The sequence below is a fragment of the Finegoldia magna ATCC 29328 genome, from assembly GCF_000010185.1.
Classification (GTDB): Bacteria; Bacillota; Clostridia; order Tissierellales; family Peptoniphilaceae; genus Finegoldia; species Finegoldia magna_H.
In genome coordinates this window covers 865,073-922,743 of the sequence record NC_010376.1, presented here as the reverse complement: position 1 = coordinate 922,743, position 57,671 = coordinate 865,073, and the positions used below count along the sequence as shown (strand labels likewise).

The 57,671-nt window shown below is 28.6% G+C and carries 58 protein-coding genes and 1 other RNA gene (2 of these 59 running past the window's edge); 53 read left to right on the top strand and 6 right to left on the bottom strand.

Annotated elements, in window-relative coordinates; translation table 11 throughout:
- The 35 genes from der to rnpB all read left to right on the top strand — a co-directional run.
- A protein-coding gene (gene der, locus FMG_RS04580; RefSeq protein WP_002841927.1) for a ribosome biogenesis GTPase Der crosses the window boundary here: on the top strand, positions 1–467 show its end. The gene continues 850 nt to the left of window position 1, outside the view; only the last 467 of its 1,317 coding nucleotides appear in the window; its start codon lies off the left edge, out of view; the stop codon is at positions 465–467.
- The gene (plsY, locus tag FMG_RS04575) at positions 467–1,063 is read left to right on the top strand and encodes a glycerol-3-phosphate 1-O-acyltransferase PlsY (RefSeq protein ID WP_012290666.1); all 597 of its coding nucleotides are present in this window, start codon (positions 467–469) and stop codon (positions 1,061–1,063) included. Before der ends, plsY begins: the two co-directional genes overlap by 1 nt.
- A gap of 9 nt (positions 1,064–1,072) precedes the next feature.
- On the top strand, positions 1,073–2,254 hold the full coding sequence (locus FMG_RS04570) for an acetate/propionate family kinase (RefSeq protein WP_002837914.1): 1,182 nt from the start codon (positions 1,073–1,075) through the stop codon (positions 2,252–2,254).
- Between the two features lie 94 nt (positions 2,255–2,348).
- Positions 2,349–2,537: a 50S ribosomal protein L32 gene (gene rpmF, locus FMG_RS04565; protein WP_002837903.1), complete on the top strand. Its 189-nt coding sequence runs from the start codon at positions 2,349–2,351 to the stop codon at positions 2,535–2,537.
- 95 nt (positions 2,538–2,632) lie between these two features.
- Positions 2,633–3,604, top strand: coding sequence for a phosphate acyltransferase PlsX (gene plsX, locus FMG_RS04560; RefSeq protein WP_012290665.1), 972 nt, complete (start codon positions 2,633–2,635; stop codon positions 3,602–3,604).
- On the top strand, positions 3,597–3,833 hold the full coding sequence (locus tag FMG_RS04555; RefSeq protein WP_012290664.1) for an acyl carrier protein: 237 nt from the start codon (positions 3,597–3,599) through the stop codon (positions 3,831–3,833). The genes plsX and FMG_RS04555 overlap by 8 nt, the downstream gene beginning before the upstream one ends.
- A gap of 2 nt (positions 3,834–3,835) precedes the next feature.
- Positions 3,836–4,552, top strand: a complete 717-nt coding sequence (rnc, locus tag FMG_RS04550; protein WP_002837934.1) for a ribonuclease III — start codon at positions 3,836–3,838, stop codon at positions 4,550–4,552.
- A complete protein-coding gene (locus FMG_RS04545) occupies positions 4,545–5,621 on the top strand; it encodes an elongator complex protein 3 (protein WP_012290663.1) in 1,077 nt (358 codons plus the stop codon). Before rnc ends, FMG_RS04545 begins: the two co-directional genes overlap by 8 nt.
- Positions 5,612–9,115, top strand: coding sequence for a chromosome segregation protein SMC (gene smc / locus FMG_RS04540; RefSeq protein ID WP_012290662.1), 3,504 nt, complete (start codon positions 5,612–5,614; stop codon positions 9,113–9,115). Before FMG_RS04545 ends, smc begins: the two co-directional genes overlap by 10 nt.
- Positions 9,109–10,245 carry a signal recognition particle-docking protein FtsY gene (gene ftsY, locus FMG_RS04535; RefSeq protein WP_012290661.1) on the top strand — a complete coding sequence of 379 codons (1,137 nt, stop codon included), beginning with the start codon at positions 9,109–9,111 and terminating at the stop codon, positions 10,243–10,245. Before smc ends, ftsY begins: the two co-directional genes overlap by 7 nt.
- A gap of 50 nt (positions 10,246–10,295) precedes the next feature.
- On the top strand, positions 10,296–10,628 hold the full coding sequence (locus FMG_RS04530) for an Asp23/Gls24 family envelope stress response protein (protein WP_002837875.1): 333 nt from the start codon (positions 10,296–10,298) through the stop codon (positions 10,626–10,628).
- A 40-nt stretch (positions 10,629–10,668) separates the two neighbouring features.
- Positions 10,669–11,082, top strand: a complete 414-nt coding sequence (nusB, locus tag FMG_RS04525; protein ID WP_002836525.1) for a transcription antitermination factor NusB — start codon at positions 10,669–10,671, stop codon at positions 11,080–11,082.
- On the top strand, positions 11,069–12,403 hold the full coding sequence (xseA, locus tag FMG_RS04520; protein ID WP_012290660.1) for an exodeoxyribonuclease VII large subunit: 1,335 nt from the start codon (positions 11,069–11,071) through the stop codon (positions 12,401–12,403). The genes nusB and xseA overlap by 14 nt, the downstream gene beginning before the upstream one ends.
- Complete coding sequence (gene xseB, locus FMG_RS04515) at positions 12,396–12,632, top strand: exodeoxyribonuclease VII small subunit (RefSeq protein WP_012290659.1); 237 nt, start codon at positions 12,396–12,398, stop codon at positions 12,630–12,632. Before xseA ends, xseB begins: the two co-directional genes overlap by 8 nt.
- On the top strand, positions 12,625–13,434 hold the full coding sequence (locus FMG_RS04510) for a polyprenyl synthetase family protein (protein WP_012290658.1): 810 nt from the start codon (positions 12,625–12,627) through the stop codon (positions 13,432–13,434). Before xseB ends, FMG_RS04510 begins: the two co-directional genes overlap by 8 nt.
- 1 nt (position 13,435) lies before the next feature.
- The gene (locus tag FMG_RS04505; RefSeq protein ID WP_012290657.1) at positions 13,436–14,194 is read left to right on the top strand and encodes a TlyA family RNA methyltransferase; all 759 of its coding nucleotides are present in this window, start codon (positions 13,436–13,438) and stop codon (positions 14,192–14,194) included.
- A gap of 4 nt (positions 14,195–14,198) precedes the next feature.
- The gene (locus tag FMG_RS04500; protein ID WP_002836519.1) at positions 14,199–14,651 is read left to right on the top strand and encodes an arginine repressor; all 453 of its coding nucleotides are present in this window, start codon (positions 14,199–14,201) and stop codon (positions 14,649–14,651) included.
- 4 nt (positions 14,652–14,655) lie between these two features.
- Positions 14,656–16,353, top strand: coding sequence for a DNA repair protein RecN (gene recN / locus FMG_RS04495; protein WP_012290656.1), 1,698 nt, complete (start codon positions 14,656–14,658; stop codon positions 16,351–16,353).
- 2 nt (positions 16,354–16,355) lie between these two features.
- Positions 16,356–16,886, top strand: a complete 531-nt coding sequence (locus FMG_RS04490) for an NUDIX hydrolase (RefSeq protein WP_002838462.1) — start codon at positions 16,356–16,358, stop codon at positions 16,884–16,886.
- A complete protein-coding gene (locus FMG_RS04485) occupies positions 16,886–17,494 on the top strand; it encodes a site-2 protease family protein (RefSeq protein ID WP_002838146.1) in 609 nt (202 codons plus the stop codon). The genes FMG_RS04490 and FMG_RS04485 overlap by 1 nt, the downstream gene beginning before the upstream one ends.
- Positions 17,491–18,198, top strand: a complete 708-nt coding sequence (locus tag FMG_RS04480) for a segregation and condensation protein A (protein ID WP_012290655.1) — start codon at positions 17,491–17,493, stop codon at positions 18,196–18,198. The genes FMG_RS04485 and FMG_RS04480 overlap by 4 nt, the downstream gene beginning before the upstream one ends.
- 2 nt (positions 18,199–18,200) lie before the next feature.
- On the top strand, positions 18,201–18,749 hold the full coding sequence (scpB, locus tag FMG_RS04475; RefSeq protein WP_012290654.1) for an SMC-Scp complex subunit ScpB: 549 nt from the start codon (positions 18,201–18,203) through the stop codon (positions 18,747–18,749).
- Positions 18,736–19,464 carry a pseudouridine synthase gene (locus tag FMG_RS04470; protein ID WP_012290653.1) on the top strand — a complete coding sequence of 243 codons (729 nt, stop codon included), beginning with the start codon at positions 18,736–18,738 and terminating at the stop codon, positions 19,462–19,464. Before scpB ends, FMG_RS04470 begins: the two co-directional genes overlap by 14 nt.
- Positions 19,439–19,786, top strand: a complete 348-nt coding sequence (locus tag FMG_RS04465; RefSeq protein ID WP_012290652.1) for a hypothetical protein — start codon at positions 19,439–19,441, stop codon at positions 19,784–19,786. Before FMG_RS04470 ends, FMG_RS04465 begins: the two co-directional genes overlap by 26 nt.
- Positions 19,776–20,315 (top strand): tRNA (mnm(5)s(2)U34)-methyltransferase, encoded by a 540-nt coding sequence (locus tag FMG_RS04460; protein WP_012290651.1) that lies wholly within the window; start codon positions 19,776–19,778, stop codon positions 20,313–20,315. The genes FMG_RS04465 and FMG_RS04460 overlap by 11 nt, the downstream gene beginning before the upstream one ends.
- Positions 20,315–21,517: an NAD(P)/FAD-dependent oxidoreductase gene (locus FMG_RS04455; protein WP_012290650.1), complete on the top strand. Its 1,203-nt coding sequence runs from the start codon at positions 20,315–20,317 to the stop codon at positions 21,515–21,517. Before FMG_RS04460 ends, FMG_RS04455 begins: the two co-directional genes overlap by 1 nt.
- On the top strand, positions 21,514–22,383 hold the full coding sequence (gene cmk, locus FMG_RS04450; protein ID WP_002839125.1) for a (d)CMP kinase: 870 nt from the start codon (positions 21,514–21,516) through the stop codon (positions 22,381–22,383). The genes FMG_RS04455 and cmk overlap by 4 nt, the downstream gene beginning before the upstream one ends.
- Entirely contained in the window at positions 22,373–22,942 is a 570-nt protein-coding gene (locus tag FMG_RS04445; RefSeq protein WP_002839011.1) for a lysophospholipid acyltransferase family protein, read from the top strand. Before cmk ends, FMG_RS04445 begins: the two co-directional genes overlap by 11 nt.
- Complete coding sequence (locus tag FMG_RS04440) at positions 22,942–24,969, top strand: bifunctional 4-hydroxy-3-methylbut-2-enyl diphosphate reductase/30S ribosomal protein S1 (protein ID WP_002838324.1); 2,028 nt, start codon at positions 22,942–22,944, stop codon at positions 24,967–24,969. Before FMG_RS04445 ends, FMG_RS04440 begins: the two co-directional genes overlap by 1 nt.
- A gap of 114 nt (positions 24,970–25,083) precedes the next feature.
- Complete coding sequence (locus tag FMG_RS04435; protein ID WP_012290649.1) at positions 25,084–26,094, top strand: deoxyguanosinetriphosphate triphosphohydrolase; 1,011 nt, start codon at positions 25,084–25,086, stop codon at positions 26,092–26,094.
- A 2-nt stretch (positions 26,095–26,096) separates the two neighbouring features.
- A complete protein-coding gene (dnaG, locus tag FMG_RS04430; protein WP_050716638.1) occupies positions 26,097–27,896 on the top strand; it encodes a DNA primase in 1,800 nt (599 codons plus the stop codon).
- Positions 27,897–27,913: 17 nt separating this feature from the next.
- Positions 27,914–29,080: an RNA polymerase sigma factor RpoD gene (gene rpoD, locus FMG_RS04425; protein ID WP_002838335.1), complete on the top strand. Its 1,167-nt coding sequence runs from the start codon at positions 27,914–27,916 to the stop codon at positions 29,078–29,080.
- Between the two features lies 1 nt (position 29,081).
- Positions 29,082–29,774 (top strand): tRNA (adenine(22)-N(1))-methyltransferase, encoded by a 693-nt coding sequence (locus FMG_RS04420; RefSeq protein ID WP_002839046.1) that lies wholly within the window; start codon positions 29,082–29,084, stop codon positions 29,772–29,774.
- The gene (locus tag FMG_RS04415) at positions 29,764–30,543 is read left to right on the top strand and encodes a Nif3-like dinuclear metal center hexameric protein (protein WP_012290647.1); all 780 of its coding nucleotides are present in this window, start codon (positions 29,764–29,766) and stop codon (positions 30,541–30,543) included. The genes FMG_RS04420 and FMG_RS04415 overlap by 11 nt, the downstream gene beginning before the upstream one ends.
- A 19-nt stretch (positions 30,544–30,562) precedes the next feature.
- Positions 30,563–30,892, top strand: an RNA gene (gene rnpB, locus FMG_RS09460) — RNase P RNA component class A.
- A 36-nt stretch (positions 30,893–30,928) separates the two neighbouring features.
- On the opposite strand, the gene FMG_RS04410 is transcribed toward rnpB, so the two are convergent.
- Genes FMG_RS04410 through ymfI form a run of 3 tightly spaced genes read right to left on the bottom strand, consistent with a single transcriptional unit; the run spans position 30,929 to position 33,717 of the window.
- On the bottom strand, positions 30,929–32,278 hold the full coding sequence (locus FMG_RS04410) for a sensor histidine kinase (RefSeq protein WP_012290646.1): 1,350 nt from the start codon (positions 32,276–32,278) through the stop codon (positions 30,929–30,931).
- Positions 32,268–32,987, bottom strand: a complete 720-nt coding sequence (locus tag FMG_RS04405; protein ID WP_012290645.1) for a response regulator transcription factor — start codon at positions 32,985–32,987, stop codon at positions 32,268–32,270. Before FMG_RS04405 ends, FMG_RS04410 begins: the two co-directional genes overlap by 11 nt.
- Complete coding sequence (gene ymfI, locus FMG_RS04400; protein WP_012290644.1) at positions 32,980–33,717, bottom strand: elongation factor P 5-aminopentanone reductase; 738 nt, start codon at positions 33,715–33,717, stop codon at positions 32,980–32,982. Before ymfI ends, FMG_RS04405 begins: the two co-directional genes overlap by 8 nt.
- 117 nt (positions 33,718–33,834) lie before the next feature.
- Here ymfI and ruvC point away from each other — a divergent pair, with 117 nt between their 5' ends.
- The 16 genes from ruvC (at position 33,835) to FMG_RS04315 (ending at position 50,139) form a co-directional block, all read left to right on the top strand.
- A complete protein-coding gene (gene ruvC / locus FMG_RS04395) occupies positions 33,835–34,329 on the top strand; it encodes a crossover junction endodeoxyribonuclease RuvC (protein WP_002842206.1) in 495 nt (164 codons plus the stop codon).
- Positions 34,330–34,337: 8 nt separating this feature from the next.
- Positions 34,338–34,934: a Holliday junction branch migration protein RuvA gene (gene ruvA / locus FMG_RS04390; protein WP_002838203.1), complete on the top strand. Its 597-nt coding sequence runs from the start codon at positions 34,338–34,340 to the stop codon at positions 34,932–34,934.
- An 8-nt stretch (positions 34,935–34,942) separates the two neighbouring features.
- Positions 34,943–35,950 carry a Holliday junction branch migration DNA helicase RuvB gene (ruvB, locus tag FMG_RS04385; RefSeq protein WP_002842216.1) on the top strand — a complete coding sequence of 336 codons (1,008 nt, stop codon included), beginning with the start codon at positions 34,943–34,945 and terminating at the stop codon, positions 35,948–35,950.
- A 9-nt stretch (positions 35,951–35,959) separates the two neighbouring features.
- Positions 35,960–36,997 (top strand): tRNA preQ1(34) S-adenosylmethionine ribosyltransferase-isomerase QueA, encoded by a 1,038-nt coding sequence (queA, locus tag FMG_RS04380; protein WP_002838448.1) that lies wholly within the window; start codon positions 35,960–35,962, stop codon positions 36,995–36,997.
- The gene (tgt, locus tag FMG_RS04375) at positions 36,990–38,129 is read left to right on the top strand and encodes a tRNA guanosine(34) transglycosylase Tgt (protein ID WP_012290643.1); all 1,140 of its coding nucleotides are present in this window, start codon (positions 36,990–36,992) and stop codon (positions 38,127–38,129) included. The genes queA and tgt overlap by 8 nt, the downstream gene beginning before the upstream one ends.
- A gap of 23 nt (positions 38,130–38,152) precedes the next feature.
- Entirely contained in the window at positions 38,153–38,461 is a 309-nt protein-coding gene (gene yajC, locus FMG_RS04370; RefSeq protein ID WP_002838251.1) for a preprotein translocase subunit YajC, read from the top strand.
- A 66-nt stretch (positions 38,462–38,527) separates the two neighbouring features.
- The gene (gene recJ / locus FMG_RS04365) at positions 38,528–40,270 is read left to right on the top strand and encodes a single-stranded-DNA-specific exonuclease RecJ (protein ID WP_012290642.1); all 1,743 of its coding nucleotides are present in this window, start codon (positions 38,528–38,530) and stop codon (positions 40,268–40,270) included.
- 64 nt (positions 40,271–40,334) lie between these two features.
- Entirely contained in the window at positions 40,335–42,506 is a 2,172-nt protein-coding gene (locus FMG_RS04360) for a RelA/SpoT family protein (protein WP_002838433.1), read from the top strand.
- On the top strand, positions 42,506–42,952 hold the full coding sequence (dtd, locus tag FMG_RS04355; protein WP_012290641.1) for a D-aminoacyl-tRNA deacylase: 447 nt from the start codon (positions 42,506–42,508) through the stop codon (positions 42,950–42,952). The genes FMG_RS04360 and dtd overlap by 1 nt, the downstream gene beginning before the upstream one ends.
- Positions 42,952–43,560: an MBL fold metallo-hydrolase gene (locus tag FMG_RS04350; RefSeq protein ID WP_002842239.1), complete on the top strand. Its 609-nt coding sequence runs from the start codon at positions 42,952–42,954 to the stop codon at positions 43,558–43,560. The genes dtd and FMG_RS04350 overlap by 1 nt, the downstream gene beginning before the upstream one ends.
- Positions 43,561–43,573: 13 nt before the next feature.
- Positions 43,574–46,192, top strand: coding sequence for a valine--tRNA ligase (locus tag FMG_RS04345; RefSeq protein ID WP_012290640.1), 2,619 nt, complete (start codon positions 43,574–43,576; stop codon positions 46,190–46,192).
- A gap of 144 nt (positions 46,193–46,336) precedes the next feature.
- Entirely contained in the window at positions 46,337–46,858 is a 522-nt protein-coding gene (hpt, locus tag FMG_RS04335; protein WP_012290639.1) for a hypoxanthine phosphoribosyltransferase, read from the top strand.
- Complete coding sequence (locus FMG_RS04330; RefSeq protein WP_012290638.1) at positions 46,851–47,582, top strand: class I SAM-dependent DNA methyltransferase; 732 nt, start codon at positions 46,851–46,853, stop codon at positions 47,580–47,582. The genes hpt and FMG_RS04330 overlap by 8 nt, the downstream gene beginning before the upstream one ends.
- Before the next feature lie 73 nt (positions 47,583–47,655).
- Positions 47,656–47,859 (top strand): cold-shock protein, encoded by a 204-nt coding sequence (locus FMG_RS04325; protein WP_002838099.1) that lies wholly within the window; start codon positions 47,656–47,658, stop codon positions 47,857–47,859.
- Positions 47,860–47,908: 49 nt separating this feature from the next.
- On the top strand, positions 47,909–48,787 hold the full coding sequence (gene hslO, locus FMG_RS04320; RefSeq protein WP_012290637.1) for an Hsp33 family molecular chaperone HslO: 879 nt from the start codon (positions 47,909–47,911) through the stop codon (positions 48,785–48,787).
- Between the two features lie 11 nt (positions 48,788–48,798).
- Complete coding sequence (locus tag FMG_RS04315; RefSeq protein WP_012290636.1) at positions 48,799–50,139, top strand: MATE family efflux transporter; 1,341 nt, start codon at positions 48,799–48,801, stop codon at positions 50,137–50,139.
- A gap of 42 nt (positions 50,140–50,181) precedes the next feature.
- On the opposite strand, the gene FMG_RS04310 is transcribed toward FMG_RS04315, so the two are convergent.
- The 3 genes from FMG_RS04310 to FMG_RS04300 form a co-directional block, all read right to left on the bottom strand.
- A complete protein-coding gene (locus tag FMG_RS04310) occupies positions 50,182–51,411 on the bottom strand; it encodes a lipid II:glycine glycyltransferase FemX (protein WP_012290635.1) in 1,230 nt (409 codons plus the stop codon).
- Between the two features lie 111 nt (positions 51,412–51,522).
- The gene (ppdK, locus tag FMG_RS04305) at positions 51,523–54,153 is read right to left on the bottom strand and encodes a pyruvate, phosphate dikinase (protein WP_012290634.1); all 2,631 of its coding nucleotides are present in this window, start codon (positions 54,151–54,153) and stop codon (positions 51,523–51,525) included.
- Between the two features lie 14 nt (positions 54,154–54,167).
- Positions 54,168–54,986, bottom strand: coding sequence for a pyruvate, water dikinase regulatory protein (locus FMG_RS04300; protein ID WP_002838233.1), 819 nt, complete (start codon positions 54,984–54,986; stop codon positions 54,168–54,170).
- A gap of 204 nt (positions 54,987–55,190) precedes the next feature.
- On the opposite strand from FMG_RS04300, the gene FMG_RS04295 reads away from it, so the two are divergent.
- Positions 55,191–56,600, top strand: coding sequence for a L,D-transpeptidase family protein (locus FMG_RS04295; RefSeq protein ID WP_012290633.1), 1,410 nt, complete (start codon positions 55,191–55,193; stop codon positions 56,598–56,600).
- Between the two features lie 93 nt (positions 56,601–56,693).
- Positions 56,694–57,671: the 5' portion of a DNA-processing protein DprA gene (gene dprA, locus FMG_RS04290; RefSeq protein ID WP_002839049.1), read on the top strand. 93 nt of this gene lie beyond the right edge of the window; the window shows 978 of its 1,071 coding nt (coding positions 1–978); its start codon is at positions 56,694–56,696; its stop codon lies beyond the right edge, outside the window.

Sequence of the window (57,671 nt, the reverse complement as noted above, 5' to 3'; positions counted from 1 at the left end):
ATGACCAAGGGAAAGCTATGATTATTCTTGTAAATAAGTGGGATCTTGTTGAAAAACAAACCAACACTATGAATGATTTCAAAAAAGATATACGAACAAAATTAGGATTTGTAATGTATGTTCCTATTGTTTTTATTAGTGTAAAAGAAAATAAAAGAATAGATACTTTGTTTACCGAAATCGAAAAAGTAGATAATAATTATTCTATGCGAATCAGTACAGGTGTTTTGAATGATGTAATATCAAAAGCTGTATTATTAAATCCGCCACCATCAGATAAAGGTGTTCGCTTGAAAATCTTTTATATTACTCAGATAGAAGCTAGACCACCGAAATTTTTGGTGTTTATCAACAGAAATGATTTGATGCATTTTTCGTACCAAAGATATATCGAAAATCAACTAAGAGAAAACTTCAGCTTTGAAGGTGTTCCATTGCAATTTGAATTTAAGACTAGGGGAAAATAGTGAATTATTTATATTTAATAATCCTTGGTATAGTATGTTATTTTATAGGTAATATTAGTGGATCTATTGCTATTTCAAAGTTGGTTTACAAACAAGATATAAGAAACTATGGAAGTAAAAACGCAGGAGCAACTAACGCTTTGAGAGTGTATGGAGTAAAGGTTGGTTTAGCAACATTCTTGATAGATTTTTTCAAAGGATTATTATGTGCGTATTTAGGCTTTAAATTTTATGGAAGTTTAGGTATACTAGTATGTGGGCTTTTGTGTGTAATAGGACATATATTACCAGTTTTATATAATTTTAAAGGTGGCAAAGGCATCGCTACATCTTTTGGTGTATTATTGTTTGCTCAACCTTTACAAGTTTTAATTTTATTAATATTGTTTTTAATAGTTGTACTTATGACCAAGTATGTTTCATTAGGAAGTGTATTGGGATGTATTTCAGCTGTTATATATGGATTAATTTACATCAGAAAAGACTTTTACATTGGTTTAATTTATATTTTGCTCGGAATAATTTCATTATTTAAGCATAGATCAAATATAAATAGACTGATTCATGGAAAAGAAAGTAAATTAGGTAAAAATTAGGAGGAAAAAATGAAAGTATTAGTAATCAATTGTGGTAGTTCTTCATTAAAATATCAATTATTTGATATGACTGATGAAAGTGTATTATGTAAAGGATTAGTAGAAAGAATTGGAATCGAAGGTTCTAAATTAACTCATAAAGTTAATGGGGAAAAATTAGTAGTAGAAGAACCAATGAAAGATCACACTGAAGCCATTAACCATGTTTTCGATGCTTTATTAGACGAAAAATATGGTGTTATAAAGAGCTTAGATGAAGTTTCTGCTATTGGTCACAGAGTACTACACGGCGGTGACAAATTAACTGAATCTTGCATTATTGACGACAAAGTAAAAGACAAGATCAGAGAATTTATCAAATTTGGACCACTTCACAATCCAGCTAACTTAATGGGAATTGAAGCCTGTGAAAAATTAGCTCCTGGAAAGAAAAACATAGCTGTATTCGATACTGCATTCCATCAAACAATGCCAGCTAAAACATTCATGTATGCTATTCCTTACGAATACTATGAAGATTACAGATTAAGAAAATTCGGATTCCACGGAACAAGCCACAGATATATTACTTTAAGAACTCAACAATTATTAGGTAAAGAAGATATTAACATTATAACAGTTCACTTAGGTAATGGTTCATCTATAGCAGCTGTTAAAAACGGAAAATGCTATGATACATCAATGGGACTTACACCATTGGAAGGTCTTTTAATGGGAACTAGAAGTGGAGATTTGGATCCAACAGTAATGACATTCTTAATGAACGAAAAAGGATATTCAGCTGATGAAATGAACCAAATTTTAAATAAAAAATCTGGTGTATTAGGAGTTTCTGGAATTAGTTCAGACTTTAGAGACTTAGAAGAAGAAGCTGAAAAAGGAAATGATAGAGCTCAATTAGCACTTGATATGTTTATTGAAAGAGTAAAGAGATATATTGGCGGATATATGGCTGAATTAGGTCACGTTGATGCAATTTGCTTCGCTGGTGGTATCGGAGAAAATTCTTCATCAATGAGAAAAGACATCTTAGATACATTTGAAGAATTAGGAGTTAAATTAGATTTAGAAAAGAACAACACTCGTGAAGAAGCTTTAATATCAGCTGATGATTCAAAAGTTAAAGTTTATGTTGTTCCAACTAATGAAGAATTAATGATTGCTAGAGACACTTTAGAACTAGCAAAATAATAATATTTTTATTGACAACTTAACATTATTATATTATAATTAACTACGTTGTTTGTATAAATTTTAAGGACTGAAGTCCTTAAGGAGGTGTAGCATGGCAGTACCAAAGAGAAAAACTTCTAAAACTAGAAGAGATAAAAGAAGAGCTTCTTCGTATAAATTACCAAGAGTTACTATAACTACATGTCCTAATTGTGGATCTCCAAAATTACCTCACAGAGTATGTAAAGAATGTGGGCATTATGATGGAAAACAAGTTGTAGATAATTCAGAACAAAACTAATCAAAAGAGAGCCGTTTAATTAACATTAAGCGGCTTTTTTATTTGTTTGATGTTATAACATACAATATTGTGATAGAATATACTAGAGGTGAAGTATGAAAATTTTATTAGATACTTTGGGTTCCGATAAGGGAGCATCAGAATTAATAGAAGGAGCTATAATGGCCCTTGAAAAAAAAGATTTTAACTTGACAATAGTAGGAAATGAAGAAGAAAATAGAAATATTGTAAATAAAAGATTTGAAGAAAAAATAGATTTTGTAAATGCTACAGAAACTATTGAAAATAATGAATCACCAACAAAAGCAATAAGATCCAAAAAAGATTCAAGTATGAGAAAGTGCTTTGATTTACTGAACGAAGATTACGATGGGTTCTTATCAACAGGATCTACAGGAGCTTTATTGACAGGAGCTACACTTATAACAAAAAGGCTTGATAATGTATCTAGACCTTGTTTAATGGTAACAGTACCTAGCCTAAAGGGTGAAGTAGTAGTATTAGATGTAGGTGCAAATGTTGATGTTACATCTGATTTATTAGAGCAATTTGCAAAAATGGGATATGTTTATTCTAAAAATATTTTAGGAAAAGAAGATTGCAAAGTAGGATTATTAAACATAGGAGTCGAAGAACATAAGGGAGATTCATTAAGGCTAGAAACATACCAAAAATTATCAAATTATCCTTACTTCAAAGGAAATGTTGAAGCGAGAGATGTATTAAAAGGTGATTTTGATGTTGTGGTGACTGATGGTTTTTCAGGAAATATTCTTTTAAAAACAATAGAAGGATCTGTTGAGTTTATAAAAACATTGGCTAAGTCAAAATTATCTAAGCTTGATGAAAAATCACAACAAATTATTATTCCAATGATTAAATCAATGAGTTCTGGAATTGATTATAACAGTGTAGGTTCAGCACCATTTTTAGGAACTAAAAAGCCTGTATTTAAAGCTCATGGTTCATCAAATAGGAATGCTATTATGTCTGGTATTTTAACTTTGATAAAATTTATTGAAGAAGATGTTACGGATAAATTAAAAAAGGAGTTAACTAATGAATAAAGAAATTTATGAAAAAGTTGTTGAAGGGTTGAAAAACGAATTTAACAGAGATGATATAGATGAACAAACAAGATTTGTAGAAGATTTGCAAGCAGATTCAGTACGCTTATTAGAAATAGTGATGGACGTAGAAGAAGAATTTGATATAGAGCTTGATGATGAAAAATTATCAGAATTAAAAAATGTAGAAGATGTAGTTAATGAGATCGAAAGGGCACAAGGAAAATAAAAGTGGATAAAGCTAGAATTGAAAAGCTACATGAACTAGAAGAAAAATTAGATTACAGGTTTACAGATATTAATCTGTTAAACCTGGCTTTTTTTCATAGCTCATATGGCAATGAGAACAAGGCATATAAAAACATTTCTAATGAAAGATTGGAATTTTTAGGAGATTCAGTCTTAGATTTAGTAGTCAGTGATTTCTTATATAATAGTAAATCTTCATTAAAAGAAGGTGCTATGACTAAGATTAGAAGTCAAATGGTATGTGAAAAATCTTTTTCAAATATGGCTAAATATTTAGAATTAGGTAAATACTTAATGATGGGCCATGGTGAATTTATTTCGGGTGGAAGCGAAAAGCCTAGTGTACTTGCCGACACATTTGAAGCAGTATTTGGTGCTATATATTTAGATTCTGGTTATGAATCGGCTTTTAAAATTGTAGAAAATAAGTTTAAAAGTCTATTCATAGCTGAAATAGAAACAAAGTCTAGTTTTATTGATTATAAGACTATGTTACAAGAAAACAATCAAAAAAAGTCGAGAGATAAATTAAAATATAAGATTGTTAAAGAAGAAGGACCGGATCACGATAAGAAATTCTATGTTGATGTTTATGAAGGTAATTTAGTAATCGGGTCTGGATTTGGGTCTTCAAAAAAACATGCAGAACAGGACGCTGCAAGAAATGCCTTGATTAAGTTAAGGGTTATAGATGAGTAAAAAAAATTACATTGTTTCATTGTTTATACCTCACCTAGGTTGTCCCAATGATTGTATTTTTTGCAATCAACGTAAAATAACAAATTATGTTGAAGTTGTTAAAAAAGATGAGATACGAGACGAAATTAAAAGCCAACTTGCAAACTTTCCGGATAAGTCTCAAGAGCAAATCCAAATAGCTTTCTACGGTGGATCATTTACAGGTATTGAAGAATCTGCAATGATTGACTATTTAAAAATTGCTAATGAATTTATTGAAGACGGTAAAGTTAGATCAATAAGACTTTCAACAAGACCTGATTACATTGATGAACATATTTTAAATATTCTTAAAGAATTTAACGTAGAAACCATAGAATTGGGAGTTCAATCAATGGTTAATAGTGTATTAGATGCTAATTTAAGATGCCATAATAGTAGTTGCGTTAAGATGTCTACGAAGCTTATCAAATCATTTGGATTCAAATTGGGGCTTCAAATGATGACAGGTTTATATAAGTCTACATCTGAGATGGACATGTATACCGCAGAAGAATTAATTAAGTTAAAGCCAGATTTCGTAAGAATATATCCAACTTTGGTGATTAAAAACACAATGCTCGAAACTTATACTAATAAGAATAAATATATTCCTGAAAATTTACATGATTCGGTAGAAAAGAGTACCAAAATATATTTGAAATTTATCAACGCTAACATACCGGTTATTAGACTAGGTTTATTAAATACTGATAACATAAAAGAAGGCGAAGATGTAATTGCAGGAGCAATTCATCCGAATTACAGACAACTTGTAGAAGATAATTTGTACAGGAAAGTTGTAGATTATATTTTAGAAGATAATAATCCTGAAACTTTAGAAATACATGTAAAGCCAAATATATTAAATAATTTTGTTGGATATAATAGAGAAAATAAAAAATATTTTTCAGAGAAATATGGATTTAAAAATATAAAATATTGCAATTCAGATAATAATTTTATATTGATAAATCACACTAATCGAGTTGATATTGATTTGAAAAATATATTTATAAATATCGAAAAAGAGGTAAGTCTATGGGATTAAAATCGGTTGAAATACAAGGTTTTAAATCTTTTAAAGATAAAATAAAATTGAATTTTGATAATCCCATTACAGCAATTGTTGGGCCAAATGGCAGTGGGAAGTCAAATATTTCCGACGCCATATTATGGGTTTTAGGAGAACAATCTGCAAAAAATTTACGTGGTAATAAAATGCAGGATGTTATATTTGCAGGAACCCAAAAGGAAAAAGCTGTTAACTTTGCACAAGTTTCGATTACATTTGAAAATGACTTATGGAAAGACATTGATTATCAAGAAATCACTGTAACTAGAAGAGTTTTCCGAACGGGCGAGAGTGAGTATTATATCAATAAAAACCAAGTGCGTTTGAAAGATGTTAAGGAACTATTTTTAAATACAGGAATCGGAAAAGAAGGATATTCTGTAATAGGTCAAGGTAAAATCGATGAAATTTTGTCATCAAAAAGTGAAGATAGAAGAGAATTATTCGAAGAGGCATCTGGAATTTCTAAACAAAAATATATCAAAGAACAAAGTGTAAAAAAGCTAGAGCAAACTAATGAAAATTTACTAAGAATTGAAGATATACTTGTTTCCCAAATTGATAGATTAAAATATTTAGAAAAAGAAAGCAGCAAAGCTAAAAAAGGTATGGTTCTAGAAGAACAACTAAAAGAGATGGAAATCCAAAAAGCTATATTGGATATCGAAAAGCTTTCTATAACATTAAGTGATGTCATCGATAAAAAAGAAATTAATGACCAAAGTTTAATCGAAATAAAATCTAAACTCGTAGAATATGAAAACAAAAGAAATGAACTATTGGAAAATATAAATAAGATTGATATTGATGTAGAATTAAAGATTTCTAATTTGAATGATATTAAAAGTCAAAAAATAAAAAATGAATCAGATATTCAATTGAATGATGAAAGACTTAAAAATAGCAAATCAGAATTAGAAAGATTAACAGAAGAAAATGAGAATTCTTCATTAGAAGTTAAAAATTTAATTACAAAAATTGATAACTTAAGAAAAACAATAGAAGACTCTGAGAAAAAGATTGAAGAAATAAATTCTAATTTAGAAACATACAACATTGATGATTTTGAAAACGAACTTAATATAAAAAAACAATTAAGCGAAAAGAAATCCGAAGACTTAAATAGACTACAATCAATTTACACGCAACATATCATAGAAAAATCTTCACGAGATGCTATTGAAAAAGAAAGATTAAAGGAAATATCAGAGATAAGAAAGCACAAAGAAGAATCTGAATTAAAATTAAATCGATTAGAAGAAGAATTACGAAATTACGAAACAATCATAAGTGATTTTGATAAAAGTTTGCGTGATTTAAATAATGATAAAGAGCGAATTTCTAGCATTATAAAAGAAAAAGAAAAATATTTACTGAATCTAAGAGACAAATTATCTAGCTTAAAAGAAGAATCCATAACTAATAAAAACAAATATTTGTTTTTGAAAAATACTATAGATAATCATGAAGGATACAATTTCACTGTTCAAAATTTCTTTAAAAAAATAAATAGTAAATTACATGAGAAAGTAATCGGAACCCTCGGAGATTTGATAAGTGTTGACAAAAAGTACGAGAAATCTGTAGACGCTATAATGTCATCAGCTTTTCAAAATATCATAGTTAGAAATGAAAATGATGGCAAGGAATTAATTAATTTTTTGAAAGTTAATAAGATTGGTAGGCTAACATTTTTACCTTTAAATAAAATAAAACCAAGAAATCTAAATTATGTAAATGACAATTTAGTTCTTGGCCACTTGAATCAGTTTATAAAATCAGATGAAAAGTATCGAGATATTATTGATTATTTTGCACAGAAAACACTTGTAACTGAGAACATGGATGATGCAATCTCTGTTGGTTCTAGATACAAAAACTTTAGAATAGTTACATTAGACGGAGACATCATTAATAGTTGGGGATCGATGGTAGGTGGATATAAAAAACCATCCAATTACTCTATACTTTCTACAAAAAATAGCTTGAATACAGCTAAATCTATATATGAAAATTGTGTTAATGAATACAACACTTTGAAAAAATCCTATGATGAAAATATCGATATAATTGATAAAAACAAATGTGATTTGGAGATTATTGTAGATAAGATAGGAAAATTACGAAATGAAATAGATGATAGTAATAGCAATATAAAAGACAAGCAGTTTGAGATTAAATATTTGAAATCTAATATTAATGATTTTAATCTTAAATTGGATACAAATACTTCACAAACAGAAGTTGACGATTTACAAGAAACTGATTTAAAAAATCAAATTAATGAATTAGAATGTGATTTAAAAACTATAAATGTTGAAACAGAAAAATTACAAGAAAAATACAACTCAGACAAAATGAATATGATTAGTTTGAAATCAGAATACTCTTCTAATAAAAGAGATTTGAATATATTTAATAATCAGCTAAATGACGCAATAATTCGAAAAGATTATTTGGAAGATAACATAAAATCCAATTCTATTAAAATAGATGAAATTAATAAAAATATCTCGCAATATACGATAAATAGAAATGATATAGAATCCAAAACAGTAGATTATGATGATGTAATTTCTAAATTAAACAGTGAGATATTAGATATGAAATCAAGCTTAAATGATTTCAAAGCAAGTTTATCTAGTATTGAGCAATCTATTTACGATTCAAATGCAAGTGTTCAAAAAACAGAAATTAATAATAACTCATTAATAGAGAAAGCTTTAAATACAACAGAGAAGTTAAATAATATCAAAATAGATATTAATGAGCTTTATGATATTAATATAGATACAATAGATTCTAATCCTGATATTAAAATAAGTCAGAAAGAAATCAATAAAATCACTAATGATTTAAGAAATATTGGATCATTTTCCGTAGATAGTATACAAGAATATGAATCAGTAAAAAGAGAATTTGACTTTATGACAAAAAACAAAAATGATTTAATTGAATCAAGAGAAGATATCATGAGCGCAATTAATAAGCTTAACAGAGAAATGAAAGAAGTGTTCACAAAGAAATTTGAAGAAATTAATACTAAATTTGTGGCAATTTTCAAGCAGCTATTCAATGGAGGATATGCTAGTCTTAAATTGACGGAGGACGATGTGCTTAATTCAGGAATTGAAATAACAGCTCAACCGCCTGGGAAAAAACTTCAAAGCCTAAACTTATTATCTGGTGGCGAAAGATCCTTGACAGCGGTAGCTTTGCTTTTTGCTATCTTTGAGACAAGACCATCTTCTTTTTGTATATTAGACGAAATAGACGCTGCTTTGGATGAAATAAATATTAAAAGATACAAAGAATATTTAATTAAATTTAAAGAAAAAACTCAATTCATTATTATTACACATAGAAAGAGTACAATGGAAATAGCAAACATTTTATATGGAATAAGTATGGAAAAAGATGGAATATCTAAAATGATTAAATTAGATGTAGATAGGAGAGAGATATGCTAAATAAGTTCTTTGATAAGTTTAAGTCAAAAAAAGACGACGAAGAAATTAAAAATACAAAACAAGATTTACAACAAGATGGATTAGAAACTGATCCATCAAATGAATATAAAGAAAACAGCGAAGAAATCATTGAAGATAAAAAAGAAGATTCTGAAGTTGATTACGAAACAAATACAGAACAAATAGAAGAAATTAGCGAAGAAAAAGAAGAAAGTAAGGAAGGATTTTTTGAAAAATTAAAAAACTCTTTACTTAAGACACGTGATAATATCTCTAATAAGATAGATCAAGTATTGGCTAATTATAGAACTGTTGATGAGGAATTATTCGAAGAAATTGAGGAAACTTTGATTTCAGCAGATATAGGCGTGGATACTACACTAAAAATTGTAGGTCAATTGCGAGATCAAGTAAAACTTAGAAATATTCAAGATCCAAGCAAAATAAAAAGTGTGCTAGCAGATATTTTAAAAGAAAATATAATTAATGAGAAAATAGACAATAATTTAAATGTAGATGAGAAAACTATTATTTTAGTAGTAGGTGTAAATGGTGTTGGGAAGACTACTACAATTGGTAAGTTAGCTATGAAGTACAAGAAAGATGGCAAAAAAGTTTTAATGGTTGCAGCTGATACTTTTAGAGCAGCAGCTATTGAACAGCTTACAGAATGGTCAAATAGAGCTAAAGTTGATATTATTAGCCATAAAGAAGGAGCTGATCCTGCTAGTGTTGTTTTTGATGGAGTAAACGCTATGAAAAGTAGGAACACAGATATTTTAATTTGTGATACAGCTGGAAGACTTCATAACAAAAAGAATTTAATGAACGAGTTGAATAAAATTAAAAGAGTTATTGAAAAAGAGTATCCAGAAGCGAAAAAGGAAATTTTACTTATTGTTGATGGTACAACTGGCCAAAACGCAATTATTCAAGCAAAAGAATTTATGAATGCAACAGATTTAACAGGAGCTATAATTACAAAACTTGATGGTACTGCAAAAGGTGGAATGATATTTCCGTTAGAAATGGAATTAGGAATTCCAGTAAAATTCATCGGTATTGGTGAACAAGTTAATGATTTGGTAAAGTTCGAACCAGAAAAATTTATTGAAGCAATAATAAATTAAAATTGAATTTTTTTTCATTTTTTGATAAAATTTGTGTGTGGAGGAATAATATGAATAATAAATTTAATAACGGATCTGTAAAGATTTCTAATGACATAATTTCACTTATTGCAGCGGAAGCTTGCATGGAAGTTGAAGGTGTAAAAGCTATTATGACACCTCAATCAGAAAAAGTAAATATACAAAAAGGAGCTCAAAAATCAGTAATCATCGAAATTTTAGATAATGCTGTAAATGTTAGAGCTCATATTGAAGTAGATTCTGAATATAACATCAAGGATGTATGCTATAAGGTGCAAAAGAAAATAAAAGAAAATATCGGCATGATGACGGGGTTAGTTGTCATAAATGTAGATGTTGTTTGTGAGAAAATAAGTATTTAAAGTAACCCTCTAATTAGAGGGTTATTTTCATGGAGGAAATATGTCAAGAAGACAATCAAGAAAAAGTGCAATGCAATTAATCTATGAAATGAATATGAACGGAGATTATGATAAGCAAAGAATTGAAGAATTTTGCAAATATCAGAATATTAATAAAAATGATATTGAATTTTTCAAAGAAATTGTATTAAACTTTATCGAACATATTGATGACATAGTAAATATCATAGAAAATAATACAAAGCAATGGAATTTGGACAGAATTAATAAACTAGATTTATCAATTTTACAAGTTGGAGTTTGCGAAATTCTATACGTTGAAAGTACACCAGATAGTGTTGCTATTAATGAGGCAGTTGAATTAGCAAAAGAATATTCAACTGAAAAATCATATAGTTTTATAAACGGTATATTGGGCTCTGTATTAAAGAGAAAAGAAAATGCAAGTTTATAGTGTAAAAGAGATATCCGATTATATTCAAAACACATTAAAGAAAGACCCGATTCTATCTAACGTGTGGGTTGAAGGCGAGATTTCGAATTTTAATAAAAATATTTCTGGACATGTGTATTTTAGATTAAAAGATGACAAGGCATTGATTTCTTGTATGATATTCAAAACGATGTCTCTTGCAAAGACTATAAATCTAAAAGATGGAGATAAAGTTCAGCTAAGAGGAAGTATAACAACATATCAGGGTTCAAGTACTTATCAACTACTTGTAAAAGAATGTAAAAAATCTGGAACTGGAGATCTTTTTCAAAAGTATTTAGAGTTAAAAGAAAAACTTGAGAAAGAAGGTTATTTTTCAGAGTTAACGAAAAAATCCATAACTAAATATCCTAAATCTATTGGAGTAATCACATCTTCTACAGGTGCTGCTGTAAATGATATTTGTAGAACAATAAAGAGGAGATATCCAATTTGCGATATATTGATATATCACTGTGTTGTCCAAGGAGAACAATCTGCCCAATCTATTATTGAAGGTATTAAATATATGGACGATCAAAATTTAGATACTATGATTGTGGGAAGAGGTGGCGGAAGTTTTGAAGATTTGAATTCTTATAATGATGAAAATCTATTAAAAGCTATTTACAATGCAAAGACTCCTATTATCAGTGCTGTTGGTCACGAAAATGATTTTATGCTTTCTGATTTTGTAGCTGATTTAAGAGCATCTACTCCAACAGCTGCCGCTGAATTAGCAACAGCAGATTTTGAGGAATTAAAAATCTATTTACAAGAAAGTTACGCTAAAATAAATAGAATTTTATCAAGAAGATTTGAAGATGAAAATCAAGAATTAGAGTATTACGGCAAGCAGTTAGAATTTTTAGGTCCGAAAAACATAATTAAAGAACATGTGGATAATCTTCAAAAACTTAAAGAAAATCTAAAGAAAGCTTATAAGAAAAATTTGGTAGATAAATACAATCAAGAATTAAATATTTATCACAAATTAAATTTGTTAAAACCTGACAAGTTATTATCTTTGGAAATTGACAAACTAAATAAGGTTCGAATAACAATGATTAAAAATTTGATCTCAAATATTAGTTACAAAGAATTGATTTTAGATTCATATAAGAATAACTTATTGCATCTTAATCCAAGCACTATTTTAGAAAAGGGATATGCAAAAGTATTAAAAGATGATAAGAATATATCTTCTGTTGATGATGTCAAGAAGAATGATAATATTATTCTGATAATGAAAGATGGTAAACTTGATACACTTGTTCAAAATAAGGAGAAATTCAATGAATGAATACAGAGAATATGACGAAGGATTGAAAAGGCTTAGTGAAATCGTTGAAAAATTAGAAGATAGAGAGTTAAGCCTTGAAGAAAATATAAAGTTATACGAAGAAGGCATGAAACTTCACAAAAGATTAAGTTCTATTTTAAAAGAACAAGAAGGTAAAATGACCTTGATTAAGGATAACAAAGAAGAAGATTTTCAAATAAATATGCTTTTAAGTGATGATAATGAATAATAAGGAAATTGTAAAGTTAATTAATAATTCATTAAAAGACTTGAGTTTTTCCAATGATAAAATTGGAGAAGCGATGAAGTATACTCTAGTTGATGATGGAGCAAAAAGATTGAGACCTCTTTTGTTCTTGCTAACTTACCAGATGTTTAATGAATCTATTTCTGAACCTATGAATTATGCACTTTCAATAGAACTAATTCACAATTATTCATTAGTTCACGATGACTTGGAATGTATGGACAATGACGATTATAGAAGAGGAAAATTAACAGTTCATAAAAAATATGGAGAAGACATTGCAGTTTTAGTAGGAGACGCGTTACTAAATTACTCTTTTGAGGTTTTATCTGAATCAATTAAAAATGAAGTTGACGCTATGTGTGCAAATTATATAGTAAAGAAATCAGGTTGTTTTGGGATGATAAGAGGTCAGCTACTAGATATTGACAGTAAAATTTCCGAAGATAATATTATTGAAATTTACGATAAAAAAACGTGTAATCTGCTTAAAGCATCTACTGTATCTGCTGGAATCTTAAGTAAAGTTGACCATACTACTTTATTGAAACTTGAAAATTACGCATTTAACTTGGGAATGGCTTTTCAAATAATTGATGACATAATGGATTATGAAAATGATATAAAAATTAATAAAAAAACTTATGTGACTATTTTTGGAAAAGAAAAAGGTATTTATGACGCAAATGATTACTCTCAAAAAGCCATAGATTGCATTAAAGATATTCATAATTCACAACCTTTGATTGAACTTACAAATAAATTGTTGGACAGGAAATATTAATATGAGAATTGATGTGTATTTATGTGAAAACAAATTTGCGTCTTCTCGAACAAAAGCAAAAGCTCTAATTGAAAATGAACTGGTTTATTATCAAGGAAAATTAGTTAAGAAACCATCACTCGAGATAAATTCTGATGAAGTTGAGGTAAAAAAACACACTGAATACGTTGGTAGAGGCGCTTTAAAACTTTTAAAGGCTTTTGAAGTATTTAATATTGGTGAACATGATTTGTGTTTAGACATAGGATCATCTACGGGTGGATTTACTCAGGTTCTATTACAAAACAATGCCAAAGAGGTCTATGCTATTGATGTCGGCGATAATCAAATGGTTGATGAACTTAGACATGATAGCAGGGTTAAGTTATTTGAAAATACTAATTTTCGAAATATTAATGTAGATGAATACCCGAAATTTGATTTAATTGTATGTGATGTATCTTTTATATCATTGAAAATGATCATTCCAAATGCAGTTAAAATGCTAAAAAATGATGGAGAAATGGTGTTTTTGATAAAACCACAGTTTGAATTAAAGTCCAAAAATCATATAATTAATAATAAAAAGGAACACTTATCTATAATAAATGAAATTAATAATTATCTAAATAATAAGGATATGTATATTTCTGAGATTACAAATAGTCCGATAAAAGGTAAAAGTGGAAATATAGAGTATTTAATCCATATCACAAATTTGGATAATAAAAATATAAAATTCGAAGATGTTGTAGAAACAGCATTTAATAAATTGAGGTAGAAAAATGAAAAAATACACAAGACAAAGATTAATTCTAGACTTAATAGAAGAAAATGAAATAAGAACTCAAGAAGAACTTTCTGATTATTTAGAAGCTCATGGGGTTAGAGCTACACAAGCTACTATTTCCAGAGACATAAAAGAATTGAGAATTTCGAAAGTTCAAACTAGAGAAGGCGAGTATCATTATGCAATAATTGATACTGTACACGATTCACTAAACGAAAGATTAGATAAAATTTTCAGATCAGCAGTTTTAACTATCAAGCATAACGAAGATATGGTAATAATAAAAACTATATCTCACACTGCAACAGTATGTGGAATGGCAATTACAAATGCTAAATTAGATAATATTGCAGGAATACTAACAGGCAATGACACTATTTATATAACTGTTGAAGATAAATCAGGATTGGAAAAATTAGTATCAGAAATTAAATCAATAATTAGGTAAAAAAATGTTAAATTCTCTTTATATAGAAAATTTTGCAATAATTGACAAAATAAATGTAGATTTTACGGAAGGACTTAATATAATAACTGGAGAAACTGGTTCAGGAAAATCAATTTTGATAGAAGCTTTCGAACTTCTTCTGGGACAAAGATTTAACAAAAGTTTTATTAGAGATTCTTCAAAAAAGACAATAGTTGAAGCTACATTTACAATTAATGATAATTCTAAAATTAAGTTTTTAGAAGATATGGGATACAATGTAGGAGATGGAGTAATAATAATCTCTAGGATTGTAGACACTAATTTAAAAAGCATAAATAAACTAAACAGTAGATCAATAACTCTTAACACATTAAATGAGCTTATGAGTAAATTTGTTGATATTCATGGACAAAATGGAACTCAATCACTTTTGAATAAGGATTTTTATATAGATTTAATTGATTCTTTTGAGAAGGAAGAAACTGTAAAAATTAAGATTCAGTTAAGTGGAATTCTAAAAAATATTGTAGATTACAAAAAATCATATAAAAGTTTTAATATTTCAAACGAAGAAAAAGATAGACAGCTCGATATAATTAACTATCAAATTGATGAAATATCTCAAATAGATCTTGAGAATTTGGATGAAGAAGAGCTTGAAAACGAGTACAATAAATTATCAAATGTCAATTTAATTAAAAACAATATTGGTGAAATATTAAATATGTATTCAGATGAAAACTACAATGAACAAGATATCAACACTATGTTTAATATTGTTTTAAGCAAGATAGATTCAATCTCTGAGTTCGATAATGAAGTCAATTCCTTCAAACAAGATTTGGATAAGATATATTATGATATGGATGACTTGTTTTCTAGAATTAGTTCATATTCATCAAGCATCTATCAAGATGAATTTAAATTAAATGACTTAGAAAATAAAATAGCAATAATTACAAATTTAAAGAGAAAATACGGAAAATCTATTAATGATATTATTTCATTTAAAATAGATTTAGAGAATCGACTTAAAGAACTTAATGAAATTACTGAAAACAAAAGAAAATTTAAAGAATTAATTGATTCAGAGTATAAAAAAGGAATTGAACTATCGGATAGGCTTCATTCAATCAGAAAAGAAATTGTTTCAAAATTGGAAAACTTGATTGTTCAAAATCTAAAAGATTTGAATATGAAACATGCTGATTTTAAAGTTAAATTCGAAAAACTTTCTGAATTCAATGAAAAAGGATATGATTCACTGGATTTTCTTATTAAAACGAATTTAGGACAAGATTTAAAACCAATGGCATCTATTGCTTCTGGTGGTGAAATTTCAAGAATTATGCTTGGATTTAAATCAGTAATATCAGATTTTGAAGATATCAATACTCTTATTTTTGATGAAATTGATACAGGAATAAGTGGAAGGACTGCTTTGGTAGTTGGTGAAAAACTTATTGATTTATCAAAGGATAAACAAGTGATTTCAATAAGTCATTTACCTCAAATTGCTTCATTGAGTGATAACCACATTTTAATTGAAAAAATTGATTGCGACAATGAAACTAAGTCAATTTTAAAAGTATTAACTCCTGAAGAAAAGGTAAACGAAATTTCAAGATTGATTGGCGGTATAAATATAACAGAAACTACAACTGAACAAGCAAAACTAATGATCAATCAAGCAAATGAATTAAAAAAATATAGGAGATAATTATGGATTATGAAGAAAAAACTATAAAAAGTGAAATGATATATGAGGGGAGAATTTTAAACCTCCGATTAGATACTGTTGAACTTCCTAACAGAAAATACTCAAAAAGAGAAATTATAGAACATGCAAATGCTGTATGCATAATTGCATTAAAAGATAACAAATTATTTTTCGTTAGTCAATATAGAAAAGCTATTGATCAACAATTAATGGAATTGCCTGCTGGATTAATTGAACACAACGAAACACCAAAGGACGCAGCCATTAGGGAAATGAGAGAAGAAATTGGCTATAATTGTAATAGTTTAACTTACTTATTTGATGCATATTCATCTCCAGGTTTCAGCGACGAAAAAGTAAGTTTCTTCATGGCACAAGATTTATTTAAAGACGAACTTGAAGCCGATGATGATGAATTTTTGAATATAGAGCTCATCGAACAAGATAAATTAATGCAGATGATAGAAGATGGCGTTATAATTGATGGCAAAACAATTATGGGAATTCTATATTATCTAAGGAATGTGAATTAATGTTAGAAACAATAAACCATTACATTATAATTATATTTGTATTACTTCCAACGATTGTTCTTCATGAATTAGCTCATGGTTATGTTGCGTACTGGATGGGAGATAATACTGCTAAAAACATGGGTAGATTGAGTTTTAATCCTATTGATCATATTGACCCATTAGGTGCAATCAGTTTGATTTTATTTAAGTTTGGTTGGGCAAAGCCAGTTCCAATTAACTCTTATAATTTTAGAAAAAGGCACCTAGGAATGTTTTTAGTTTCAATAGCAGGGGTTACTGTAAATTTAATTTTAGGATTAATATTCTCGTTTTTATATGTTAGATTTTCGCATGTAAATCCGGTAGTATCAGAGATTTTGAGCTTATTCATAGTATATAATGTATATTTTGCAGTTTTTAACTTGATACCTGTTCCGCCATTAGATGGATCAAAAGTTGTAACTGCGTTTTTCCCGGGTAAATTTTTAGATTTCATGGCAAAATACGAGAAATATACTTACTTTATATTACTGATATTAATATTTTCAGGTGTTTTAGGAAAAGTTTTAACTCCTATAACATCATTTATAATAGATAAATTTTTAAGGTTAGCAATTGCGTTATGAGTTTAATAATTGAAACTGAAGAATTTAACGGTCCGATGGATCTTCTATTGAACTTGGTAGAAAAAGAGAAAATCGATATAGAAAATGTTGATTTAGCAAAAATTACAAATAAATTTATTGAAGAAGTTGAGAATTTGAAAAATCATTCTACTAAAGATTTGACTGATTTCATTTACTTAGCTTCTACTTTGTTATATATCAAATCAAAAAAATTGTTGCCAAAAAATGACTTTGATGAGGATGATCAAATCGATGAAGATTTGATTAAACAACGATTAATCGAGTACAAAAAATTTAAAGAAATTTCTAAACAATTGATTGAATTAGAAAACATCTCATCTAAGCATTTTAGAAAAATTCAAGAGGATTTGTCAGTTTATCAATTAGAAAAAGAAAATCTTATTGTACCAGATATTAATTTATTATCTGAAACTTTGTTAGATATCTTAAGTAGAGACGAAAATAGAATAGTAATCGAAGAAACAGAGATTATAGAAGCGGAAGAGTATAAAATCGAAGATTGTATAGAGGATATATTGTGGAAGGTAGAAAAAAATAAAAAATATAATTTTGCATCTTTTCTGTCTAAGAAGTCTAATAGAAATGAAGTTATTTCAGTGTTTCTAGCTTTATTAGAATTATTAAAATCAAACATATTGAAAGTTGTAAAAAATGAGAATAATATGGAAATATTAATGAGGTAATTATGGAAGATAAAATTATTAGAAATAAAATTGAATCTTTACTTTTCATATGGGGTGAACCATTAGATATTTCTTCAATATCTGAGGCCATAAACCTTAGCAAAAAAGAAACTAGAAATATGCTTGATGATTTAATAAAAGAGTATGAATATAGAAATACTTCTCTAGAAATCAGATGCATAAACGATAGCTACCAAATACAAACTAAAAAAGAATATTTCGAATTTTTAAAAGAAATTTTTATTAAGAATAAAAACACGAGATTAACTAATACCACAATGGAAGTTTTATCGATTATAGCTTACAAGCAGCCAATTACAAGAATTGAAATAGATGAAATTAGAGGAGTAAAATCAAGTTCATCAATTGATACTTTAACTAAAAAAAATCTTATAAAGGAAGTTGGAAGATTAGATAAAATAGGAAAGCCTATATTATATGGTACAACCGATGAGTTCTTGTTTTATTTCAATATAAATTCATTAGAAGATCTTCCAAAATTAAATGAGATAGAGAAACTTATTAGGGAAAAAGAAAATGAGAATAAATAAGTTCATTGCACAAAGCGGATATTGTTCTAGAAGAAATGCTGATGAATTAATCAAAAACTCAAAAGTCTATGTTAATGGAACAATACTTCTAGATTTATCATATCAAGTAAATGATACGGATATTGTTGAAGTTGAAGGCAAAAAAATAAATTTGAAAGAAGATAAAATTTATATTGCGATTAATAAGCCAATTGGTTACGCTTCAACAGTAAAGGATAAATTCGCTGACAAGAAGGTTGTGGATTTGATAAAATCTGATACAAGAGTTTATCCGGTTGGGCGTTTGGATAAAGATTCTCATGGATTACTAATCTTGACAAATGATGGGGAGTTTACTTATGAGTTAACTCATCCGAAATTCGAGCACAAAAAAATTTATGAGGTTTTGGTAAAAGGAAAACCAAACAAAACAGAAATCAAACAATTGAAAGATGGAATATTATTGGATGGTTATAAATTAAAAAAATCCAAAATTGAATTTATAGAAAATGTTAAAAATGACACTAAGTATAGGGTAACTATTTTTGAAGGTAGAAATAGACAAATTAGAAGAATGTTTGATTTTATTAATCATCCAGTTTTGGATTTAAAAAGGGTTCAAATTGGAAATTACAAAATGGAAAATAGCTTAAAAAGTGGAGAATACAAGCTGTTAAAAAGTAAAGATTTGGATTTAATACGAGGTAATAATGATAGAAGTAAGACTAGCAAATAGCAATGATGAATTAATTTTAAAAAACTTTGAATTAGAAATTGATGAAATTATTGGGAATTTTTGCTTTTTATATATTGATGACTCAGTTTCTAAAGGATATTCATTGATTAAAATTAATGGTATAAAAGCGAATATTTCTAAATTTCAACTGGACGAAGACGATTCAAAAAAGTTGTTTTTCCTAAAAAGTATAGGTATGAATTTGAAAGATTTTGGTATTGAGGAATTCTACGATAATGATGGATTGGTAAATTCATTTTTTAATAATAACGGTAAGATAAATTTTAGCGTTCTTTTTAGAGGTTTTTGCAATGATTTATAATAATACTAAAACATTAGTAGAATCATTGATGAAAAGTAAAATACCAACTTCAAAAATATGTTTAGACATGACATTTGGAAATGGAAATGATTCATATAAAATGCTATCTATAAATAAAAGTATACAAGTTTACGGGTTCGATATTCAAAAAAATTGTATTGATAATGCAAAGAAAACTAATAACTTAAAAGTTATAAATGATTCGCACTTAAATTTTGAAAACTATACTAATGAAAAAATTGATTTTGCTGTATTTAATTTAGGATATCTTCCAGGTGGAGATAAAAATATTACAACTGATTATGATACTGTTATTAAAACTTTAGAAAAACTTTTGAAATTAATGAACATTGAAGGTCAAATTGTTATTACTTTTTATCCTGGACATAGGCCTGGATTTGAAGAAAGTATAAACATAATTAATTTTTTGCGAAATTTAAACCAAAAAGAATTCAATGTTATACGATACGATTTTATAAATCAGATTAATAATCCACCTTTTGTATGTTTGATTGAAAGGATAAAATAATGAACGTAGCAATAATAGGAGCTGGTGCAGCAGGGTTGATGGCTGCAAGTTTTATTAAAGAAGAATATGAAATACATATTTTTGACCATAATGAGAAAATAGGTAAAAAACTGTTCATTACTGGAAAAGGAAGATGTAATATTACCAATTCATGTGAAGTTCAAGATTTGATTGAAAATATAAATACAAATAAATATTTTTGTTACAGCCCATTTTATGACTTTACAAACGAACAAGTCATAAATTTTTTTAATTCCAATGGACTAAAAACTAAAATTGAACGTGGAAATAGAGTTTTTCCAAAAAGCGATAAATCATCAGATGTTATTAAAGTATTTGAAAAGATTTTAAAAAATAAAAATGTAAATTTACACTTGAATGAACAAGTAAATAAAATTTATAAATCTGATAAATTTTATCTGACTACAAGCATTAACAAATATTCGTTTGATAAAGTTATTATAGCGTGTGGCGGTAAATCATATCCAAACACTGGATCGGATGGATCACTTTACAATCAAATAACCAGGTTAGGTCATACTATTAATGAAATGAAGCCAGGCCTAAGCGCAATTATTTTAAAAGAAAATGTGGAAGAATTAGAGGGAGTTAGTCTTAAAAATATAGGCCTAAAATGTTATATCAATAATAAAATGATATTCAACGAAATAGGTGAAATGATTTTTACAAGAAAAGGAATTTCCGGACCTTTAGTGCTTACTTTATCAAGTATTTTATCCAAGAAAAATGGAGATATTAAAATATCTATAGACTTGAAACCAGGATTGACAGATCAAAAACTTGATGATAGGATTTTAAGAGATTTCAGCGATAATCAAAACAAAACCATTGAAAATGCAATAAGTAAAATAACTATAAAAAAATTGATATTGCCTATTTTAAAATCTGCAAATATAAATCCAAATAAAAAAGTAAATGAAATAACAAAATTTGAACGTGACAATTTAAGAAAAATCATAAAAAGTTTCGATTTAACTTACGTTTCAAATGAAAAGCTTGATTATGCAATTATTAGTGTTGGGGGAGTTGATGTAAACGAGATTGACCCAAGCACAATGGAATCAAAGCTTGTAAAAGATTTGTATTTCTGTGGAGAGGTCATCGATGTTGATGGCTTTACGGGAGGATTTAACTTACAATTTGCTTTTTCAACGGGTTATTTAGCGGGGATAAATATATGAAAAAAATAAAGTACGAAAACGAACATAAACTGTATGATGAAATTAATGAATATATCAAAGACAAGAATTTCGATATTTTATTGATATCTACACCTAAAATTATGAAGAAAGTTTTGAATGATAAATTGATTAATACAAATAAAAATATTTTAACTTCATCAAGAATGCTTCGAAAAAAAGATGATGATAATGTATATATTGAATTAATTAATAATGATGTATATTCTGTGACAGTAGATGGCCCTAGTGGTTCTGGGAAATCAACAGTTTGCAAATTGATATCTAAAATTTTAAACATTGAGTATTTAGATACAGGCTCAATGTATCGATCACTTGCTTATTATTGCTTAAAACAAAATGTTAATTTGGAAGACGAAGAAAAAGTTGTAAAAATTTTGAATAACTTAGAAATAACATTTGAATCATCTGAAATTAAAGTTAATAATGAATTTTTGAGAGACAAAATAAGAACTAATGAAGTATCAATGGCAGCATCAAAAGTTTCCGCATATTATTCTGTTAGAGAAAAGTTAGTTGACATTCAAAGACATATTGCAAGTGATAAAGCTATAATTATTGATGGAAGAGATGCTGGTACTAATATATTAAAAAATGCCGATTATAAGTTTTATTTGGATGCATCTGCTGAGATAAGAGCTAAAAGAAGATTTGATGAACAAAAAGACGATTCATCTTATGAAACTATTCTTGAAGATATAAAATTGCGAGATGAGCAGGATAAAAATAGAAAATATGCTCCTTTGAGAAAAGCTGAAGACGCTGTATTGATAAATTCTGATAATATGAATATTGATCAAGTTGTCGAAAAAATATTAGAAATAATTAGAGGTAGAAATGTTTTATAGATTTGCAAGATTTTTAATGAAAATAGTATTTACAATAAAATACAAATTAGATATCCATGGGAACACTAGATTACCGGAAACTCCTTTAGTTATTTGTGCAAATCACATCAACTTATGGGATCCAATTTTATTGGCGATAATTTTTGATAGGCCTATAAGATTTATGGCAAAAAAAGAATTATTTGAAAATAAAATTTTAGGATTTTTACTGTACAAGTTTGGTGCTTTTCCGGTTGACAGAGAAAACGTGAATGTAAAAACCATTAAAGATGCTATTAAACTTGTAAAGAACAACGAGGTATTAGGTATATTTCCAGAAGGAACAAGAGTCAAAACTGTTAGTGAGGAAAACATGAAAACAGGGGTTGCTATGATTGCTTCAAGAGCTGATGCTGATGTTATACCTGTATTTATCAAGTCTGATTATAAGTTCAGATCAACAGTTGAAGTATTTATAAGAGAAAAAATAGCTATATCGAATTTTGATGATGTATCAAAAGATATTAAAAACAAAGAAATTACAAAAGCAATTTACAAAAATATATACAAGGTGAATTGATGAATATAATAGTGCAACAAAATGCTGGGTTTTGTTATGGAGTAAAAAGAGCTATAAATATAATTGAAAATGACCCATCAGAAATAAAGTATACTTTAGGTCAGCTTATTCATAACGAACAAGAATGCAAAAGATTAGAAAATTTGGGTATTAAACAGATAGATGATTACACTCAAGCAGAAAAAGGCTCTACAATTTTTATTAGGTCACATGGGGCTACTTTAAAATTAAAGCAAGAAATAATAAATAATGGATACAAATTAGTAGATTTGACTTGTCCTTCTCTATTAAAAATTTATGAAAAAATAAATAAAAAACACGATGAAGGCTACAAAATTATAATTATTGGAGACCCAAATCATCCAGAAATTATAGCTATGAAAGGACAGGTTGAAAATAATATTGAAGTAGTTAATTCAATTGATGAGGCGAAAAAAATAAAAGGTGAAAAACTTTATGTAATTTCACAAACTACTAATTTAAAGAGGAAATTTTTGGAAATTTCTGATATAATAGTAGAAGGTAATACTAACGTTGTGATAGATAATACTATTTGTGGGGCTACAAAGAGCCGACAAATGGCTTGTTTAGAGCTTTCTAAGAATGTCGATTGTATGATTGTGATTGGCGGCTTGAATAGTTCTAACACAAATAAATTGTATGAAATTGCAAAACAAAATTGCAAAAAAGTTTTAAGAATTGAAACTTACAAGGATATTTGTATCGATGATAGTATTATTGAATCTAAATTATTAGGTATTACAGCTGGTGCGTCCACACCGGCTTGGATTATTGAGGAGGTTGTAAATTTAATGGATAATTACAGCAAGGATTTTATGGAACAAGTAGAAGAAAGCATGAATAAGATTTACCCAAAAGAAATCGTAAAGGGTGAAGTTATTTATGTAACAGATGATGAAGTCATGGTTAATATTGGCTACAAAGCTGATGGTATTATTAAACTGGACGAATTATCAACAGAAGAAGGTAAATTACCTAAGGATTTGTACAAACAAGGCGACGAAATCGAAGTTTACGTTATTAAACTAGATGACGGAGAAGGAAATGTTGTACTATCTACAAAAAGAGTTGAAGGAATTAAAAATTGGAAGAATTTAGTTTCTAGTTTTGATAATGATTCAACTGTTGAAGCAAAAGTAACACAAGTAGTAAAAGGCGGCTTAATAGCGACAATTGATAATGTAAGAGCTTTTATACCAGGTTCTCAAGTAACTACTCACTTTGTAAAAGATTTATCTAAATATGTAGGAGAAACTTTGGTATGTAAAGTTTTGAATATAGATGAAAAGAAGAGACGTTTAGTTTTATCTCACAGAGCTGTTGTAGAAGCAGAACAAAAAGAAATCGAAGATAAAGCTTGGGAAAACATCACTGTTGGTGAAAAAATTACTGGTAAAGTACAAAGATTAACAGACTTTGGTGCATTTATCGATTTAGGCGGAGTAGATGGTTTACTTCATATTTCAGATATTTCTTGGAATAGAATTGAATCACCAGAAGATGTTTTAAAAGTTGGAGATGAAATTGAAACATTAGTTCTTAAAGCTAATAGAGAAAAGAATAGAATTTCACTTGGCTTGAAACAATTACAACAAAAACCATTCGATGCTTTTGTAGAAAACAACCACGAAGGCGATGTAATCGAAGGAGAAGTTGTAAACTTAGTTGACTTTGGTGCATTTGTTAAATTAGCTGAAGGAATTGAAGGATTAGTTCACGTTTCTGAAATTTCAAATGAACATGTTGATAAACCATCAGATGAATTAAATATTGGTGATACAGTTAAAGTTAAAATCTTAGAAATCAATCCTGAAAAGAAGAGAATTGCTTTAAGTATGAAAGCTTTATTACCAAAACCTGAAAAACCTGAAAGAAAACCAAGACCAAAGAAAGATAAACCTAAAAAAGTTGAAACTAAATCAGAATCAAGTGAAGAAACTTTGATTAACAGTGATTTAGGAGCATTATTAGATTTAAAATTAAAAGAAATGGAAGAAGAGAACTAAAGTTTACTTTAGGTCGATAAAGCCAAACAATTGTTTGGCTTTTTTTTATGCTTTTATGAATTAGTCAAGGCTTTTTGGGGTATATAACACATATAGGTTGAAGGTGTGATAATTATGAATATAGATTTTAAATTATATGAACAAAATTATAGTGAATTTGCCACAAAAAGTGAAGATGCACAACGAATTAAATTTGAAGAGAAAAATAATTTAAGAAATCCGTTTCAAATAGACAGGGATAGAATTATTCACTCAAAATCATTTAGAAGACTTAAACATAAGACACAAGTATACTTAAATCCTGAAAAGGATCACTATAGAACAAGATTAACACATACTTTAGAAGTGACACAGATAGCTCGAACAATTGCGAGGTGTTTAAATTTAAATGAGGATTTGGTAGAGGCAATAGGATTAGGACACGATTTAGGACATACACCATTTGGTCATGTTGGTGAAAAAATATTAGATAAATTGAACCCAAAAGGATTTAAACATTACCAACAATCACTTAATGTTGTGCAATATCTTGAACACAATTCTACAAGAGTTGGCCTTAATTTAACAAAACAAACACTTGATGGTATAGTTAATCATTCTGGAACTAATATGGCCAAAACCCTTGAAGGACAAATTATAAAGTTTTCGGATAGAATAGCTTATATCAATCATGATATTGATGATTCAATTAGATCAAATATTATAAAAAATAGTGATTTACCATCAGAAATAATAAATGAATTAGGTACTAGCGGATCTAAAAGAATTAATTTTTTAGTGAATGATTTAGTGGATAATAGCTTTGGGAAAAATTGTATAAAAATGTCTGATAAAACTTATAAACTAATGGAAGATTTAAGAGCTTTCATGTTTGAACAGGTTTATTTTAACGACATTGTCAGAAAAGATGATAAAAAAGTAGAATATGTTCTAAGAAATCTATATGGTTATTACCTCGAAGATTTAAAAAGATTACCAAAATCACATACGGAAATTTATAATAATATTGAACTACAAGATAAAACAAAAGATGATATAGTTACTGATTATATTGCTGGTATGACTGATTCGTTTGCAAGACGAACATTTAAAGAAATTTTTATACCAGATTCTTGGAGTATATAAGATTGGATGATAAGATGGGATTTATACCACAAGATAAAATAGATGAAATAAAAAGTGTAGCTGATATAGTTTCTGTAATTGGAGATTACGTTGAGCTTAAAAGATCTGGTTCAAATTATATTGGCTTGTGTCCTTTTCATAATGAAAAGACTCCTTCTTTTAGTGTTTCTCCTTCAAAAGGAATTTTCCATTGTTTTGGTTGTGGGGTAGGTGGAGATGTAATTTCTTTTATAATGCAAAAAGAAGGACTTTCTTATCCTGAAGCAATAAAGTTTTTAGCAGATAAATTAGGAATTTTAGTCGAAACTAATGAAGTAAATAAAGAAAAATATGAACATCGCAAGAAATTATTTGCTATCAATAATGAAGCAAAGTTGTTTTTTTATAAAAATTTGTTAATCAATGATGTACCAAAAGAATACATTAAGAAAAGGGATTTGACAAATTCTATGATCAATAAATTTATAATAGGCTATGCTGATGGGAAAAATAGTCTTTACAGACATTTGCTTCAAAAAGGTTATCAAAAAGATGATATAATAGAAGTTGGACTCGCAAATCAAGATGAACGCGGAAATATATTCGATAAGTTTAGAAATAGACTTATGTTTCCAATTATAGATATTAGAGGAAATATTATAGGTTTTGGTGGAAGAACTCTTGCTGATGCTAAGGCAAAATACATGAATTCTCCTCAAAGCTTGGCTTACGATAAGAGCAAAAATGTTTATGGAGTGTCAAATTTAAAAAATTCTACAAAAGTTGGAAAAATTATCCTTGTTGAAGGTTATATGGATGTAATTTCACTGACAAATTATGGATTTGATTTTGCCATAGCTTCATTAGGTACATCTCTAACATATGATCAAGCCAAATTAATTAAAAGATATTGCAAGAATATTTATATCTGTTATGACGGAGATTCTGCAGGACAGAATGCGACATCACGTGCTATACAAGTATTTAAAGAAATAGATATTAGTCCTAATATAATAGTTATCCCTGATAACTTAGATCCAGATGATTATATTAAAAAATATGGTAACGAAAGTTTTAATAAATTAATCGATAATGCTATGGATAGCATTATATATGAATATAAAAAAATACTTAAAAAATATGATATAAATGATGTTAAAGAAAAGATACAACTAATAGACGACTTAACAACTTTGTTATCCAAATTAGATCGAGCAGTTATTAGAGATGAATATATTAAAAAATTTGCAGAGGATTTACAAATTGACGATAATAGTTTAAGAACAGATGTTAGTGATAAGTTAAGTGTAGCGAAACCTAATATATCAGTTAATAGAGAGGTCACAGCATACTCTGATGTTTTGGACATTAATCTTCAAGAAAAAATTACTGCAATTGAGATAATGACTATAGCTTGTTTTTATAGAGACATATATGAAACTATAAAAGAAGATGTTTCAAAATTTAAAACAGATATTATCTATTATAATAATTTTATGGAATTTGCAGATAATTATTATTTGAAAAATAATGAAAAAGAAATTAACGAAAATAGTGTCAGAGATTATTTTAAAAATGATATACAAATGGATAGAACAATTGACTATCTCTTTAATACATCTCGAAACTCAATAAATATTAATAGTATTGATAGGGTTATATTAGAAATAAAAAAATATCTTATAACACAAGAAAAAGATAAGATAAAACAGCAGCTTGACCTTATGCAATCAGTTGATTTTAATGATAAAATTAACCAAAAATACAAAGAAATCTTAAATAAAATTTTAGAAATCAATAGACAACTTAAAGAGTGCAAATAATCAGAAGGGAGTTTTTTATGTCAGAAGAAAACTTAGATGTTGAACAAATAAAAAAAGATGCATTAAATCAGTTAATAGAAATAGGAAATGAAAATGATGGAATTGTTACTATCAAAGATTTCAAGAAAATTGATGATTTGACATCTTTAGATGAAGAAGACATAGAAGATATCAGAAATTTGTTAATTGAAAATAATATAGAAATTTTTGAGAGCAATGATGATATTGAAAAAAAATCTTCAAAAGATGACGATACTGATGATTTAGACGTAGATGAATCATTAGAAGATGACGATGATGAAGATGAAAAAAATGATAAGAAAGTCATTGAAGATGTATCTGATATTAAAGGAATTAATGTAGATGATCCAGTAAAAATGTACCTAAAAGAAATTGGTAAGATTCCATTGTTATCTGCTGATGAAGAAGTTCAATTGGCACAAGAAATGGAAAATGGATCTAAAAGAGCTAAGAAAAAATTAGCTGAGGCAAACTTGAGATTGGTTGTAAGTATTGCCAAGAGATACGTTGGTCGTGGAATGAGTTTCTTGGACTTGATTCAAGAAGGAAATCTTGGCCTTATGAAAGCTGTAGATAAGTTTGATTACACTAGAGGATTTAAGTTTTCGACATATGCTACTTGGTGGATAAGACAAGCTATAACAAGAGCTATTGCTGACCAAGCAAGAACAATAAGAATTCCTGTACACATGGTAGAAACTATTAACAGACTTGTGAGAATTGAAAGACAATTATTACAAGACTTGGGAAGAGATCCTACTAATGAAGAAATAGCAAAAGAAATGGGAATAGAAGTTGAAAAAGTTAGAGAAGTAAGAAAAATAGCTCAGGAACCTGTAAGTTTAGAAACTCCTATTGGTGAAGAAGAAGATAGTCATTTGGGAGATTTTATTGAAGATGATACTGCAATCGCTCCAGATGAAGCAGCAAACTTTACTATGCTTAGAGAAGAATTAGAAGGTATTTTAAATACTTTAAATGAAAGAGAAAGAAAAGTATTAGCGTTAAGATTTGGACTCGTAGATGGTACTCCTAGAACACTTGAAGAAGTTGGAAAAGACTTTGATGTAACAAGAGAAAGAATAAGACAAATAGAAGCAAAGGCTTTAAGAAAATTGAAACATCCATCTAGAAGTCAAAAATTAAAGGATTTTTTGGAATAAAATGAAAAAACTAAGGCTTGAAGAAATAATTAAGTTGGTTGAAGAAAATTCTATAGTTGCTGATATAGGGACGGATCATGGGATTGTTCCATATGAATTAGTAAAATCTGCAAAAGCTAAAAAAGTGATAGCTTCAGATATTAGTGAAAAATCTTTGGATAAATTGCGAGAAAAGTTAGATTATTTAGACGAACCCGAAAAGATTGTATTGAATGTGTCAGATGGTTTAGATAATTTAAATGAATATCAGGTTGATACTATTATAATTTCTGGAATGGGAGGAAATCTAATAGTTGATATTCTAAATAAAAACCTCGATATTGCTAAGAGTGCTAATTGTTTAATTTTAGGAGCGAACAATTCCTTGGCTTTGTTAAGAAGATTTCTGCATGAAAATTCTTTTGAAATCATTGAAGAAGTTGATTTATTTGAAAATGATAAATACTACCAAATTATAAAAGCAAAAGTCGGAAAGCAATTGTTTGTAAATGAATATGAGTATGAATTTGGCAAATATTTAATCGACAATAAATCAGAATATTTGAAAAAATATATAAATCAACAGATAGAAAATAAGAACAATATATTATCTAATTTGTCGGATAAAAATTCTGATAGTGTTAAAAGTGCAATTGAAAATATCAATGTTGAAGTAAATGAACTTGAGAAAGTGTTGGATAAAATTGAAACTTAAAGATTTTATAAAATGGTTTGAAAAATTAGTTCCGTTGGAACTTCAGGAAGATTTTGATAATTGCGGTCTGCAATTTGGAAATCTTGAACGAGAGATTAATAAAATTTTGATATCACTTGATTTAGATGATAATTGCTTGAATAAAGCGATTAGAGAAAATTATGATCTCATTATTACACATCATCCTGTTATTTTTCACCCATTGAAAAGTATTATTGAAACAGAAAACAGTGTAAATACTCGATTAATTAAAGCTATCAAAAACGATATTTGTATTTATTCATCACATACTAATTTGGACAGAGTGGAATTTGGAGTGAGCGATGCTTTAGCAAATAAAGTTGGACTTAAAAATACAAAAAATTTAAAAGAGTATGATAATAATACTGGTTATGGAAAATATAGTGACATAGATGAGATTTTTGCTGAAGATTTTATTCAATTAGTAAAACAAAATCTAAAGCTCGATAATGTCATAGTATATGGAAATATAGAGTGTAATGTAAATAGAATTGCGGTTCTTGGTGGAAGTGGAGGTCACTTCATAAAAGATTGTGTTGAAAAAAATTGTGATGTATTTATATCTTCAGAATTTAAACACGACCAACAAATTGATGCTATAGATAATAATTTAATATTAATTGATATCGGACATTATGAATCAGAAAAATTTATTCTTGAACCATTGAAGAAATGTATTCAAACAACTTTTTCAGACATAAAAATAGATGTGAATTATTTAGAAAAACCAACTAGAAAAATTTTCTAGTTATGTTATAATATTATGGTGACTAAATCAGATAATCGCATGAATTCATGAGGAAAGTCCGTGCACTATAGAGCGAGGATGCTGGATAACGTCCAGTGGGGGCGACCCTAAGGCTAGTGCAACAGAGATATACCGCCATTTAATGGTAAGGGTGGAAAGGTAGGGTAAGAGCCTACCAGCATAAAGGTGACTTTATGGCTATGTAAACCCCATTCAGTGCAAAATCAAATAGGAATAAAGACGGCTGCTCGTCGTCTCCGGTAGGTAGATTGCTTGAACTAATTGGTAACAATTAGTCTAGATAGATGATTATCAAATACAGAACACGGCTTATAGATTTGGTCATAAAAAAAGATTGGTAGCATTGCTGTTACCAATCTTTTTTTTATTTCGTAATTATACTATCATCAAAGGAAACCAACATTACAGTTCCTAAGTTTAATTTTGAGTTTACTGAAATGTTTGCTCCGATTATGTCAGTATAATTTTTTACAATAGATAAACCGAGTCCATAACCATTTGTTTTGGTATTTCTGCAGTCATCAACTCTGAAAAATCTTTCGAAAATTTTAGGCTTATTTTCTTCGCTAATTCCAATACCAGTATCTTTTACAGATATCACAATTTTTTTGTTAATGTGTCTTGCTCTTAATAAAACTGAGTCTCCTTTTTTACATGCTTTTAATGCGTTAGACAACAAGTTAATAATAATATTTGCTAATTTTTCTCTGTCAGTAATAATGTCCAAATTCTCTGAGATTTCTAAATCGAACAAAACTCCTGAATTATCATATTGAGTCTTCATTGATTTGTATATTTCATTTAGAAAATCTGATAAATTGAATTTAGAAGGATTATAAATTGTCTCAGGTGTAGATTTTTTAAATGTATTATTTAATTGATTAATTAAACTTGTAAGTCGGTCAATTTCCACAAGAAGCATATTTACATTTTCTTCATTCGTTTCCATAATACCATCTTGCATTAACTCTAAGTTAACTCTTATATTGGTAAGAGGTGTTCTTAATTCATGGCTGATGTTTTGAGCATACTGTTTTCTATTAAACTCTTGTGATTTTAATGAATTTGCCATATAGTTTATGTTTTGAGATAGTTGATTTACTTCAACAATTCTACTTTTTATATCAGGCACAGCGTAAATCTGTTTTCTGATATTAACAGTTGCTTGTGTGAGTTCTTCTATTGGGTTGGTTATTTTACGTGAAAGATATATAGAAATTATTAATCCTGTAAAGTAAGATAGAAACAAGGATAAAATTATAAATCTAAAAAGATTAGTTATAAAAACTTCGCTTCTTTTTTTGAAATTATTATTAACTCTATAGATATATTTTATTTGACCTATTTTTTTATTGTTCTTATCATAAACATCTTTTACAATAGTATTATAAAGAGATGTTTTCTTAGCTAATTCAAAGCCCTCAGAAAAACTGTATAGTTCTTTTTCGTTATTATCATAGAAAATTACATCTAAGTCTAGTTCGCTTAGATACCACATATATTGATCTATTCTTTTTTTACTTAACCCTTGTTGGTGATCTATAAATAAATTTTTTGTTAATTGTTCTATCTTATTTCGTCTATTTAACTCTTCATTATCAACAAAATTTTTAAATGAAAATTGAAAAACAAAAACAGCAATAAATGATAATAATAAAATAGGAAATAGAATAGCTCTTAAAAATTCATACAAAATTTCAGATTTAAGCTTCATCGTAAACACCCAATTTGTAGCCTACACCATATATAGTTTTTATATATCGAGGTTTTTTAGGATTATCTTCAATTTTATGCCTAATGTTTTTTATATGAGTATCAATAGCTCGGTCAAAAGCTTCATAATCATATCCAAAAGATAATTCTATTATTTCATCTCTAGTAAAAATTTTGTTAGGATTCGAAAATAAAGTTTTGATTATTTGAAATTCATTACTTGTAAGACTAATACTTTCTCCATCTTTAATAAAAGTATTATCATCAAAAGAAATACTAACTCGTCCATTATCAAAATAAATCTTATCTGATTTAGGTAGGCCAAGTTTTTCAACTCTCCTCAAGATTGTTTTTACTTTTTGTACTAAAATTTTTAAACTAAAAGGTTTAGTTATATAATCGTCAGCTCCAAGCTTTAATCCTTCTAATATTTCATCTTCATCTATTTTCGCAGTAACCATTATAACAGGAGTTTCTGTTCGGGACCTAATAACTTCCATAACTTTTTCCCCACTTATTTTAGGAAGCATCAAATCCAAAATAATCATCGAATAATCTGTTGAATTAATCATATCGATGGCTTCTTGTCCATCAAAAGCTTGTTCAACTCTAAAACCTTCAACTTCTAAGTATTTTTTTTCAGCATTAGAGATATTTTTTTCATCTTCTACTATTAAAATTTTAATATCTGTTATGTTTTCTTTAAACAATTACAAAACCTCCATTTGGACTTAATATTTGTCCAGTCATAAATGAATTTTTATCGGATATTAAAAATTCCACTAAATTTGCTATATCTTCTGGTGTTCCAAGCCTACCCATAGGAGTATCTTCTACTACGTATTCCAAATCATCCTTTGATATATTATCTAACATCGGTGTATTAATTGCGCCAGGAGCTATTGCGTTTATTTTAATATTACTATATCCAAATTCTTTAGCTAATGACTTCGTTAAACCGATTATGGCTGCTTTGGTTGCAGAATAACAAGATTCCATTGATCCACCAATCATACCCCAAATAGATGTTATATTAATAATATTACCCTCTTTATTGTCTAGCATATCTTCTAGTGCTAATTTTGAAATGTGATAATTTCCATGAACATTAACATCAAACATATTATACCAATCATCTATTTCGATATCTTGAAATTGTTCTACAATTGATATCCCAGCATTGTTAATCAATATATCAACACATCTAAATTTATTTCTTATAAATTTAAACATTTTCTCGCATTCGTCATAATTTCTTAAATCACATTTATAAGATATTGCATCTATTCCTTTATTTCTTATATTTTTAACGATTTGTTTCGCTTTATCTTCATTATTAAAGTAGTGCACAACGATTCTGTATTCAGGGTGATTTTCTAACATTTTACAAATTCCTTCACCAATACCACCGCTAGCACCAGTTATTAAAATAGTCTTCATTTTATCTCCTTCTTAACTGATTATATTATAACATATAGGTAAATTAACAAGTTAAAATGTTTATGATATAATATTAAAACATGTTAAAATATATTATAGTATAGGATTTGATAATAAATGAGAGTGTTGGGCATTGATCCTGGTATAGCAATAGTTGGCTATTCTATATTGGATTATGATAATAACAAAATAAAATGTCTTGAATATGGCTGTATTACAACCAGTTCAAAATCAGCATTACCTGATAGGCTATCATTCATTTATCAAGAAATGAATAAAATTATTGATGAATTTCAACCTGATGATTGTGCTTTTGAAGAATTATTTTTTAATAAAAACGTAAAGACAGCTATAACTGTTTCACAAGCAAGAGGAGTAGAAATTCTAAGCTGTATAAATAAAGATTTAAGACTTTATGAGTATACTCCGCTTCAAATAAAACAAGCGGTTGTTGGATATGGCAGAGCGGATAAAAGACAAGTTCAAGAAACTGTCAAAACAATTTTAAAATTTAATGAAATACCTAAACCAGATGATGCAGCAGATGCAGTTGCAGTGGCTTTATGTCATATTTTTGGTAGTAAATTTAAATATTTAAATGAAATGAAATAGGAGATAATATGTATTCGTATATTATTGGAGTTATAACAGAAGTTCATGAAAACTACATAGTATTAGAAAATAACAATATTGGTTATAAAATTTTCATAACTGATTTTTTTAGGGATAATGTTAGTGCTTTTGATGAATATAAAGTTTATACTGAATTCGTTGAAAGAGAAGATGCGAGCATATTATATGGTTTTTCATCTCAAAAAGAAAGAGAATTATTTAATTTATTAACAGATGTTACATCTATAGGTCCAAAATATGCAATGAATATATTATCAACGATGACTGTTGATGAATGTAAAACGGCTATTATAACTGATGATATTAAACTTCTAACACAAGCGCCAGGTGTTGGAAAAAAAACTGCATCAAGAATAATTTTAGAACTAAAAGAAAAAATAGAAAAAGACTTTGTTCCATCAGAAAAGCCTGTTAATAAAGAAGTGAAAAGATCTAATGATTCAGAATTTGCAAGAGAGGCATTGTTACAGCTTGGTTATTTTAAAAACGATGTCGATGCGTTTATTGAAAATACTGATATTTCTGGTTTATCCATTGAAGATATAATGAAAAAAGCAATGAAAAGTTTAGATAGTAGTAGGTAGGTGAGAAGATGGAAGATAAAAATGATAGAATTGTTGGAGCATCTTTTACGAAAATTGATGAAGACATTGACTTTAATTTAAGACCAAAATGGATGAGCGATTACATTGGTCAAGATAAAGTAAAAAAGAAACTATCTATATTTATTGAAGCTGCAAAGAATAGAAACGAACCATTAGATCACGCACTATTATATGGACCACCTGGACTTGGGAAAACCACATTAGCACACATTATAGCTAATGAAATGGGTGTTAATTTGAGAGTAACCAGTGGACCTGCCATAGAAAAGCCTTCTGATTTGGCTAGTATCCTCACAAATTTGCAAAAAGATGATGTTTTGTTTATAGATGAAATACATAGGATTAATCGATCGGTCGAAGAAATATTGTATCCTGCAATGGAAGATTATGCTTTGGATATCATTGTCGGAAAAGGTCCTTCAGCAAGAAGTTTAAGAATAGATTTGGAGAAATTTACACTTATTGGCGCTACGACAAGGTCTGGTCAATTGACAGGACCACTGCGTGATAGATTTGGTGTTCTATTAAATTTAGAATTATACGATATAGAAAGCTTGAAGAAAATAGTTACAAGATCTGCAGGAGTTTTGGGGATAGGAATTGATGAACAAGGAGCTATGGAAATAGCAAGACGAAGTAGAGGGACTCCAAGAATTGCTAATAGGCTCTTAAAAAGAGTAAGAGATTACGCTGAAGTAAGAGCAGATGGTACTATAACACAGGAAATAAGTAATCTTGGTTTAAATTTGTTGGAAGTTGATAAATGTGGACTAGATTATGTTGATAGAAAAATCATAATGACAATGATTAATAACTTTGATGGTGGGCCTGTTGGTGTCGATACAATTGCAGCGGCTACAGGTGAAGAAAGAATTACTATTGAAGATGTTTATGAACCATATTTGCTACAAATTGGTTTTATCAACAGAACTTCCAGAGGAAGAATTGTCACAGATAAAGCATATAAGCATTTTAATATAGTTCGAAAGAGGTGATTTTATAAGATGAATACAGATGATTTTGATTACGAGTTAGATGAAAAATTTATAGCACAAACTCCATTAGATAAAAGAGATGAATCTAAACTAATGGTTATGGATAGATTTAATGGAAATACAGAAATTAAAAAGTTTTATAATATTATAGATTATTTAAATCCTGGCGATGTTTTAGTATGTAATAACACAAGAGTTATTCCCGCTAGACTTTTTGGACACAGACCAGAAAAAGAAGAAAAGATTGAGGTTTTACTTCTACAACAAACTGAGGATAAATGGGAATGTTTAGTAAAACCTGGAAAGAAAATGAAATTAAATCAAGTTATAGAGTTTTCTGACAGTGTAAGTGCTAAAGTTGTTGACATAACAGAAGATGGATCTAGAATTTTAAAATTTGAATATGAAGGAATATTCGAAGAGCGATTAGATGAACTGGGAAATATGCCTCTTCCTCCATATATAAAAGAAAAATTGAATGATAAGGAAAGATACCAAACTGTTTATTCCAAACACAATGGAAGTGCAGCGGCTCCAACAGCAGGACTTCATTTCACCAATGAATTATTAGAAAAAATCAAAGATAAAGGAATTTATGTAGTTTTCTTAACATTACACGTAGGTTTAGGAACATTTAGGCCAGTTAAAGTTGACGATGTTAAAGATCATCACATGCATTCAGAATATTACACTATTAGTCAAGAAACTGTAGATATAATTAATCGACAAAAAAGCAAAGGTCACAATATTATAGCGGTAGGTACTACTAGCGTAAGAACTTTAGAGACCGTAACACACAATAATAATTCAAAATTAGTGGCTGAAAGTGGCTGGACAGATATTTTTATTTATCCGGGATTTGAATTTAATATCGTGGATAGCTTAATCACTAACTTCCATTTACCAAAATCTACTTTAATGATGTTAGTTAGTGCTTTTTCTAAGAAGGAATATATTTTTGATGCTTATGAAAAAGCAAAACAAAATGATTTTAGATTTTTTAGCTTTGGAGACGCTATGTTTATAAATGGAGGAAGGAATGTTTAAATTTACACTAGAGAAAAAGTCTTCTCAATGCAAAGCAAGAACAGGAACGATAGAAACGAATCATGGTGTTATCAAAACACCTGTATTTATGCCTGTAGGAACAAGAGCTACAGTAAAAGCAATGAACAATGATGAATTAAAATCAATTGGTTCACAAATTATTCTTTCGAACACATATCATTTATATTTGAAACCAGGGCAAGAAATTATAAGAAAAGCAGATGGCCTTCATAAATTTATGAATTGGGACAGACCAATTTTAACTGATAGTGGTGGATTTCAAGTTTTCAGTTTGAGTAAGACGAGAAAAATTACGGAAGAAGGAGTACAATTCAGAAGTCATATTGATGGATCAAAACATTTTATATCTCCAGAAAAATCAATGGAAATACAGAATGATTTAGGATCTGATATAATGATGGCTTTTGATGAATGCGTTCCTTATCCAGCAAGTTATGAATACACTGAAGATTCCATGAAAAGGACTTTAAGATGGCTTAAAAGATGCAAAGATTATCATAAAAACATTGACAGACAAAATCTTTTTGGAATAATTCAGGGTGGAATGTACAAAGATTTAAGAGAATATTCTGCAAAGAATACAATTGATTTTGACTTGCCTGGATATGCTATAGGTGGACTATCAGTTGGTGAACCACGAGATTTGATGATTGAGTTATTAGATTTTACAACTGATTTTATGCCTGAGAACAAACCGAGATATCTAATGGGCGTCGGTACACCGGATTATTTATTTGAAGCTGTAGAACATGGAGTAGACATGTGCGATTGCGTTCTTCCTACAAGAATCGCTCGTAATGGAACCGCTCTAACTTCTAAAGGTAAATTGGTAGTAAAAAACGCAAAATACAAAGATGATTTTGCACCGCTTGATGAAAATTGCGATTGCTATGCTTGCAAAAATCATACTAGAGCATATATTAGACATTTGTTGAATGTTGATGAAATATTGGGAGCTAGATTATTGTCTATTCATAATTTGAGATTTTTAATTAAGATGATGGAAAATATTCGCAAATCAATAGAAGAAGATAGATACTTAGAATTTAAAGATGAATTCTATAGAAATTATGGTTATGATTATCACCAAAAATGTGATAATATTAAATAAGTAAATATTTAAGGAGGATTATTATGCCAAAAATGTTAGCATCGTTGTTGCCTTTGATTGCTCTTTTTGCTGTAATGTATTTTTTAATGATTCGTCCACAACAAAAACAACAAAAGCAACTTATGGATATGAGAAACGCTATAAAAGTTGGAGACGAAGTAATTACAATTGGTGGAGTTAAAGGAACTATAGTTTCTGTAACTGATGATAGTGTTATATTAGAAACTTCATCACAAAAAACTAGACTTGAATTTGTTAGAAATGCAATTGCTTCAAATGTGAAAGCATCAAAAGTAACAGAAAATAAAAAAGAAGATAATGAAGTAAAATAGAAATTGATTTATAGTTCAAACTTAGCATTTGGGCTATAAATCCATTTTTTTATTTGGAGATAATGAATGAATAAATGGTTAATTAATAATAGAGGAAATAATTATAACGAAATATCAAAAAAATATAATATTCATCCATTAATAGCAAAAATTTTGCTAAATAGAAATATCACTGATTTTGAAAAATTTTTAAATCCTAATGCAGAAAATTCATATCATAATCCTTTTTTAATGAAAGATATGGATAAAGCAGTAGATATAATTATTAGCACTATAGATCATAATGAAAAAATAAGAATAGTAGGAGATTATGATCAAGATGGAAATTCTTCTACTATGACTCTACTAGATGGACTTGGATATTTTACAGATAAAATTTCCTATGATATTCCTAATAGAATGACAGATGGATATGGCATTTCTTTTAGTATAATAGACAAATGTATCGAAGATAATATAGATTTAATAATAACTTGTGACAATGGTATTAGTGCAATTGAACAGTGTGATTATGCAAGGAAAAATGGAATTAAAATAATTGTAACTGATCATCACCAAACAATAAAACATGATGGAAAAGAAATAATTCCAAATGCTGATGCGGTCGTTAACCCACAACAACAATCTTGCAAATATCCTTTTAAAAGTTTATGCGGTGCAGGAGTTGCTTATAAATTAATACAAGCTATTAATATAAAAAAAGGATATGGAATGCTACAGTGTGAAAATTTGCTTCAATATGTAGCAATGGGAACAGTATGTGACATAGTCGATTTAAAAGATGAGAATAGGTATTTTGTTACAAAAGGTCTAGAAGAAATCAATAATACAGATAATTACGGTTTAAAATGCTTGATCAACATGACTGGAATTAAGAATGCAGTAAATGTCTACAGTTTAGGATTTATAATTGGTCCTTGTATCAATGCAGCAGGAAGATTGGATACTGCAAAATTAGGTGTTGAACTATTTAGAGATGAAAATATGGATAATGTTGAAGCATATGCAAAAATTTTAGTCGATCTTAATGAAAAAAGAAAAAAACTAACAGAAGATGGATTTAATAAAGCTGTCGAAATTATCGAAAATACCGCACTAAAAAACGACGATATTTTAATTTGCAATGTGGAAGGAATTCATGAAAGTGTTTGTGGAATCATAGCTGGAAGAATAAAAGAAAAATATAATAAACCAACTTTAATCTTAACGGAATCTGCAAATAAAAATTTACTCAAAGGATCTGGAAGAAGTATATCAGAATATAATATTTTTGAGGAGTTTGATGAGTTTAGAGAGATGTTCGTATCTTTTGGAGGCCATCCTATGGCATGTGGATTATCAATTGAAAAAAATAAATTAGATGAGTTTAGAACTAAAGTTAATAAAAATAGCAAACTTACAGAAGAAGATTTTGTTAAAAAAATCTTGATAGACTCTAGCTTTTATATTGATAAAATTGATTTTGATTTGATAGAAGAAATTGGTAATTTGCGTCCATTTGGAAAAGATAATCCTAGGCCAATTTTAGGAGATAAGGATGTTGAAATTATATTTGCCAAAATGATAGGGAAGAATCAAAATGTATTAAAAATGAAATTACTAAAAAACAACAAAGCAATAGATGCAATTTTGTTTACGGATGCTATAGAAAAATATACCTATTTATTAGGAAAATTTGGTGAAAATGTATTAAAGGAACTTGAAAATAGTATTTCTTGTAATGCATATATAGATATTTTATACTATCCAGAAATTAATGATTTTAATAATGTCAAAAATATTCAATTAAATTTAATTGATTTAAGATAAATGTTAACAATAATGCTCATGTTATGGTATAATTATAACAAAATAATTATTAGGAGGTAGCTTTATGCATTATGAACAATCGGATTTACAAAGTTTGATAAAATCAATAAAATCTTATAATCCAAATACTGATGTAGATGAGATAACTAGAGCATATGGCTACATGGTGAGAGCTCATGAAGGTCAGTTTAGAAACTCTGGTGAGCCTTATGCAATTCATCCAATGGCAGTAGCCAAAATTTTGGCTTCATTAAACATGGATGATGCAACTATCATAGCCGGGTTATTTCACGACGTCGTGGAAGATACTGAAATAACTTATGAAGATTTAGAGTATTTATTTAGTAAAGAAATTGCTGACCTGGTCGATGGTGTAACAAAATTAAAACAAATTAAATTTAAAACAAAAAAGGACAATCAAGCCGAAAATTTAAAAAAAATGATTCTTGCTATGGCCAAGGATATCAGAGTAATAATTATCAAGTTATCAGATAGACTTCACAATATGAGAACCTTGGAATATATGACTCGTGAAAAACAGATTGAAAAGGCTAACGAAGTTTTAGAAATTTATGCGCCACTTGCACATAGACTGGGGATGTCCACGATAAAATGGGAATTAGAAGATTTAAGCTTAAAATATTTAGAGCCTAATATTTATCAAGATATTGTAAATAAAATCAACGAGACAAGACAACAAAGAGAATCGCAAATACAAAATATAATAAGACAATTTCAAAATGAATTAGAAAAATGCAATATTAAAGCAGAAATATTTGGAAGACCAAAAAGTATTTTTTCGATTTATAAGAAAATGTACAAAAAACATTTGGCTTTTGAAGAAATTAAAGATTTGTCTGCAATAAGAGTTATCGTAAACAAAGAAAGTGAATGTTATGATGTCTTGGGAATTGCTCATAGATTTTTCAGGCCAATCCCAAATACTTTTAAAGATTATATAGCAACACCAAAACCAAACATGTATCAATCATTGCATACGACGATATTAGCGCATGATGGAAGAACTTATGAGATTCAAATAAGAACTTGGGAAATGCATAAAACATCTGAGTATGGTATTGCTGCACATTGGAAATATAAAGAAGGAACTTCTAATAAAAAATCAAAATATGATAGCAAATTAGCTTGGTTGAGAGAGATCATGGATTGGCAGAAAGATTATACTGATTCAAAAGAATTCATGGACTTATTCAAAGAAGAATTTGCCAATGATGAGGTATTTGTATACTCTCCAAAAGGCGATGTAATGGATTTACCGTCAGGCTCAACGCCAATTGATTTTGCGTATAGAGTTCACTCAGCAGTTGGAAATAAATGTGTAGGTGCTAAGGTAGATGGTAAAATAGTACCATTAACTTACAAACTAAAAACAGGAAACGTGGTAGAAATACTTACAAATCCAAACTCAGGTCCTTCAAAAGACTGGCTTAAAATCGTAAAGTCTTCTCAAGCAAAAACAAAAATTAAACAGTGGTTTAAAAAAGAACAGAGAACAGAAAACATCGTTTTTGGACGAGATATGCTTGAAAAAGAAGTTGCGAAAATGGGATATAGTTTTAATGAATTGCTAAAAAGAGATTGGCTTGAGGAAATTGCTAGTAAGCTAAGTTTTTCATCGTTAGATGATTTGTATGCAGCAATTGGATATGGGTCGACAAGAGTTACACAAGTAATTCCAAAACTAAAAGAGTATCATAAAGATTATTATGAAACAGATCAAGTTGTTAATAAACCAAATCATGTTGATTTTGTCAACGAGGAACCTAAGGAAAGTGGCGTTGTAATTGATGGTATTGACAATGTCGAAATAAAATTAGCTAAATGCTGTAATCCGATACCTGGTGATGAAATAGTAGGATATATTACTAGAGGTAGAGGAATAAGTGTTCATAGAAAAGATTGCTCTAATGTAAAGTCTATAGATGACAAAGACAGACTTATCCCGGTTAGATGGGGGAATAATTTATTAAATCGTAATTATCAAGTTGAACTTCAAATTATTTCTTTCAATAATGTTGGATATTTAGCAGCTATAACTAAAGTTATAAGTGAATGTAAATTAAACATCAAAACATTTAATACAAGAACTAATAAAGACAAAACAGTAACGATTAATATTATTTTAGAAATTAGTTCAAGCTCGGAAATAGATACTGTAATTGCAAGAATAAAAAACACAAAAGGAACTATAGATGTTTTTAGGGTGAATTCATAATGAAATTATTAGTTCAAAGAGTAAATGAAGCAAAAGTAGATATTAACGGTATAACAAAAAGCAAAATAAATGACGGATTTCTAGTACTTTTAGGAATTCATAAAGAAGATAATGAATCAGATATTGATTATTGTATTCGAAAACTTATTAACCTAAGAATATTTTCTGATGAAGACGATAAACTTAACCTTTCTATTAAAGACTTAAATTATGAAATATTGCTTGTATCTCAATTTACATTATATGCAAGTACAAGGAAAGGAAACAGACCTTCTTTTGATAAATGCGCAAAAGGAGAATTCGCTAAAAATTTATATGATAATTTTATAAAAAAGTTAAAATTAGAGAATGTACCTTTTCAAACTGGTGAATTTGGAGCAGATATGAAAGTGTCACTTACAAATGACGGACCGGTTACAATAATTATAGATAGTAGGAGTGAATAATGACATTAGATAAAATAGTTACTACAAAATATGGTGAAAATATGTACATTTTATCAGAAGATAACAAATGTTTCGTAGTAGATCCAGGTGCACAAGCTGATGATATTTGTGAGTATATAAAAAATCGTAATTTAGAAATACAATTTATATTAATTACACACGGTCATTTTGATCATATATTTGCAGCAGAAGAATTAAAAAATAAACTTAATACAGTTATTTATGCCCCTGAAAAAGAAAAAGATTTACTAGAAGATCCCGAGAAAAACTATACAAGAAAAGTTGGAAATCCAATTACTCTAACTGCAGATTATTATGTAAAAGAAGGGGATACTATTGAGTTTAATGATTCAAAGATATCAGTTTTAGAAACTCCAGGTCATACTTATGGCTCTTGCTGTTATATATACAAAGATATAATGTTTTCTGGAGATATGTTGTTTAAAAACTCAATAGGTAGATATGATTTACCAACTGCAAGTTATGAAGACATTAAAAACAGCATCGAAAAATTAAAACTTTTAAATGATAATATAAAAGTATATCCAGGACATGGTCCAGAAACTAATATTGGTGACGAAAAAAAATACAATCCATATTTTAAATAAAATTAGGAGAATTATGAAAAATTTAGAAAAGAATTACAATCCAAAAGAATTTGAAGATAAAATATATAAAATCTGGGAAAATGAAGGTTACTTCAAAGGCATTATTGATAAAGATAAGAAACCATTTACGATCGTAATGCCTCCACCAAATGTAACAGGAAACTTACACCTTGGTCATGCATTGAATAATACAATCCAAGATATTTTAATAAGAAAAAATAGAATGGATGGATACAGTGCACTTTGGGTTCCGGGAACAGATCATGCTAGTATAGCAACTGAAGCTAAAGTTGTAAATAAATTAAAAGAAGAAGGAAAATCGAAAGAATCTCTAGGTAGAGATGGATTTTTGGAAGCATCCTGGGATTGGACACGTGAATATGGTGGTAACATTAAAAACCAATTAAAAAAATTGGGAGTATCTTGTGATTGGAGTAGAGAGGCATTTACTCTTGACGATAATTTAACTGAAGCAGTAGAAGAAGTATTCATTAAAATGTACAATGATGATTTGATATATCAAGGTGACAGAATTGTAAATTGGTGTCCAAATTGTCATACTGCTATAAGTGACATTGAAGTTGTACACGAAGATGAATCTGGACATTTTTGGAATATCAGATATAAATTCAAAGATTCTGAAGATTATATTGTAATAGCAACTACTAGACCGGAAACACTATTGGGCGATTTAGCAGTTGCAGTTAATCCAGATGATGAAAGATACACTGATATTGTCGGAAAAACTTTGATATTACCATTAGTTAATAGAGAAATTAAAGTTATTGCTGATAGCTATGTTGATATGGAATTTGGTACTGGAATTGTTAAGATAACTCCTTCCCACGATCCTAATGACTTTGAAGTTGGTGCAAGACACAATTTGGGACAATGTATTGTAATTGACGAAGATGCAAAAATTGTTGAAGGATATGGTAAATATTCTGGTTTAGACAGATATGAAGCTCGAAAATTAATTATAGAAGATTTGGAAAAAATCGGACAATTAGATTCAGTAAAAGATCATGAACATGCTGTTGGCCATTGTGAGAGATGTCATTCTACGGTTGAACCATTAATTAGTAAACAATGGTTTGTTAAAATGGATAAACTCGCAAAATTAGCCTTAGATGCATATAAGAAAGAAGAAATTAGATTTATACCAAAAAGATTTGAAAAAGTTTATGTGAATTGGCTAGAAAATATACGAGATTGGTGTATATCTCGTCAATTATGGTGGGGACATAGACTTCCAGTTTATTATCATAATGAAACTGGAGAAGTAGTCGTTGCAAGAGAAAATCCTGATCCACAAAAATACACTCAAGATCCGGATACTTTAGATACATGGTTCTCATCTGCATTATGGCCTTTCTCAACTTTAGGATGGCCGAATGAAACAGAAGATTTAAAATATTTCTTCCCAACAAATGTATTAGTAACAGGATACGATATTATTTTCTTCTGGGTAATCAGAATGGTATTTTCGTCACTTTATAATTTAGGGGAAGTTCCTTTTAAAGATGTTTACTTGACAGGGTTAGTTAAAGACTCTCAGGGTAGAAAAATGTCAAAATCTTTAGGAAATGGAATTGATCCAATAGAGGTTATTGATCAATACGGTGCGGATGCTTTAAGATTTGCTTTAATAACTGGAAATACTCCAGGAAATGATTCAAGATTCTACATGGAAAAAGTTGAGGCAAATAGAAATTTCTGTAATAAATTATGGAATGCATCTCGTTTTGTTTTCATGAATGTTGAGGATAATGTAAAAAATATAGATGAAGTTGAATTACAAATCGAAGATAAATGGATTATTTCTAGTTTAAACAATGTAATTGATGAAGTATCTACAAATTTAAATAAATACGAAATTGGTATCGCAGCTGAAAAAATATATGATTTTACATGGAATGTATTTTGCGATTGGTATATCGAATTAGTTAAACCAAGACTTTATGGAGATAATGCTAAGTTAAAAGATTCTGCAATATCAGTTTTGATATATACATTGACTAATGTAATAAAATTATTACATCCATTTATGCCATATATTACTGAAGAAATATATAGTTATCTTCCTAATAAAAATGATATGTTGATAAATGAAACATGGCCAAAATATTCTGAAAGCAATTCATTTAAGAAAGAAGAAGAAATAATAGATAAATTGGTAGAATCCGTTATTAGCATTAGAAATTCAAGACAAGAAATGAATATAGCGCCTAAAAAACAATCTGATGTGTATATATTAACTTCAGATAAGAGCTTAGAAGATGATTTTAAACAATTAGAATCATTATTTAGATCAAGTGTTTCCATTAATGAATATAAGGTTAATGAAGATATTTCTGAGGAAAATAACATAGTTATTGTTAAAGATTCCTATAAAATTATTATTCCATTGAATGATTTGATTGATTATTCTAAAGAATTGGAAAGACTAGAAAAAGAATTGAACTCTGCTAAATCAGAATTAAAGAGAGCAGAATCTAAGCTTAAAAATGAAGGATTCTTAAAAGGTGCTCCTGAAAATCTTGTAGAAAAAGAAAAAGAAAAAGTTGAAAAATATTCACATTTAATCGACGATATTAATAATTCTATTTGCTCTATTAAGGAAAAAATGTAATGAAACTCGAAATCATATTTGGTTTTGTTTTGATTATGGTATTGGCTAGTTTACAGTATACTTTAAATAAAATTTTAGTATCATTAAAAAATATTGAAAAAAATATAAATGAGATATTAATTAATTCAAATTCAGAGGTGAATAATGAAAGAAGAAATATTATTAAATGAACAACAAATTAAAGAAAAAGTTAAAGAATTAGGTGCTCAAATTACAAAGGATTATAAAGATAAAAATCTATGTGTAATATCTCTTCTTAGAGGAAGTTTTATGTTCATGTCTGATTTGGTAAGACAAATTGATATGCCTATTTGTATTGATTTTATGACTACTTCATCTTATGAAGATGGTGAAGAATCAACAGGGAAAGTAAAAATTCTTACTGATGTTAGAGAAAACTTAGAAAATTATGATGTGCTTATAGTAGACGATATTATTGATTCTGGAAATACAATTGTAAATACTGTGGAATACATTAAACAAAAAAATCCAAAAAGCATAAAAACTTGCGTATTACTAGATAAACCAAGTAGGCGACAAGTTGAATATAACGCTGATTATGTAGGATTTGAAATTGATGATGTCTTCATAGTTGGTTATGGTTTAAATTATAGATCATCATATAGGAATATACCTTATATTTTTATTTGGAACCAAGATGTATAACGAATTTGCATATATTTACGATAAATTAACTTTTGATATTGACTACCAAAATTATTCTGAAGTTATTAAAAAAGAATTGAATAAGCTAAATATAAAACCCGAATCTATTCTTGAATTGGGAATCGGAAGTGGAAATATGACACAATTCTTTTACGATTCTTCTGTTGATTATACTGGAGTTGATCTTAGCAAAGAAATGCTTGAAATTTGTGCTGATAAATTTCCTAGAATTAATTTAATCAATGAAGATTTATGTGAATTGGAATTAGAACAAGATTATGATTTTATATTTTCAACATTAGATACAATAAATTATATACTTGACCCAGATAAATTACAGAATTTGTTTTTCAAAATTAATAAGATTTGTAAAGGAGTGTTTATGTTTGACGTAAACACCCCTTATAAGTTAATAGATATTATGGGAAACAATCACTTTGTATACGAGTATGAGGATATTTTCTATACTTGGGTAAATCAATATTACGAAGAGGATAACCTAATAGATTTTTATATTGATTTCTTTGTGAAAAATAAATATGATTCATACGAGAGAATTCAGGAAACACAAACAGAAAAAGTTTATAGCCTGGACACTCTAAGGTTTATGCTTTATAATTGTGGATTTACAGATGTAAAATTAATAGACTTTGATACAGGAAAATCTGTTAATGAAATTACGCAACGAGCATTATTTGTATGTGTTTTATGTAACGATGATTAATGCATTGTATATTTTTATTTTGTATGTTATATTAGTATAGTAAACAAAAGTAAACAAATTTTATGGAGGAAACATGACAAAAGGAAAAGTAAAATGGTTTAATGCAACAAAAGGTTTCGGATTTATCTCAACAGAAGATCAAGGAGACGTTTTTGTTCATTATACTGCAATAGAAGATAATGGGGAATACAGAAAATTAGAAGAAAATCAAGAAGTTGAATTTGAAATTTCTGAAGGACCTAAAGGTCTTCAAGCTTGTAATGTAAAGAAATTATAATAAAATTTTAAAAACACCCCTTTTAAGGGGTTTTTTATTTGGAGGTTATATGATAAATAAATTATATATTGCTACCGATTCTACTGAATCATTTAGATTTAATATTGTAGATTCTACAGATTTAGTTCAATCAGTAAGGGATATTCATAATACATCAGCAACAGCATCAGCAGCCTTAGGAAGATTAAGTACGATGGCTGCAATAATGAGTCATGAGTTAAAAAACGAATCGCATAATATTACTTTGAATTTACAAGGAAATGGACAAGGTGGAATGTTAATATCTACGGTTAATGGTAGAGGAGAGGTAAAAAGTTATGTTAGTCATCCTGAAGTTGATTTGCCAACTAAATCTAATAAAAAATTAGACGTTGGTAGTTTTGTTGGAAATGAAGGATTGCTAACAGTTATAAAAGATTTTAAACTAAAAGAACCATATATTGGTCAAACTAGTTTAGTAAGTGGCGAAATAGCGGAAGATTTTAGTAATTATTTTTATCAATCTGATCAAAGACCTACTGTAGTAGCTTTAGGTGTATTAGTAGATACTGATTTATCAATTAAAAGTGCTGGGGGATTATTTATCCAAGCATTGCCAGGATTTGACGAATCATTAATAGATAAATTAGAATCAGATATAAATAAATTTCCACCAATTTCATCTCTTTTTGTAACACATGATGATCCATTTGATATTTTAAATCAATATTTTTCGGATTTTGATTTGAAATTATTAGGTCAAAAAGAAGTTCAATATCTATGTGATTGTAATAGAGATAGAGTTGAGAGATCTTTAATTTCATTAGGCAAAGAAACATTAACCGAACTGATTGAAGAAGATGGCAAGGCTGAATTAGTATGCGATTTTTGTAATAAAAAATATAACTTTTCCAAAGAAGAGTTAATGGAACTTAGAGACAATATATAGGATGGTGTTAATTGAAAACGAGAAATCTTACTGAAGGAAATATTTATAAGGAATTAATCAGTTTAGCATTACCAATAATGGCAACTTCTTTTATTCAAATGAGTTATAATTTGATGGACTTATTTTGGTTAGGCAGATTATCAATTGAATCAGTTGCTGCAGCTGGAACAGTAGGTTTTTTTGGTTGGTTAAGCTATGCTATATGTATGATGCTAAGTGTAGGAGTACAAATATCAGTTGCAGATTGTATTGGTAAAAAGGATATGGAATCTGTTCAGAAATATATATCAAATGCTATAAAATTTGCATTGATTGTTGGAATTATTTTTATTTCATTGATGATCTTATTTAAAGTACAAATAATACATTTTTTTAATTTAGATGAATCTGTAACAAAGCTTGCATTTGAATATTATGGTTTTTTTGTAGCATCAATATTTTTTAACTTTGTAAATCCGGTATTGACTGGGATTTTAAACGGTCAAGGAGAAAGTAAAATTCCTTTTATTATAAATACAATTGCATTAGGAATTAATATCGTATTGGATCCTATATTGATATTCGGATTTGGATTTGTTAAACCAATGGGCATCAAAGGAGCTGCACTGGCAACTTTTATAGCTCAAATGTCAGCATGCATTATGTTCATGATTGCTAGATTTGAATATTTTAAATATTTGAAAGAAAAAATGCACTTAAATTATGTAAAAAGACTTTTTGATTTAGGATTTCCTATTGCACTTCAAGAATGCCTTTTCGCGACCTTTTCAATAATTATGGCTGCCATAATAGCTCATTGGGGAAAAGAGGCTATAGCCGCTCAAAAAATAGGTAATCAGATAGAATCTATCACATGGTTAACAGTTGGTGGATTTAGCGTTGCTTTATCTACTTTTATTGCTCAAAATAATGGAGCTAAAAAATACTCTAGAGTAATGGATGGATATAAAAAGGGAATGAAAATATGTATTGGTATCGGAATATGTACAACCATAATTTTATTTACATTTGCACCACAATTATTTAAATTGTTTATACCTGATGATCCAAATACTTTGAATATCGGAGTAGTTTATTTAAGAATTCTTTCGATTTCTGAAATTCTAATGTGTGTAGAAATCGCTACGACAGGATTCTTAAATGGTATTTCATTAACTAAATATCCTTCAATAAATGGAATTGTATTTAATTTCATAAGAATTCCATTGTCATTATTGGTTATGTATAGTAATTTGAGAATAGAGTGGATCTGGGTAATAATATCTTCGCTTGTTATATGTAAAGGTATAAGTTTGTTTATCATATTCTACACAAGAGTTTATAAAAATAAATTAAAATATTTATTAGATTAAAAAAACCTAGGATTGATTTCATCATCAATTCTAGGTTTTTTATTATCTGTGTTTCAATGCAAATTCAAATAATTTATTAATGAGTTTATTAAAAACTATGTCAAACTCACCAATTGTAGCAAGCATTTCTGTTCCAAATCTTTTTTTAAATTCATATAATCCTGCTTCATGATCTTCTACATTATCTTCAGGCGTATAACCAGATACGCCACCAAAGTCATAAGTCGTGCATCCTTTTTCTATAGCCCTTTTCATCATAGTCCATTGCATTAAGTAGTTTGGACTTAAGTCTCTGAAATCATTAGAAGATGCACCATAAAGATAATATGATTTTTTGCCACAAAAAGTTAGTAAGGCACCGGATAATACAATTTCATCAACACCATTTTGAATGTATTCATTCATTTGCTCAATCAAATCTTTACATCTTTTTCTTCTGTTGTCTAAAACATCTAATTCTTTTAAGAAGTTATTCTTTTTATCTTCTGTTATATCTTTTTCTAATTTGTTTTTAGTTTTCAACTCTTGATTATCTATTTGATTTAATTCTTCTTCATTGGATTTCTTTACAAGAGATGGTATAAGTTTAGTTAGATATAATTCACAATCATCATCTGGTCCTAAAACATCATATAAATTCTCAAAATATTCATGACTTCGATGATTGAATTCGTCTCTTTTTGATGTTATTTCCATCAATTTTGAAAACTTTGGTAACTCACTCTTATCACATCGTTGACATTCAAGGCCGTTTTTTAAAGATTTTTTTACAACACTTTTTGTTCTAGATTGAAACGAATTCATCACATCTTTCTCTGATTTGTTTATATCAGTTATCATATAATATCTAGGTTGATTATATTCTAATCCTTTTTTTAATCCGTGATGGTAACATCCCAGATTTTTTAAGTAACTAATTAATCCATCAATTTCTACAGATACTTGAGGGTCAAACTTTAAAGAGAAAACTTTATTTTTCTTGCAAAAATCTTTTAAAATTTGGATAGTAGCTTTTAAATCTTCTTTATTTTCATAATCAACTACTGGCCCTTTAGGTGCATAAGCAAAATAATAGGGAAGAATAGGAAGCTTTTTTAATAAAATCAAACAAGCTCCAATAAGTTTGTCGTCTTTTTTAACTCCTATATTCTTTCCAATCCATCCTTTTTTTACATATTGCCATTTATATATTTGATTTAATTCTCCGTATTTATGGTTTTTAACAAAATTATCATGTTCTTCAGCACTTAGTGTAACCATTTCGTAAGCCATTTTATCACTTCCTTAACTTTATTCATTATACCATAAAACTACTTAATAATAATTTCTTTTAAAAGCAAAAAAAGATAGAGTAAACGAATTTACTCTATCAAGTTCAAATAATTATTTTAATTTTTCTCTTGCTGCTGCTTGAGCTGCTGCTAATCTAGCGATTGGTACTCTGTATGGGGAACAAGATACATAGTCTAATCCAATTCTGTGACAGAATTCCACGCTTTCAGGATCTCCACCGTGTTCACCACAAATACCTACGTGTAAATTAGGATTTGAAGACTTACCTTTTTCAATTGCCATTTTTATTAACTGACCAACACCTTCTTGATCCAATCTTTCAAATGGACTTCTTGAATAAATCTTCTTTTCTTTATATTCTGATAAGAACTTACCTGCATCATCCCTAGAGAATCCAAATGACATTTGAGTTAAGTCATTTGTACCAAAACTGAAGAAGTCAGCTTCTTCAGCAATCTCATCAGCCATTAAGCATGCTCTTGGAATTTCAATCATAGTACCGATTTCGTAATCTAATTTTTGATTAGTTTCTTCAAATACTTGATTGATTTCTTCAATTATTTGGTCTTTAACATATTTTAATTCTTTCTTTTCTCCTACAAGTGGAATCATGATTTGAGGAACTATATCATGTGAAGTTTCTTCTTTTACTTTTAGAGCAGCACTTATGATTGCTCTTGCTTGCATTCTGTATATTTCAGGATATGTTACAGCTAATCTACATCCTCTGTGGCCAAGCATTGGGTTTACTTCATGAAGCTCTAAAATAATATCATTTACTTCATCATATGTTAAATCCATTTCTTTTGCTAATTCTTCAATATCGTGCTTTTCTTTTGGCAAAAATTCATGAAGAGGTGGATCTAAAAGTCTTATAGTAACTGATAAATCTCCCATTTCCTTGTAAATATTATAAAAGTCATCTTCTTGGAAAGGTCTTAATTTATCTAGAGCTTTTTGTCTTCTTTCAGTAGTGTTTGATAGAATCATTTGTCTAACAATTGGAATTCTTTCTTCATTGAAGAACATGTGCTCAGTTCTTGTTAGTCCAATGCCTTCAGCACCAAATTCTTTTGCTTGATGTGCATCTTTTGGAGTGTCTGCATTAGTTTTTACACCTAATCTTTTAATTTCATCAACCCATTGCATAAATTGGGCAAAGTTACCAGAAAGTTTAGGATTTACTTTAGAAATTTCTCCTTTATAAACATATCCAGTGCTACCATCTAATGAAATCAAATCTCCTTCTTTGATTTCTATGTTTTTACCTCTGATTACTTTGTTCTCTTCGTCTACCCTTATTTCACTCGCACCTGCTACACAACATGCACCCATTCCTCGTGCAACTACTGCAGCGTGAGAAGTCATACCTCCTCTTGCAGTTAATATACCTTCGGCTTTAATCATACCTTCGATATCTTCAGGAGATGTTTCTTGACGAACTAATATTGATTTAATTCCCTTAGAAGCAGCTGTTTTACAATCTTCAGCACTAAAATAAACGTGACCACTAGCGGCTCCAGGTGAAGCTGCCAAACCTTTTGTTATTACTTCAGCATTTTCTAATTCTTTTTGATCAAATGTAGGGTGTAGAAGTTGATTTAAGCTATTTGGTTCAATTCTTAAAATAGCTTCTTCTTTAGTTATCAATCCTTCATTTACTTGATCTACTGCGACATTTAGTGCGCTGATAGCAGTTCTTTTTCCGTTTCTAGTTTGAAGTAAATATAATTTAGAATTTTCAATTGTGAATTCTAAATCTTGCATATCTCTGTAATGCTCTTCTAATCTTTTTGTGATTGAATGGAATTGTTCATATACTTCTGGCATTACGTCTTGTAATTGACTAATTGGTTGAGGAGTTCTTATACCAGCAACAACATCTTCGCCTTGTGCATTCATTAAAAATTCACCGAATAATTTGTTTTCACCGGTTGCAGGGTTTCTTGAGAAAGCAACACCAGTTCCAGATGTATTACCCATGTTACCAAATACCATTGATTGGATATTTACAGCAGTTCCTAAATGATCATCAATGCCATTTAATTGTCTGTAAATTTTTGCTCTTGGGTTATTCCAAGATCTAAAAACTGCTTCGATTGCATATTTTAATTGATCGATAGGGTCTTGTGGGAAATCTTCATCCATTTCTTCCTTGTAGATTTGTTTAAATTTTTCTACAATCTTTTTTAAATCTTCACTATCAAGATCTGTATCGTCTGTAACGTTTTTTTCTTGTTTAATTTTATCTAATTCATTTTCGAACAATACTTTAGGAATTTCTCTTGCTACGTCTGAAAACATTTGAATAAATCTTCTATATGAATCATAAGCAAATCTTTCATTATTTGTAGACTTTGCTAAACCGATAACTGATTTATCATTTAAACCTAGATTTAAAATTGTGTCCATCATACCAGGCATTGATATTACAGCACCTGAACGAACTGAAAATAGTAGAGGATTTTCTTCATCAGAAAATTTCTTATTCAATTCTTTTTCTGTTTCTTTAATATGAGATTTAATTTCTTCAAATAATCCATCCCATAATTTTTCATCTTCTTGGTAAAATTTGTTACAAGCTTCGGTAGTAATAGTAAATCCTGTAGGAACAGGAATATCCATGTTAGTCATTTCGGCTAAGTTAGCACCTTTTCCACCAAGAAGGCTTCTCATATCTTTGTTACCTTCTCTAAAACTGTAAACATATTTTTCTGTCATTTAAAAACTCCTTTTTAATCATTCATTTTTTTTAGATGTCTGATAATAACTTCTGCTGTTTCTTCTATTGCTCTATCAGAAACATTTATAATAGGACATCCGATTTTCTTCATTATCTTTTCAGCATAGTCTAGCTCATCAAGTATTCTACCCAAATCGGAGTATGTACTTTCAGTTGGCAATCCCATAGATTTTAATCTTTCTTTCCTGATCTTATTTAATTTATCAGGTGAGTTAGTTAGTCCAATTACTCTTTTTGGCTCAATTTCAAAAAGTTCTTTGGGAACTGGAGACTCTGGAACAAGTGGAATATTGCAAACTTTATAATGCTTGTTTGCTAAATACATTGATAACGGAGTTTTGGAAGTCCTAGAAACACCGATAATAGTAATATCGGCTCTTGAAACTCCTCTAGGATCTTTGCCATCATCGTATCTAACAGCAAATTCAATTGCATCAATTCTTCTGAAATAATGCTCGTCAAGTTTGCGTAAAGCTCCGGGGTTTGTAGCTGGAGATCGTTTTGTTAACCTTTGGATGGCAACGATTGATGGAGTCAAAATATCAACCGATATAAGATTATGCATATCGCAGAATTTTTTTAAACTATCAATTAAACTTTCTTCAACCAAACTATAATAAATGATAATATTATCCATTTCTAAGCATTTCTTTAATGTGGAATTAAGATGCTCAATGGATCGAATATGTCCAAATAAGTGAAATTTAGCATTTTCACAAGTAACATCAAACTGAGCTAATGCAGCTCTTGCAATTTGGTCACCTGTATCCCCGGTAGAATCAGATAAAACTACCAGATTAATATTTTCCATAATTCACCCCTTTAATTGTATTATCAATTTAATTATACATCATTTTTTACAATTTTAAAGCAATTGTTTGTTATTTAATTTAAAATTATTCAAAATTAGATAAAATTTAGATTAAAAGAACTTTAATTTTCAATAAATGTTTACTATGTTGATAGATTTGTGATATCATTCTATTGACAGAAATATTTAATAGCAGGTGATAATTTGAAAAATATATTAAAAAAAGATGATGAAAAGCTTGCAGATAAGTCTAGCAATAATTCTTCAAAATCTAATAGCATTTATAAACTAAAAGAAACAAAACAATCTCATCCTTGGATTTGGGTTATATCAATTCTTTTAGGAATTTATATAATTGTTTCGATATTTTTTAGCATCATGACTTATCCTAATGCCAAAATAAATGGTGAGAATTTAGGAGTAAGAAAAATATCTGAGGTAAAAAATATTTTTGATGAGCAAACAACAACTATAATTGGACGCGACAATAAAACAGTCACACTAAATAATTCGCAATCTGGACTAAAACAAGTTGCACTAGAAAATCAAACTTATGTACAACACGGATTTTTATGGCCAATAGAGCTCATAAAAGGCATAGAAACAAATGTGAAAGTTAAGAAGACTGTTGATTCTGAAAAATTAAAAGATACTATTAAAAAAAGCGAACTATTCAAAAATATTAAAGAACCAAAAAATGCTCAATTGATTTTTGAAAACAAAAAGGCTACGATAAAGCCTGAAGAATTAGGTAACAAACTTGATTTAGACAAAGTATGTGAATCAGTAATAAAGGGTTTTAATGAGCATAAAGATGAGATTACTTTATCTTCAGAGTACATTAATCCTAAGGTTACAAAAAAATCTTTAGAACCTAGTCAAAAAGAACTTGAAAATATAGCACAAGCTTCAATAACTTTAAAATTACCAAACGGAGAATCTCAAAAAATTGAAGATAATTCGATTTTTCTAGACGAAAATTATAAATTTGAAGACAAGAAAGTAAGAATTTTTGTTGATGAATTAAAAGAAAAATTTGAAGTAATTGGAAAAGATTTTGATTTTACTACTCATAATGGTAAGTCTATCAAAGTCAAAGCAAAAGTTTTTGGAAATGAAATAAACAAAAAGCAAACTGTTGCTTTGATTACTGATGCTTTAAAAAATGGAAAAACAATAGATAGCGATTTGGTTTATAGTAGAAGAAGTCGTAATAATGGAATTCTCGGAAAGAGCTATATAGAAATAAGCCTAGGAGCTCAACACTTGTGGTATTATAGGGATGGAAAGTTAGTTTTAGATACACCTGTCGTTACAGGTGATCCATCGATTAATCACGATACTCCGACTGGACTATTTGAAATTTGGTCTAAAGAAACAGATAGATTTTTAAGAGGGAATAATCCGGATGGAACAAAATATAAAGTTCACGTCGATTATTGGATGCAAATTGATTATACTGGTGTAGGAATACATGATACAAAAGCAAGAGCAGCATATGGTGGACAAGTATTTAATGGTGCCGGAAGCCATGGTTGTATTAATACTCCTATAAAACCAGTTCGCACAATTTTTAATACTGCTGAAAATGGGATGCCGGTTATTATATATTAATAAATTAGTCGATTATTTTATAATAATCGGCTTTTTTTATTGTAAAAATATATTTAATAATGGTATTCTATAAGTAAAGAAAAGGGGTATGATATGGATTCAGATTTATTACTATTTTTAAGTAGTTTGAATACAAATTATAATTGGATAGGTCCGATTCTTGAAAATTATAATACACTTGATGATATTGTTTATGATAATGCAAAAAAACTTTTAGAAGTTGATCCTAAAATTTACGAATTTATTTTTAAAAATATAAAAAAGTTTGATATTAATCTGTACAAAGAAAAATTGTGGAAAAATAGTATAAAATTTACTACATATGGTGATTCAAAATATCCGAAAAAATTACTTGAAATTGATGATGCTCCATATACTTTATATTACAAAGGAGATCTAAATGAAGATTTTGATAATTCAGTTTCTTTTGTTGGAGCAAGAAAATGTAGTCAATATGGGTCATATGCTTGTAAAAAATTTGTTTCAGAGATTTCACAATATAAAATCCCGGTAGTAAGTGGATTGGCACTAGGAATTGACAAAATTTCTCATCAAACTGCCCTGGAAAATAACAATAAAACAATAGGAGTTTTAGGATGTGGAATAGATCAAGTTTATCCTCAAAGTAATTATAGAGTTTTTCAAGAAATGATTTCATCACATAATGGAGTAATTATGAGTGAATATCCTTTTGGAATAGCGCCAATGCCATATAATTTTCCATTTAGAAATAGAATAATATCTGGATTGTCACTAGCTACTGTTGTTATAGAAGCAAAAGAAAAAAGCGGTACATTAATTACATCATCTTATGCTTTATCACAAGGAAGAGATATATTTGCTGTGCCAGGAAACATTAACTCAGTTTATTCGACAGGTACTAATCAATTAATCAAAGATGGTGCATACTTATTAACAGATGTTTTGGATATAATAAGTCAAATACCGGAATTTCAAAATAAATTTATAGAAAAGCCTCAATTAAGTTTTGATTTAAATGAACTAGAAAGTAAAATATTTAATTTATTAAAAATTGATGCAAACTCACCAGATGAGATTTCTTTAAAATTA

Bases quoted from the DNA above. Each gene is read 5' to 3' on its own strand.
- xseA (WP_012290660.1), top strand. From the start codon at position 11,069: ATGCAAGTTTATAGTGTAAAAGAGATATCCGATTATATTCAAAACACA.
- dtd (WP_012290641.1), top strand. From the start codon at position 42,506: ATGAAATTATTAGTTCAAAGAGTAAATGAAGCAAAAGTAGATATTAAC.
- FMG_RS04435 (WP_012290649.1), top strand. From the start codon at position 25,084: ATGAATATAGATTTTAAATTATATGAACAAAATTATAGTGAATTTGCC.
- FMG_RS04530 (WP_002837875.1), top strand. From the start codon at position 10,296: ATGAATAATAAATTTAATAACGGATCTGTAAAGATTTCTAATGACATA.
- FMG_RS04485 (WP_002838146.1), top strand. From the start codon at position 16,886: ATGTTAGAAACAATAAACCATTACATTATAATTATATTTGTATTACTT.
- FMG_RS04325 (WP_002838099.1), top strand. From the start codon at position 47,656: ATGACAAAAGGAAAAGTAAAATGGTTTAATGCAACAAAAGGTTTCGGA.
- scpB (WP_012290654.1), top strand. From the start codon at position 18,201: ATGGAAGATAAAATTATTAGAAATAAAATTGAATCTTTACTTTTCATA.
- FMG_RS04510 (WP_012290658.1), top strand. From the start codon at position 12,625: ATGAATAATAAGGAAATTGTAAAGTTAATTAATAATTCATTAAAAGAC.
- FMG_RS04455 (WP_012290650.1), top strand. From the start codon at position 20,315: ATGAACGTAGCAATAATAGGAGCTGGTGCAGCAGGGTTGATGGCTGCA.
- FMG_RS04490 (WP_002838462.1), top strand. From the start codon at position 16,356: ATGGATTATGAAGAAAAAACTATAAAAAGTGAAATGATATATGAGGGG.
- FMG_RS04330 (WP_012290638.1), top strand. From the start codon at position 46,851: ATGTATAACGAATTTGCATATATTTACGATAAATTAACTTTTGATATT.
- tgt (WP_012290643.1), top strand. From the start codon at position 36,990: ATGTTTAAATTTACACTAGAGAAAAAGTCTTCTCAATGCAAAGCAAGA.
- xseB (WP_012290659.1), top strand. From the start codon at position 12,396: ATGAATGAATACAGAGAATATGACGAAGGATTGAAAAGGCTTAGTGAA.
- ppdK (WP_012290634.1), bottom strand. From the start codon at position 54,153: ATGACAGAAAAATATGTTTACAGTTTTAGAGAAGGTAACAAAGATATG.
- recJ (WP_012290642.1), top strand. From the start codon at position 38,528: ATGAATAAATGGTTAATTAATAATAGAGGAAATAATTATAACGAAATA.
- rpoD (WP_002838335.1), top strand. From the start codon at position 27,914: ATGTCAGAAGAAAACTTAGATGTTGAACAAATAAAAAAAGATGCATTA.
- ruvC (WP_002842206.1), top strand. From the start codon at position 33,835: ATGAGAGTGTTGGGCATTGATCCTGGTATAGCAATAGTTGGCTATTCT.
- FMG_RS04470 (WP_012290653.1), top strand. From the start codon at position 18,736: ATGAGAATAAATAAGTTCATTGCACAAAGCGGATATTGTTCTAGAAGA.
- hslO (WP_012290637.1), top strand. From the start codon at position 47,909: ATGATAAATAAATTATATATTGCTACCGATTCTACTGAATCATTTAGA.
- ruvB (WP_002842216.1), top strand. From the start codon at position 34,943: ATGGAAGATAAAAATGATAGAATTGTTGGAGCATCTTTTACGAAAATT.
- FMG_RS04445 (WP_002839011.1), top strand. From the start codon at position 22,373: ATGTTTTATAGATTTGCAAGATTTTTAATGAAAATAGTATTTACAATA.
- smc (WP_012290662.1), top strand. From the start codon at position 5,612: ATGGGATTAAAATCGGTTGAAATACAAGGTTTTAAATCTTTTAAAGAT.
- FMG_RS04345 (WP_012290640.1), top strand. From the start codon at position 43,574: ATGAAAAATTTAGAAAAGAATTACAATCCAAAAGAATTTGAAGATAAA.
- FMG_RS04300 (WP_002838233.1), bottom strand. From the start codon at position 54,986: ATGGAAAATATTAATCTGGTAGTTTTATCTGATTCTACCGGGGATACA.
- recN (WP_012290656.1), top strand. From the start codon at position 14,656: ATGTTAAATTCTCTTTATATAGAAAATTTTGCAATAATTGACAAAATA.
- plsX (WP_012290665.1), top strand. From the start codon at position 2,633: ATGAAAATTTTATTAGATACTTTGGGTTCCGATAAGGGAGCATCAGAA.
- FMG_RS04460 (WP_012290651.1), top strand. From the start codon at position 19,776: ATGATTTATAATAATACTAAAACATTAGTAGAATCATTGATGAAAAGT.
- hpt (WP_012290639.1), top strand. From the start codon at position 46,337: ATGAAAGAAGAAATATTATTAAATGAACAACAAATTAAAGAAAAAGTT.
- queA (WP_002838448.1), top strand. From the start codon at position 35,960: ATGAATACAGATGATTTTGATTACGAGTTAGATGAAAAATTTATAGCA.
- FMG_RS04360 (WP_002838433.1), top strand. From the start codon at position 40,335: ATGCATTATGAACAATCGGATTTACAAAGTTTGATAAAATCAATAAAA.
- FMG_RS04570 (WP_002837914.1), top strand. From the start codon at position 1,073: ATGAAAGTATTAGTAATCAATTGTGGTAGTTCTTCATTAAAATATCAA.
- cmk (WP_002839125.1), top strand. From the start codon at position 21,514: ATGAAAAAAATAAAGTACGAAAACGAACATAAACTGTATGATGAAATT.
- FMG_RS04480 (WP_012290655.1), top strand. From the start codon at position 17,491: ATGAGTTTAATAATTGAAACTGAAGAATTTAACGGTCCGATGGATCTT.
- ymfI (WP_012290644.1), bottom strand. From the start codon at position 33,717: ATGAAGACTATTTTAATAACTGGTGCTAGCGGTGGTATTGGTGAAGGA.
- FMG_RS04350 (WP_002842239.1), top strand. From the start codon at position 42,952: ATGACATTAGATAAAATAGTTACTACAAAATATGGTGAAAATATGTAC.
- FMG_RS04465 (WP_012290652.1), top strand. From the start codon at position 19,439: ATGATAGAAGTAAGACTAGCAAATAGCAATGATGAATTAATTTTAAAA.
- FMG_RS04500 (WP_002836519.1), top strand. From the start codon at position 14,199: ATGAAAAAATACACAAGACAAAGATTAATTCTAGACTTAATAGAAGAA.
- ruvA (WP_002838203.1), top strand. From the start codon at position 34,338: ATGTATTCGTATATTATTGGAGTTATAACAGAAGTTCATGAAAACTAC.
- FMG_RS04410 (WP_012290646.1), bottom strand. From the start codon at position 32,278: ATGAAGCTTAAATCTGAAATTTTGTATGAATTTTTAAGAGCTATTCTA.
- FMG_RS04545 (WP_012290663.1), top strand. From the start codon at position 4,545: ATGAGTAAAAAAAATTACATTGTTTCATTGTTTATACCTCACCTAGGT.
- FMG_RS04505 (WP_012290657.1), top strand. From the start codon at position 13,436: ATGAGAATTGATGTGTATTTATGTGAAAACAAATTTGCGTCTTCTCGA.
- nusB (WP_002836525.1), top strand. From the start codon at position 10,669: ATGTCAAGAAGACAATCAAGAAAAAGTGCAATGCAATTAATCTATGAA.
- yajC (WP_002838251.1), top strand. From the start codon at position 38,153: ATGCCAAAAATGTTAGCATCGTTGTTGCCTTTGATTGCTCTTTTTGCT.
- FMG_RS04440 (WP_002838324.1), top strand. From the start codon at position 22,942: ATGAATATAATAGTGCAACAAAATGCTGGGTTTTGTTATGGAGTAAAA.
- FMG_RS04555 (WP_012290664.1), top strand. From the start codon at position 3,597: ATGAATAAAGAAATTTATGAAAAAGTTGTTGAAGGGTTGAAAAACGAA.
- FMG_RS04420 (WP_002839046.1), top strand. From the start codon at position 29,082: ATGAAAAAACTAAGGCTTGAAGAAATAATTAAGTTGGTTGAAGAAAAT.
- FMG_RS04310 (WP_012290635.1), bottom strand. From the start codon at position 51,411: ATGGCTTACGAAATGGTTACACTAAGTGCTGAAGAACATGATAATTTT.
- rpmF (WP_002837903.1), top strand. From the start codon at position 2,349: ATGGCAGTACCAAAGAGAAAAACTTCTAAAACTAGAAGAGATAAAAGA.
- ftsY (WP_012290661.1), top strand. From the start codon at position 9,109: ATGCTAAATAAGTTCTTTGATAAGTTTAAGTCAAAAAAAGACGACGAA.